Origin of the sequence: Pseudorhodoplanes sp. (genome assembly GCF_050250235.1) — a bacterium.
In the GTDB taxonomy this organism is placed as follows: Bacteria; Pseudomonadota; Alphaproteobacteria; order Rhizobiales; family Xanthobacteraceae; genus Pseudorhodoplanes.
Genome location: NZ_JBFWPA010000043.1, coordinates 1 through 53,635, shown reverse-complemented (window position 1 = coordinate 53,635; position 53,635 = coordinate 1). Strand labels below are relative to the sequence as shown.

Annotated in this window: 58 protein-coding genes and 1 other RNA gene; 26 read left to right on the top strand and 33 right to left on the bottom strand. The window is 64.2% G+C overall.

What is annotated here, in order from left to right; genetic code table 11:
- The first annotated feature begins 117 nt into the window (after positions 1-117).
- Together AB7F49_RS19050 and AB7F49_RS19045 are read left to right on the top strand one after the other, a co-directional pair.
- Entirely contained in the window at positions 118-867 is a 750-nt protein-coding gene (locus AB7F49_RS19050) for a transporter substrate-binding domain-containing protein (protein ID WP_428525178.1), read from the top strand.
- The gene (locus AB7F49_RS19045; protein ID WP_428525176.1) at positions 867-1,328 is read left to right on the top strand and encodes a YybH family protein; all 462 of its coding nucleotides are present in this window, start codon (positions 867-869) and stop codon (positions 1,326-1,328) included. Before AB7F49_RS19050 ends, AB7F49_RS19045 begins: the two co-directional genes overlap by 1 nt.
- 14 nt (positions 1,329-1,342) lie before the next feature.
- On the opposite strand, the gene AB7F49_RS19040 is transcribed toward AB7F49_RS19045, so the two are convergent.
- Entirely contained in the window at positions 1,343-2,119 is a 777-nt protein-coding gene (locus AB7F49_RS19040) for a tetratricopeptide repeat protein (RefSeq protein WP_428525174.1), read from the bottom strand.
- A 256-nt stretch (positions 2,120-2,375) separates the two neighbouring features.
- Positions 2,376-2,684: a 30S ribosomal protein S21 gene (rpsU, locus tag AB7F49_RS19035; RefSeq protein WP_428525173.1), complete on the bottom strand. Its 309-nt coding sequence runs from the start codon at positions 2,682-2,684 to the stop codon at positions 2,376-2,378.
- A 261-nt stretch (positions 2,685-2,945) separates the two neighbouring features.
- Here rpsU and AB7F49_RS19030 point away from each other — a divergent pair, with 261 nt between their 5' ends.
- Positions 2,946-3,185, top strand: a complete 240-nt coding sequence (locus tag AB7F49_RS19030; protein ID WP_428525171.1) for a cysteine rich repeat-containing protein — start codon at positions 2,946-2,948, stop codon at positions 3,183-3,185.
- A 34-nt stretch (positions 3,186-3,219) separates the two neighbouring features.
- Here the strand turns inward: AB7F49_RS19030 and AB7F49_RS19025 are convergent, their stop codons facing one another.
- The 3 genes from AB7F49_RS19025 to AB7F49_RS19015 all read right to left on the bottom strand — a co-directional run bounded on the left by AB7F49_RS19025 (position 3,220) and on the right by AB7F49_RS19015 (position 5,282).
- A complete protein-coding gene (locus AB7F49_RS19025; protein ID WP_428525169.1) occupies positions 3,220-4,314 on the bottom strand; it encodes a 5-(carboxyamino)imidazole ribonucleotide synthase in 1,095 nt (364 codons plus the stop codon).
- A 2-nt stretch (positions 4,315-4,316) separates the two neighbouring features.
- Positions 4,317-4,904, bottom strand: coding sequence for a 5-(carboxyamino)imidazole ribonucleotide mutase (gene purE / locus AB7F49_RS19020; protein ID WP_428525167.1), 588 nt, complete (start codon positions 4,902-4,904; stop codon positions 4,317-4,319).
- Positions 4,905-5,075: 171 nt separating this feature from the next.
- Positions 5,076-5,282 carry a YdcH family protein gene (locus tag AB7F49_RS19015; protein WP_428525165.1) on the bottom strand — a complete coding sequence of 69 codons (207 nt, stop codon included), beginning with the start codon at positions 5,280-5,282 and terminating at the stop codon, positions 5,076-5,078.
- Positions 5,283-5,514: 232 nt separating this feature from the next.
- On the opposite strand from AB7F49_RS19015, the gene AB7F49_RS19010 reads away from it, so the two are divergent.
- From AB7F49_RS19010 to AB7F49_RS19000, 3 genes are all read left to right on the top strand, one after another.
- Positions 5,515-5,694, top strand: coding sequence for a YdcH family protein (locus AB7F49_RS19010; protein WP_428525163.1), 180 nt, complete (start codon positions 5,515-5,517; stop codon positions 5,692-5,694).
- Positions 5,695-5,827: 133 nt separating this feature from the next.
- Positions 5,828-6,208, top strand: coding sequence for a hypothetical protein (locus tag AB7F49_RS19005; RefSeq protein ID WP_428525161.1), 381 nt, complete (start codon positions 5,828-5,830; stop codon positions 6,206-6,208).
- Between the two features lie 109 nt (positions 6,209-6,317).
- Positions 6,318-6,536 carry a hypothetical protein gene (locus AB7F49_RS19000; protein WP_428525159.1) on the top strand — a complete coding sequence of 73 codons (219 nt, stop codon included), beginning with the start codon at positions 6,318-6,320 and terminating at the stop codon, positions 6,534-6,536.
- Positions 6,537-6,540: 4 nt separating this feature from the next.
- Here AB7F49_RS19000 and AB7F49_RS18995 read toward each other — a convergent pair whose 3' ends face one another.
- The 5 genes from AB7F49_RS18995 to AB7F49_RS18975 form a co-directional block, all read right to left on the bottom strand.
- Positions 6,541-7,689 carry a glycosyltransferase family 4 protein gene (locus AB7F49_RS18995; protein ID WP_428525157.1) on the bottom strand — a complete coding sequence of 383 codons (1,149 nt, stop codon included), beginning with the start codon at positions 7,687-7,689 and terminating at the stop codon, positions 6,541-6,543.
- Between the two features lie 184 nt (positions 7,690-7,873).
- Entirely contained in the window at positions 7,874-9,517 is a 1,644-nt protein-coding gene (locus tag AB7F49_RS18990) for an acyl-CoA synthetase (RefSeq protein WP_428525155.1), read from the bottom strand.
- Positions 9,518-9,775: 258 nt separating this feature from the next.
- Complete coding sequence (locus AB7F49_RS18985) at positions 9,776-10,738, bottom strand: glycerophosphodiester phosphodiesterase (protein WP_428525153.1); 963 nt, start codon at positions 10,736-10,738, stop codon at positions 9,776-9,778.
- Between the two features lie 54 nt (positions 10,739-10,792).
- Positions 10,793-11,554 (bottom strand): sulfite exporter TauE/SafE family protein, encoded by a 762-nt coding sequence (locus tag AB7F49_RS18980; RefSeq protein WP_428525151.1) that lies wholly within the window; start codon positions 11,552-11,554, stop codon positions 10,793-10,795.
- 15 nt (positions 11,555-11,569) lie between these two features.
- The gene (locus AB7F49_RS18975) at positions 11,570-12,331 is read right to left on the bottom strand and encodes a sulfite exporter TauE/SafE family protein (RefSeq protein WP_428525149.1); all 762 of its coding nucleotides are present in this window, start codon (positions 12,329-12,331) and stop codon (positions 11,570-11,572) included.
- A 244-nt stretch (positions 12,332-12,575) separates the two neighbouring features.
- Here AB7F49_RS18975 and AB7F49_RS18970 point away from each other — a divergent pair, with 244 nt between their 5' ends.
- From AB7F49_RS18970 to AB7F49_RS18960, 3 genes are all read left to right on the top strand, one after another.
- Positions 12,576-14,501, top strand: coding sequence for a propionyl-CoA synthetase (locus tag AB7F49_RS18970; RefSeq protein ID WP_428525147.1), 1,926 nt, complete (start codon positions 12,576-12,578; stop codon positions 14,499-14,501).
- Between the two features lie 2 nt (positions 14,502-14,503).
- On the top strand, positions 14,504-14,974 hold the full coding sequence (locus AB7F49_RS18965) for a hypothetical protein (RefSeq protein WP_428525145.1): 471 nt from the start codon (positions 14,504-14,506) through the stop codon (positions 14,972-14,974).
- A gap of 79 nt (positions 14,975-15,053) precedes the next feature.
- On the top strand, positions 15,054-16,439 hold the full coding sequence (locus AB7F49_RS18960) for an HD-GYP domain-containing protein (protein WP_428525143.1): 1,386 nt from the start codon (positions 15,054-15,056) through the stop codon (positions 16,437-16,439).
- Between the two features lie 97 nt (positions 16,440-16,536).
- Here AB7F49_RS18960 and AB7F49_RS18955 read toward each other — a convergent pair whose 3' ends face one another.
- A complete protein-coding gene (locus tag AB7F49_RS18955) occupies positions 16,537-16,998 on the bottom strand; it encodes a L,D-transpeptidase (protein ID WP_428525182.1) in 462 nt (153 codons plus the stop codon).
- A 526-nt stretch (positions 16,999-17,524) separates the two neighbouring features.
- Positions 17,525-18,427 (bottom strand): LysR substrate-binding domain-containing protein, encoded by a 903-nt coding sequence (locus AB7F49_RS18950; RefSeq protein WP_428525141.1) that lies wholly within the window; start codon positions 18,425-18,427, stop codon positions 17,525-17,527.
- A 96-nt stretch (positions 18,428-18,523) separates the two neighbouring features.
- On the opposite strand from AB7F49_RS18950, the gene AB7F49_RS18945 reads away from it, so the two are divergent.
- Together AB7F49_RS18945 and AB7F49_RS18940 are read left to right on the top strand one after the other, a co-directional pair.
- Positions 18,524-19,417 carry an MBL fold metallo-hydrolase gene (locus AB7F49_RS18945; protein WP_428525139.1) on the top strand — a complete coding sequence of 298 codons (894 nt, stop codon included), beginning with the start codon at positions 18,524-18,526 and terminating at the stop codon, positions 19,415-19,417.
- A gap of 14 nt (positions 19,418-19,431) precedes the next feature.
- Positions 19,432-20,409 carry a Bug family tripartite tricarboxylate transporter substrate binding protein gene (locus AB7F49_RS18940; RefSeq protein WP_428525137.1) on the top strand — a complete coding sequence of 326 codons (978 nt, stop codon included), beginning with the start codon at positions 19,432-19,434 and terminating at the stop codon, positions 20,407-20,409.
- 5 nt (positions 20,410-20,414) lie between these two features.
- Here AB7F49_RS18940 and AB7F49_RS18935 read toward each other — a convergent pair whose 3' ends face one another.
- The 3 genes from AB7F49_RS18935 to AB7F49_RS18925 all read right to left on the bottom strand — a co-directional run bounded on the left by AB7F49_RS18935 (position 20,415) and on the right by AB7F49_RS18925 (position 22,833).
- On the bottom strand, positions 20,415-21,425 hold the full coding sequence (locus tag AB7F49_RS18935; protein ID WP_428525135.1) for a BMP family protein: 1,011 nt from the start codon (positions 21,423-21,425) through the stop codon (positions 20,415-20,417).
- A 117-nt stretch (positions 21,426-21,542) separates the two neighbouring features.
- A complete protein-coding gene (locus AB7F49_RS18930; protein WP_428525133.1) occupies positions 21,543-22,262 on the bottom strand; it encodes a DUF1013 domain-containing protein in 720 nt (239 codons plus the stop codon).
- 145 nt (positions 22,263-22,407) lie between these two features.
- Positions 22,408-22,833, bottom strand: coding sequence for a hypothetical protein (locus tag AB7F49_RS18925; RefSeq protein ID WP_428525131.1), 426 nt, complete (start codon positions 22,831-22,833; stop codon positions 22,408-22,410).
- Between the two features lie 139 nt (positions 22,834-22,972).
- On the opposite strand from AB7F49_RS18925, the gene ispH reads away from it, so the two are divergent.
- Genes ispH through rnhA form a run of 3 tightly spaced genes read left to right on the top strand, consistent with a single transcriptional unit; the run spans position 22,973 to position 25,392 of the window.
- Complete coding sequence (gene ispH / locus AB7F49_RS18920; protein WP_428525130.1) at positions 22,973-23,962, top strand: 4-hydroxy-3-methylbut-2-enyl diphosphate reductase; 990 nt, start codon at positions 22,973-22,975, stop codon at positions 23,960-23,962.
- A 3-nt stretch (positions 23,963-23,965) separates the two neighbouring features.
- A complete protein-coding gene (gene thrB, locus AB7F49_RS18915) occupies positions 23,966-24,943 on the top strand; it encodes a homoserine kinase (RefSeq protein WP_428525128.1) in 978 nt (325 codons plus the stop codon).
- Between the two features lie 2 nt (positions 24,944-24,945).
- Positions 24,946-25,392, top strand: a complete 447-nt coding sequence (gene rnhA, locus AB7F49_RS18910) for a ribonuclease HI (RefSeq protein ID WP_428525180.1) — start codon at positions 24,946-24,948, stop codon at positions 25,390-25,392.
- A gap of 110 nt (positions 25,393-25,502) precedes the next feature.
- Here the strand turns inward: rnhA and AB7F49_RS18905 are convergent, their stop codons facing one another.
- On the bottom strand, positions 25,503-25,985 hold the full coding sequence (locus AB7F49_RS18905; RefSeq protein ID WP_428525126.1) for a peroxiredoxin: 483 nt from the start codon (positions 25,983-25,985) through the stop codon (positions 25,503-25,505).
- Between the two features lie 100 nt (positions 25,986-26,085).
- The gene (locus tag AB7F49_RS18900) at positions 26,086-26,934 is read right to left on the bottom strand and encodes a protein-disulfide reductase DsbD domain-containing protein (protein WP_428525124.1); all 849 of its coding nucleotides are present in this window, start codon (positions 26,932-26,934) and stop codon (positions 26,086-26,088) included.
- Between the two features lie 105 nt (positions 26,935-27,039).
- On the opposite strand from AB7F49_RS18900, the gene AB7F49_RS18895 reads away from it, so the two are divergent.
- Entirely contained in the window at positions 27,040-27,672 is a 633-nt protein-coding gene (locus AB7F49_RS18895) for a YqgE/AlgH family protein (RefSeq protein WP_428525122.1), read from the top strand.
- A gap of 29 nt (positions 27,673-27,701) precedes the next feature.
- Here AB7F49_RS18895 and AB7F49_RS18890 read toward each other — a convergent pair whose 3' ends face one another.
- Positions 27,702-30,572, bottom strand: coding sequence for an EAL domain-containing protein (locus AB7F49_RS18890; RefSeq protein ID WP_428525120.1), 2,871 nt, complete (start codon positions 30,570-30,572; stop codon positions 27,702-27,704).
- A gap of 277 nt (positions 30,573-30,849) precedes the next feature.
- Positions 30,850-31,848: an NAD(P)H-quinone oxidoreductase gene (locus tag AB7F49_RS18885; protein WP_428525118.1), complete on the bottom strand. Its 999-nt coding sequence runs from the start codon at positions 31,846-31,848 to the stop codon at positions 30,850-30,852.
- 185 nt (positions 31,849-32,033) lie between these two features.
- Here AB7F49_RS18885 and AB7F49_RS18880 point away from each other — a divergent pair, with 185 nt between their 5' ends.
- A complete protein-coding gene (locus AB7F49_RS18880) occupies positions 32,034-32,228 on the top strand; it encodes a DUF1192 domain-containing protein (RefSeq protein WP_428525116.1) in 195 nt (64 codons plus the stop codon).
- Between the two features lie 392 nt (positions 32,229-32,620).
- Entirely contained in the window at positions 32,621-33,139 is a 519-nt protein-coding gene (locus tag AB7F49_RS18875; RefSeq protein ID WP_428525114.1) for a DUF1465 family protein, read from the top strand.
- Positions 33,140-33,174: 35 nt separating this feature from the next.
- On the opposite strand, the gene rpmE is transcribed toward AB7F49_RS18875, so the two are convergent.
- A complete protein-coding gene (gene rpmE, locus AB7F49_RS18870; RefSeq protein ID WP_428525112.1) occupies positions 33,175-33,414 on the bottom strand; it encodes a 50S ribosomal protein L31 in 240 nt (79 codons plus the stop codon).
- Positions 33,415-33,587: 173 nt separating this feature from the next.
- Here rpmE and AB7F49_RS18865 point away from each other — a divergent pair, with 173 nt between their 5' ends.
- Positions 33,588-35,396: an ABC transporter transmembrane domain-containing protein gene (locus AB7F49_RS18865; RefSeq protein ID WP_428525110.1), complete on the top strand. Its 1,809-nt coding sequence runs from the start codon at positions 33,588-33,590 to the stop codon at positions 35,394-35,396.
- Between the two features lie 12 nt (positions 35,397-35,408).
- Here AB7F49_RS18865 and AB7F49_RS18860 read toward each other — a convergent pair whose 3' ends face one another.
- The 3 genes from AB7F49_RS18860 to AB7F49_RS18850 are packed head-to-tail and all read right to left on the bottom strand — an operon-like array spanning position 35,409 to position 37,932.
- The gene (locus AB7F49_RS18860; RefSeq protein ID WP_428525108.1) at positions 35,409-35,888 is read right to left on the bottom strand and encodes a GNAT family N-acetyltransferase; all 480 of its coding nucleotides are present in this window, start codon (positions 35,886-35,888) and stop codon (positions 35,409-35,411) included.
- Positions 35,889-35,925: 37 nt separating this feature from the next.
- A complete protein-coding gene (locus AB7F49_RS18855) occupies positions 35,926-36,948 on the bottom strand; it encodes a peptidoglycan -binding protein (protein WP_428525106.1) in 1,023 nt (340 codons plus the stop codon).
- 6 nt (positions 36,949-36,954) lie between these two features.
- Complete coding sequence (locus AB7F49_RS18850) at positions 36,955-37,932, bottom strand: flagellar motor protein MotA (RefSeq protein ID WP_428525104.1); 978 nt, start codon at positions 37,930-37,932, stop codon at positions 36,955-36,957.
- 185 nt (positions 37,933-38,117) lie between these two features.
- Here AB7F49_RS18850 and AB7F49_RS18845 point away from each other — a divergent pair, with 185 nt between their 5' ends.
- Together AB7F49_RS18845 and AB7F49_RS18840 are read left to right on the top strand one after the other, a co-directional pair.
- Positions 38,118-38,924: a DUF1295 domain-containing protein gene (locus AB7F49_RS18845; protein WP_428525102.1), complete on the top strand. Its 807-nt coding sequence runs from the start codon at positions 38,118-38,120 to the stop codon at positions 38,922-38,924.
- A gap of 10 nt (positions 38,925-38,934) precedes the next feature.
- The gene (locus tag AB7F49_RS18840) at positions 38,935-39,960 is read left to right on the top strand and encodes an SAM-dependent methyltransferase (RefSeq protein ID WP_428525100.1); all 1,026 of its coding nucleotides are present in this window, start codon (positions 38,935-38,937) and stop codon (positions 39,958-39,960) included.
- 3 nt (positions 39,961-39,963) lie between these two features.
- Here the strand turns inward: AB7F49_RS18840 and AB7F49_RS18835 are convergent, their stop codons facing one another.
- From AB7F49_RS18835 to AB7F49_RS18820, 4 genes are all read right to left on the bottom strand, one after another.
- Entirely contained in the window at positions 39,964-40,764 is an 801-nt protein-coding gene (locus AB7F49_RS18835; protein ID WP_428525098.1) for an inositol monophosphatase family protein, read from the bottom strand.
- 44 nt (positions 40,765-40,808) lie between these two features.
- Positions 40,809-41,375 (bottom strand): elongation factor P, encoded by a 567-nt coding sequence (efp, locus tag AB7F49_RS18830; protein WP_428525096.1) that lies wholly within the window; start codon positions 41,373-41,375, stop codon positions 40,809-40,811.
- A gap of 63 nt (positions 41,376-41,438) precedes the next feature.
- Positions 41,439-42,431 (bottom strand): tetratricopeptide repeat protein, encoded by a 993-nt coding sequence (locus tag AB7F49_RS18825; RefSeq protein ID WP_428525094.1) that lies wholly within the window; start codon positions 42,429-42,431, stop codon positions 41,439-41,441.
- Positions 42,428-43,072, bottom strand: a complete 645-nt coding sequence (locus AB7F49_RS18820) for a thiamine phosphate synthase (protein ID WP_428525092.1) — start codon at positions 43,070-43,072, stop codon at positions 42,428-42,430. Before AB7F49_RS18820 ends, AB7F49_RS18825 begins: the two co-directional genes overlap by 4 nt.
- 305 nt (positions 43,073-43,377) lie before the next feature.
- On the opposite strand from AB7F49_RS18820, the gene AB7F49_RS18815 reads away from it, so the two are divergent.
- Complete coding sequence (locus AB7F49_RS18815) at positions 43,378-44,814, top strand: multicopper oxidase family protein (RefSeq protein WP_428525090.1); 1,437 nt, start codon at positions 43,378-43,380, stop codon at positions 44,812-44,814.
- Between the two features lie 34 nt (positions 44,815-44,848).
- Here AB7F49_RS18815 and AB7F49_RS18810 read toward each other — a convergent pair whose 3' ends face one another.
- The 6 genes from AB7F49_RS18810 to tkt all read right to left on the bottom strand — a co-directional run bounded on the left by AB7F49_RS18810 (position 44,849) and on the right by tkt (position 51,003).
- Positions 44,849-45,874, bottom strand: a complete 1,026-nt coding sequence (locus tag AB7F49_RS18810) for a class I fructose-bisphosphate aldolase (protein ID WP_428525088.1) — start codon at positions 45,872-45,874, stop codon at positions 44,849-44,851.
- Positions 45,875-45,892: 18 nt separating this feature from the next.
- On the bottom strand, positions 45,893-46,216 hold the full coding sequence (locus AB7F49_RS18805) for a type II toxin-antitoxin system PemK/MazF family toxin (RefSeq protein ID WP_428525086.1): 324 nt from the start codon (positions 46,214-46,216) through the stop codon (positions 45,893-45,895).
- Positions 46,213-46,494, bottom strand: a complete 282-nt coding sequence (locus tag AB7F49_RS18800) for an antitoxin MazE family protein (RefSeq protein ID WP_428525084.1) — start codon at positions 46,492-46,494, stop codon at positions 46,213-46,215. The genes AB7F49_RS18805 and AB7F49_RS18800 overlap by 4 nt, the downstream gene beginning before the upstream one ends.
- A 32-nt stretch (positions 46,495-46,526) precedes the next feature.
- Positions 46,527-47,720, bottom strand: coding sequence for a phosphoglycerate kinase (locus AB7F49_RS18795; RefSeq protein ID WP_428525082.1), 1,194 nt, complete (start codon positions 47,718-47,720; stop codon positions 46,527-46,529).
- 132 nt (positions 47,721-47,852) lie between these two features.
- The gene (gene gap, locus AB7F49_RS18790) at positions 47,853-48,860 is read right to left on the bottom strand and encodes a type I glyceraldehyde-3-phosphate dehydrogenase (protein ID WP_428525080.1); all 1,008 of its coding nucleotides are present in this window, start codon (positions 48,858-48,860) and stop codon (positions 47,853-47,855) included.
- 154 nt (positions 48,861-49,014) lie between these two features.
- A complete protein-coding gene (gene tkt / locus AB7F49_RS18785) occupies positions 49,015-51,003 on the bottom strand; it encodes a transketolase (protein WP_428525078.1) in 1,989 nt (662 codons plus the stop codon).
- 215 nt (positions 51,004-51,218) lie between these two features.
- Between tkt and AB7F49_RS18780 the strand changes: the two genes are divergently transcribed.
- From AB7F49_RS18780 to AB7F49_RS18760, 5 genes are all read left to right on the top strand, one after another.
- Positions 51,219-51,500: a DUF4164 family protein gene (locus AB7F49_RS18780; protein WP_428525076.1), complete on the top strand. Its 282-nt coding sequence runs from the start codon at positions 51,219-51,221 to the stop codon at positions 51,498-51,500.
- 23 nt (positions 51,501-51,523) lie between these two features.
- Positions 51,524-51,913: a cell division protein ZapA gene (locus AB7F49_RS18775; RefSeq protein ID WP_428525074.1), complete on the top strand. Its 390-nt coding sequence runs from the start codon at positions 51,524-51,526 to the stop codon at positions 51,911-51,913.
- A 65-nt stretch (positions 51,914-51,978) separates the two neighbouring features.
- Positions 51,979-52,137: non-coding RNA, 6S RNA (ssrS, locus tag AB7F49_RS18770), on the top strand.
- A 78-nt stretch (positions 52,138-52,215) separates the two neighbouring features.
- Complete coding sequence (locus AB7F49_RS18765) at positions 52,216-52,860, top strand: 5-formyltetrahydrofolate cyclo-ligase (protein ID WP_428525072.1); 645 nt, start codon at positions 52,216-52,218, stop codon at positions 52,858-52,860.
- 10 nt (positions 52,861-52,870) lie between these two features.
- The coding region (locus tag AB7F49_RS18760; RefSeq protein ID WP_428525070.1) for a TIGR00282 family metallophosphoesterase at positions 52,871-53,635 on the top strand (765 nt) is incomplete at its 3' end.

The window sequence follows — 53,635 nt, the reverse complement described above, 5'->3', positions numbered from 1 at the left end:
CTTCGCCGAGCTATGTGGAGCTCCTTACCTGCCTCGAAATGGATGCCGACGCCCGCAAGCTGAAGAAGAACCCGAAAACACGACGGAAATCTCGGGACGGAAACGCAGACGAAGAGCATGGTGCCGGCCGATGCCGTCAAGGACCTTGCGCCGGCAGGTGCCCTGCGCGCCGCCATCAATTACGGCAACGGTGTCCTCGCCCAGCGCGGGCCGACCGAGCAGGAGCCGCGCGGCGTTGCTGCGGATCTTGCGCGCGCGCTTGGGGAGCGGCTCGGCGTGCCGGTGCATTTCGTTTCATTCGATGGCGCCGGCAAGGTATTCGACGCCCTCTCCGCGATCCCGCCCGACCCGCAGGCCTGGGACATCGCCTTCCTCGCGATCGAGCCGCTGCGCGCCGCCGAGATCGCCTTCACCGCGCCTTATGTGCTGATCGAAGGCACCTATCTCGTGCGCAAGGATGCGCCTTTCCGCAGCGTCGCCGATCTCGATCATCCGGGCCGGCGCATCGTCGTGACGCCGAAATCGGCCTACGACCTTTATCTCACCCGCACGTTGCAGCATGCCGAACTGGTCCGTCGCGAGCCACCCGGCGCCACCGGGCTCGCCGATCTGTTCGCACGCGAAAAGCTCGACGCGATGGGCGGCGTGCGCCAGCTCATCGGCAGGTATCTCGGCGCAAATCCCGAGTTGCACGTGCTCCCCGACAGCTTCATGGAGATTCGCCAGGCCATGGGCACCAAGCAGGGCCGCGCCATTGGCGCGCGCTACCTGCGGGAATTCGTCGAGGAAATGAAGGCCAGCGGCTTCGTCGCGGATGCCCTGAAGCGCAGCGGACAGACCGCGACGGTTGCGCCGCCGGAAGGCTGATGTTTCGCCGGCTCATCCTCACGCTTTGTCTTTCGCTGGCATTTCCGGCGTCGGCGGGCACGGTCCTGGCGCAATCATCGGCAGATTCCGAGATTCGCACTGCGCTCGAAACATGGACCGAGGACTTCAATGCCGGTCGCGTCGATCGAACCTGTGACCTGTTCGCGAGGGACCTGATCGCACAATATCGGGGTGCGCCCGAGCGTGGCCATGAGCGGCAATGCCAGCTCCTCACCAAGGCACTCACCGATCGCGCGCGCCGCTATCACAATGCGCTCGCGATCCGCGAAATCCTGGTATTCGGCGACATCGCAGTGGCGCGGGTGGTGTGGACACAGACCGTGCGCGAGATCGAGACCGGCAAGGAAACGAAAACGGTGGAGCCGGGACTTGACGTCTTCCGCCGCGATGCCGACGGCAGGTGGCGGATCATCCGCTATCTCGCCTATGACGAGGAGTGAGCGACGACCCTCGCTCAGAACGCCTGATAGGTCTTGCCATATTGCCCGCCAACGCGGCGGAAGCCGTCCGAGGCCGGCGCATAATTCTGCTGGATGTTGAGCGCCTTCGCATAGGAGCCGGCGGCCTTTTCCTTGTCGCCCAGTCGCTCATAGGCAAACCCGCGGCTGGTCCATGCGGCGAAATTCTGCTCGTCGAGCTGCACGGCATTGTCGAGGTCGCTCGCCGCGGCTTTCAGGTCTCCGGCGGCGATGAAGCTGAGCGCGCGCGCGAGATACGGATCGGCTTCGCGCGGCGCCAATGTCGCCGCCGTCGAGAAATCGTCGATTGCGAACTGGTGCTGGCCGCTGCCCTGATAGAGCAGGCCGCGATTGTGATAGGCTTGGGCGTTGTCGGGCCGGATCGCGATCGCGCGGTTGATGTCTTCGAGCGCTTTCAGGTTCTGCTTCTTGTCGCGCCAGGCGAGGCCGCGGCCCAGATAGGCCGCGGCGTAATTCGGGTCGATCCGCAGCGCGGCGTCGTAGTCGCGGATGGCGAGATCCGGCTGGCCGTTCTGACGGTGGACCAGGCCGCGATTGGCAAAGGCCTCGGCATATTTCGGGTCAAGCTGGATCGCCTTGTTGAAGTCGACCAGTGCTTCCTTGCGCCGACCGGAGGTCGCCAGCACCGTGCCTCGCATGTTGTAGGCTTGCGGGTCGTTCGGTTGCGACTGGATCACCTCGGTCAGCGAGGCGAGATTGGCCGGAGAAGCGGCGTAGGTGGCGTCCGGCGCCAGCGCACCGTGTTCCAGCATGGTGGAACATCCCGCAAGCGTGAGGGCTGCCGCAAGGCTTGCGGTGCCGGCGAGCGGTCGCAACAGGGAACTGGGTGGCGTCATTGCGAGCCGATGATAAGCGCAATCACGTGGCGGTAAAGCGGCGGCGGGCTTGCTTCCGAACGATACGACGCCGCTTCCTGTTGCTTCCCGGCGCAGGAAGGATCGAAAGAAGAAAGCCGCCGGAACTGCCCCGGCGGCTTTCGCAAATCCCCTCGAGCGAATCTGGCTGGGACTAGCCGCGCGGGCCGCCGCCGAAACCGCCGCCCGGACGCGGACCACGCCCGCCATCGCGACCGCCCGGTCCACCGGCGCCGGGAATAACCTTCGGCTTCATCGGCAGCAGACCCTCGCGCTGCAGCTTCTTGCGCGCCAGCTTGCGCGCACGCCGCACCGCTTCCGCCTTCTGCCGGGCTTTCTTCTCGGAGGGCTTTTCGTAATGACCGCGAAGCTTCATTTCGCGGAAAATGCCCTCGCGCTGCATCTTCTTCTTCAGCGCCTTCAGGGCCTGATCGACATTGTTGTCGCGGACAAGAACCTGCACGGATAATCCTTCTTCACGGATGCTGCCCGTGCCGGATCGGCCGGCGGGCAGCGCACGAATTGTTGTTCGGGAGCCGAAAAGGGCGCATCGGGCCCTTCGAGTCGGCCGGCAGATACCAGAAACGGGACCGAAAGTCCACAGACGTCCGCCGCCTGCTGTGCATCCCGCCAAATTGGCTTGCCCGCGCGCCGGTTCACCGGCATGCCTGAAGCCAGATCGGCAACCCGGGGGTGACCTATGACAGGCTTTGCGTGGAAGGCTTTGGCGGCGTTTCTGGTGCTGGCACCGGCCGGCGCCAACGCCCAGCAACAGCCAATCCCGTTCCCGTTTCCCAACCTGATGCAGGGAACGCCACAGGAAGAGGCCGCCTGTGCGCCGGATTCTGCCAAATTCTGCAAGCGTTTCGAGCCGGACCCGTTGCAAGTGCTGGGCTGCCTGCAGCAAAACCGGACCCGCATCAGCAAGGCCTGCCAGACGGTGCTGCGCAACCGCGGGGTCTGATGGCCGTTCCTCCCCTGAAGCGGGGGGAAGCGAATCAATCTGCCTGCACCCGTGTCACGTGACCCATCTTGCGGCCGGGAACCGGATCGCCCTTGCCATAGAGGTGGATCGCGGCGCCCGGCACCGCAAGCCAGCGGGTATAGTCGTTGGCTTCAGCCCCGATCAGATTGACCATCTCGACCCGGCCGAGCCGGACCGGCACGGCCAGCGGCCAGCCCGCCACCGCGCGGATATGCTGCTCGAATTGCGAGACGGTGCAGCCGTCGATGGTCCAGTGCCCGGAATTGTGCACCCGCGGCGCGATCTCGTTGACCAATACGCGCTGCGCGGTGCCGTCGCGCAGGACGAACATCTCGACTGCCAGCACCCCGACATAATCGAAGGCCGTCGCAATGCTCTCGGCGATGCGCACCGCTTCCGCCGCAACCGGATCGGGGATCGCGGCGGGCACGCGCGACACCTTCAGGATGTGATCGCGATGTTCGTTCTCGGTCACGTCGAAGCTCTGCAGAGAGCCGTCGCGGCCGCGTGCCACCACGACCGAGATTTCGCGTTCGAACGGCACGAAGCCCTCGAGAATGCAGGGTGCGCCGCTGAGCGCGCGCCATGCCGTGGCCGGATCGCCGCCGGCGTCGATCCGGTGCTGACCCTTGCCGTCGTAACCGAACCGGCGTGTCTTCAGGATCGCGGGCAGGCCGATCCTGTGCACGGCCTCAAAAAGCTGCGAAGCGTCGATCACCGGCGCATAGGGAGCAGTGGCGATGTCGAGGCTTTCGACGAACTCCTTTTCGATCAGCCGGTCCTGCGTGGTCGCGAGCACCCGCGGGTCGGGCAGCACGAGCTTGCGCTGGGACAGAAACGATGCGGTCTGCGACGGTACATTCTCGAATTCGTAGGTGATGACGTCGCAGCCCTTGGCAAAGCGCGCGAGCGCGTCCTGGTCGGCATAGGGTGCGACGGTGGCCCGTTTCACGACCTCCAGGGCGCAGGAATCGGCCTCGGTCGCGTAAACGTGGCAATTCAGACCGATTCGGGACGCGGCCTGCGCCAGCATGCGCGCCAGCTGGCCGCCACCAAGAATGCCGATGGTGGCGCCCGGAGGCAGCGGTGCGTTGTCGCGCTTGAGCATCGTCAGCTTGGCCGCGTCGGTTCGTGCAGGTCCTTCGACCGGTCGCGTCCGCCAACGGCCTTCGACCCCGCCGCTTCGTTGACGGCCGTCGTCGGCCTTCTTGCGACGCCCGCGGTCTGCGCCTTGCGGAGCGCCGCAAGACGCCTGGCGAGCGGCTTGTCGCCAAGGGCCAGCACGGCGGCGGCCAGCAGCGCTGCATTGATCGCGCCGGGCTTGCCGATCGCCAGTGTCCCGACCGGGATGCCGGCCGGCATCTGCACGATGGACAGCAGCGAGTCCTTGCCTTCCAGTGCGGTCACGTTCATCGGCACCCCGAACACCGGCAATGTGGTCATCGCCGCCGCCATGCCCGGCAGATGCGCGGCCCCGCCCGCTCCCGCGATGACGATCCTGTACTTCTTGTGCGCGGATTTCGCGAAGGCATAAAGACGGTCGGGCGTGCGATGCGCGGAGACGATCAGCGCATCATATCCGACCTTCAGACGGTCGAGCATTTCGGCGGCATGCTGCATCGTTGCCCAGTCGGACTGGCTGCCCATGATGATGGCGACGGGCTTCTTCGCCGGTGATGGTTTCGGCCGCGCGGCCATGGATGCGAATCCGGAAACGAAAGAAGCGGCCGACTATACGCAGGGACGTTGGGGCGGCAAGCGGTACCGTCATTCCGGGCCCGCAGGAAGCGAGGGCCGGATTCCATCGTCACGGCGGCGGTTATCGATTGGAAATTTGCGACCTGCGGTTCACCCGGATCAAATCCGAGGCTAGGCAATGATATCCGGCGTAAGCTGGTCTTCGATGAACGCGATGCGGTCGCGCAGGATCAGCTTGCGCTTCTTCAGCCGCTGCACCTGAATCTGGTCGCGGCCGGGAGCGTCGCTCAGTGCCTCGATTGCGGCGTCGAGGTCACGGTGCTCCTGTTGCAACCGCGCAAGCTCCTCCCGCAATGTGCCTTCGTCGTCGCCGGTCATCTGATTCTTTTTGCGAAAACCCAGTCAATTCAGAGGGTTGCCCCCCGGCTTCTCCAGCCCGGTTCGGCGGCCATTTGTGCCGCGTTCCGGAATCCCGTTCAAGCAGTCCCGAAAAACTAACGAAAAGCGGGGATTTGCTGCGATGCAACAAGCCGGCCTGTCGACTTGCCACAATCCTCATGTCAGAATTGTTGCGTCAGGACTCCAACCGACCAAGGAGGCCAAATCCCCCATGTCCATTCAAGAGCATCTTGTGGAGCTCAAGGCCAGGCACCGGGCCCTTGAGGAACAGATCGCGGATGCGCTGGCGCATCCGTCTACCGACGACGCCACGATTGCCGAGCTGAAGCGTCGCAAGCTGCAAGTGAAGGATGAAATCGCCCGGATGCAGGCATCGGCCAGCGTCCATTAATGAGGCGGTTTCAGGTGTGGCGTGATTGCGGTTGGGCCGCCGGCTCTCCGGACGGAGACCGGCGGTCTTGTTTTCGGCGATTCTCCACCTGACATTGAGACCGGTCGGAGAGGAAGCGCCGAGGGGTTACGCCATGACTGTTACGGTGCGCTGCGTTGCCACCCTGGGGCTGACCCTGCTGTTCGCCTGCAGTGGCGCGTTCGCGTCGGATCGGGTTGCGCCACAGGCGCCGCCGGCCGCGACGACACCGGCGGCGAAGTCCGCCGATGACGTAAAGCTTGATCTGCAGAGACCCGAGCGCGAGACGCCGGAAGCCGCCGAAAGCTGGTGGCAAAGGGTGATCCGAGAGGCACCGAACTGCAAGTCCTTCAGCGACGGCTGCCGCACCTGCAGCCTCACCGTCTGCTCCAATATCGGGATCGCCTGTCAGCCGAAGGAATGGTCCTGTAACGATGCCAACGCCGCTGCGAAGACCGAGGCCAAACCCGATGCAAAGCCCGAACCCAGACAATAGGCGGCGGCGGATAGTAGCGCTTGCCGCGGCCGCGATATTTGTGTGCGGCAACGCGCCCGTCCATGCGCAGGATGTCCGCGGACTTGAGCTGTGCACCGCCGAGAAGCAGATGGACCGCCGCACCGGCTGTCTGCAGGCCAATGTCGAATTTCTTCAGGGCGTGATCGAGCGCAATGCGCGCGACGCACGCCAGAAGCTTGATGCGGCTGCGAAGGAGCTTGCGGCCGCGCGCACCGAGATCAGCACGCTGAAGGCTGGCCTCGCCGCGACCCAGGCGCGGCTGGACAAGCTGGAAAAGGCAGGCGCGGACAAAGCCCGGTCGAAATGATGCGCTATTTCTGCGCCAGTGCCCCGATCTGCACCGGGATCGCCTCCGCCATCGCTTCGCGATAGGCCGAGAGCACGCCATCGACCATTGCATCGATCGAGAACGAGGCTGCGACGCGGTCGCGCAATTGCTGCGCCAGGTGCTCGGCCGCGGCCGGACTGCCGATGGTGCGCGCAATCGCGTCGGCCAGCGCCTGGGCCTTGCCCGGTTCGATCAGGGCTTTGGAGAGCGGGCCGAAGATTTCGGGAATGCCGCCGACATTGGTGGTGATCAGCGGTTTGGCGGCGGCGGCGGCTTCGAGCACCACATAGGGCAGCGATTCCGCGCGCGAGGGGATCACCATGACCCGTCCAAACGCGAGCGCCTCGCGGGCGGGCGTTGCCGGCACGAAGCGGATCGCATGCCGCAGCGAAAGCCGCTCGACCTGCGCCTTCAGCGCGGCCTCGTCCGGCCCACTGCCGACCAGCGTGGCCGTCACCGGCCGGCCGGTTGCATGCAGCCTCGCAATGGCGTCGATCAGAATGTCGATGCCCTTCACCGGACGAAACTCGCCGATAAAAACCAGATCGGTGGCATCGGGGACCGGCGCCACCGGCTCGAACTCGCTCCGAGACACCCCGTTATGGATGACTCGCACGATACCGTTCGGCTCGCCGATCTTTTGCCTGAAAACGACTCCGCTATAGGCGCTCTCGAACAGGAAAAGCGCGGGCCGTGCGAGCAGGATGCGCTCGAGCGTCAGATAAAGCCGCCCCGACCAGTTGTCGTGGCTGAGCAGCAGGCTGCCGCCATGCGGTGTGTAGGCGCGCACCACGCGCCGCCCCGGAACCGCGAGCCGCGCATAGGCGCCGCCCTTGGCGCCATGGCCGTGGATGACGTCTGCGCCGGTCTGCTGGATCCGCCGCGTCACGTGAAAGACGGCCGGGGCGTCGAGCGGATTGAGCTGACGGTGCATCGGAATGCGGGTCAGCCCGAGCGCAAGCCGCGGAGCCAGATCGGCAAAAATCTCATCGGACCGTGCATTGCCGGTCAGGGAGTCCGCGATGATGCCGACTCGGTGGCCGCATGCGATCTGTCCTCGCACGAGATCCACAACATGGCGGAACAATCCGCCGACCGGCGCGCGGAAGACATGAAGGATATTGATCGGCATGGTCGGCGGCCTTGTGGCGTTGCGGGCGGCCTTTCACATCTGCGCCCAAAGCCGGCTTTTGCAAGGACGCAAGCCGTATTTCTACGAGGTTATGCCGTCTGGTTTGACCAATGATTAACGCGGACCGAATGATTAACGGGCGGTGAAGAATTTCCAGTCAATCCGAAGGTTGACGGTTCGGTTTCTAGATGTCCCGTGTCACGTCGCGGAGCTTGAATTTCTGGATCTTGCCGGTGGAAGTCTTCGGCAATTCCGAAAACACGATGTATCGCGGCACCTTGTAGCCCGCAAGATTCTGTTTGCACCAGGCGATCAGGTCGTCGGACGTCGCGCTGGCGCCGGGCTTGAGTTCGACGAACGCGCACGGCGTCTCGCCCCATTTGTCGTCAGGCTTCGCCACCACGGCCGCGGCCTGCACGGCAGGGTGCTTGTAGAGCGCGTCCTCCACTTCGATCGACGAGATATTCTCGCCGCCGGAGATGATGATGTCCTTGGATCGGTCCTTGAGCTGGATATAGCCGTCCGGATGCATCACGCCGAGATCGCCGGTATGGAACCAGCCTCCGGCAAAGGCCTTGTCGCTCGCCGCGCGGTTCTTGAGATAGCCCTTCATCACCACATTGCCGCGCATCATCACTTCGCCCATGGCAGCGCCGTCGCGGGCGACCGGCTGCATGGTCTGCGGGTCCATCACGTCGAGCGCTTCCAGCGCGGCATAGCGCACGCCCTGCCGGGCCTTCTTCGCGGCCTGTTCCGCGGGAGCCAGCGCATCCCATGCGTCGTGCCAGTCGTTGACCACGGCCGGGCCGTAGCATTCGGTCAGCCCATAGAGATGCGTGACGTTGAAGCCCGCCTGCTTCATGCCGGCCAGCACCGCCTCCGGCGGCGGAGCGGCCGCGGTGAAGAACTCCACAACATGAGGCAGCGGCTTCTTCTCGTTCGCCGGTGCATTGAGCAGCGTCGCCATCACGATCGGCGCGCCGCAGAGGTGCGTCACCTTGTGGGCGGCGATCAGGTCATACATCGCCGCTGCGCGGACCTGACGCAGGCAGACATGCGTGCCGGCGAGCACCGAGATCGACCACGGAAAGCACCAGCCGTTGCAGTGGAACATCGGCAGCGTCCAGAGATAGACCGGATGTCGTGTCATGCCGCAGGTCACGACATTGCCGGTCGCGAGCAGATAGGCCCCGCGGTGATGATAGACCACGCCTTTCGGGTCGCCGGTGGTGCCGGATGTGTAGTTGAGCGAGATCGCGTCCCATTCGTCGCCGGGCATTTGCCAGGGAAAGCCCGGGTCGCCTTCGTTCAGGAAGTCCTCGTATTCCAGCGTACCGATGCGCTCGCCGTCGCCTCCGTATTCCGGGTCGTCGTAGTCGATTAGCAGCGGCTTGACCTTGGCGCGCGCGAGCGCGTCCTTCATCACGCGGGAGAATTCACGGTCGACGATCAGCACTTTCGCTTCGGCGTGATCGAGGGTGAACGCATTCACCGCGGCGTCAAGCCGCGTGTTGATGGTGTTGAGCACCGCGCCTGTCATCGGCACGCCGTAGTGGCATTCGAGCATCGCCGGCGTGTTGGCGAGCACCACCGACACCGTGTCGCCACGCTTGATGCCGCGCTTGGCCAGGGCGGAGGCGAGGCGGCGTGCGCGCGCATAGAAGTCGCGGTAATTGCGCCGCAGGGTCCCGTGGATGATCGCGATGTGATCCGGGTGCGTGCTGGCGGCGCGCTCCAGGAATTGCAGCGGCGTCAGCGGCTGGAAATTCGCCGGGTTGCGATCGAGGTCGATGTCGTAGGGTGTTTGGGCTTGGGGCGTTTTCGCCATTGTTGTTGCCTCCCTTGGATGAGGCAAGGATAGGGAGCGGCGAGGGCGCGATCAATTGCGATCCGTTGTGAGACCTTCGCAAGGTGGTGGTGACTTAACCCTCCCCCTTGTGGGGAGGGTCGCCTGTTGAGCGAAGCGAAACAGGCGGGGTGGGGACTTACCGCAATGGCGGAAAGAACCCCACCCCGATCTCCTTCGCGTTGCTCAGTCGATCGACCCTCCCCACAAGGGGGAGGATAAGAAGCAGCATGCGGTTGATCAGCGCACTTTCACCGGCGTCGGCGCCGCGATCCCCTTCGGCAGCGCGGCACGGGCGCGGTCGGGATAATCCGAGATGATGCCGTCGATCCCGGTCTGGTACATCAGTTCGAGATCGGCCATCTCGTTCACGGTCCAGGGGATGACCTTGAGCCCGAGATCATGCGCCTCCTTCACCAGCGCGGCCGTGAGGTTGCGGTAATAGGGCGACCAGACCGCGCAATCGGCGGCCTTCACCAGACGCGGCACCGAGCCGCCATGCTCGTCGATATCGAAGCCGGCCGTCCATGGCGAGGCACCGGGAAGATTGCGGCGGATGTTGTCCTCGCCCGGACTCTGGATCGTGAGGCAGACCCGTTCGATCTCCGGCGCGATGCGCCTGGCGATCATCAGGGTGCGCCAGTCGAAGCTCTGGATGCTCGCGCGTTTTGTCAGCCCCGCATCCTGGATGGCCTTCACAAGCGCGGATGCGAAGGTCTCCGGATCGGGCGTGTCGGTGCCGGATGTCGGCGTGAGCTTGGTCTCGATGTTGAAGCGGATATGGTCGGCGCCATGGCGCTTCACCAGATCGAATACCTCGGTGAGCTTGGGAATGCGGACATTGTCGGCGCCCTTCTGCATCGGAAACCGCGCGGCGTATGCTGTGCCCGGCTGGATGCGGCCGACATCGTAGGCCTGCAATTCGTCGAAGGTGAGCGAACGGATCGCCGGGCCTTGCTTGTTCAGGAAGGCGCCATCCGGTCCCCGCGTATGTTCCGGATTGAGAACCGAGTCATGGCTGACGACAAGGACATTGTCCTTCGTCATGCCGGTATCGAGTTCGAGCGTGGTGACCCCGATTTTCAATGCGGTCTCGAAGCCGGGGATGGTGTTTTCGGGCGCGAGGCCGCGGGCGCCGCGATGGCCCTGGAGGTCGAAGGCTGATGCGGGGAGGGTCATGAGGGTGAGGATGGCGAGGGACACGATTTGCTTCATGTGGAGAGGCTAGGAACCGCCTGTGTCATCAGCGTGACCGGATCAGCCCCGCATCAGGCCCGTGACGCCCTGCCACAGCAGCATCACCGACACGCAGAAGACCAGCGTGTAGGCGATCTTGTAGAACGTCTCGACCGGCGTGACCCGCACCAGCCAGATGCCCATCGCGTTGGCGGCGATCGCGAGCGGCAGCAGCACCAGCGAGGTTGCGAAATTGACCGCCGAGAACTGGCCGAGTGAGAAATAGGGGCCGATCTTCAAGGCGTTGACAAACGCAAAGAAGATGACGGTGGTGCCGACCAGCGTGAGCTTGGGCAGCCGCTGCGGCAGAACATGAACCTGAAAGGGTGGCCCGCCTGCCTGCGACAGGAACGAGGTGAAGCCCGAAACGCCGCCCCAGAACCCGCCGCTCAGCGCGGTCTTGCGGTGGCCTTCGACCGGAACATGCGCGAACATCGAATAGACCACGAACGAAATGCCGATGACGCCGACGCTGATCCGGAGTGCAGCGTCGCTCACATGGGCCGCGAACAGCCACGCGACTCCCATGCCGATCAACGCACCCGGCAGCATTACCCTCAGATTCCACGAATCGAAATCGCGCCGGTACCACCAGACCGAAATCACATCCTGCACGATCAGCACCGGCAAAATCAGCGCCGCGGCTTCCAGCGGCGGCAGGTAGAGCGCCGTGAGCGGCGTCGCCAGCACGCCCACCCCTGCGAAACCGCCCTTCGACAGACCGAGCGCGATGATCGCCGGTATCGCGACCATGTAGAAGACGGGATCGGTGATGATCGACATAAGCAGGAATTCCGGTCAGGACGCGAATGCGGTCACGCCGTTGCGGATCAGCTCAAGGGAGATCACGAAGGTGATCACATACACGATCCTGTAGAACGTCTCCTGGGGGGTGATGCGCACCAGCCAGAGGCCGAGGAAGTTGGTGGCGATGGCGAGTGGAAACAGCACCGCCGATGTGAGGAGATTGTCGGTCGTGAACTGGCCAAGGGAAAAAATCGGAATCACCTTGGCGAGATTGGTGATCGCGAAATAGATGGTCAAGGTCCCGGCAAATATCAGCTTCGGCAGGTGCTGCGGCATCATGTGGACCTGCACCGGCGGAGCACCCGCATTGGCGAGCGTCGAGGTGAAGCCGGAGATCGAACCCCAGAACACCCCGCTCGCCGCGCCTGGGCGGATGCCGATATCGCCGCCGCTCGGACCAAGCCAGCGCCATAGGACGAAAGTCGCACCGATGACGCCGACGGTGAGCCGCACCGCCGCGTCCGGCACCCAGGCCGCCAGCAGGCCTGCCACTGCGACCCCGATCAGACCCCCCGGGATCAGCACCTTCAGGTTCCAGGCGTGCCAGTGGTGGCGGTAGGCCCAGACCGAGATCACGTCCTGAAGGAGCAGGATCGGCAGAATGATCGCCACCGCCTGCAGCGGCGGAACGATCAGCGCCAGCAGCGGGGTCGCCACCATGCCGACGCCGATGAAGCCGCCCTTGGCAAGCCCAAGCAGCGTGACGGCGATCGTGGCGACGATCCAGAACAGCAGGTCGGCGGGCAGGTTCAAGGGGGGTCTCGGCTTGCGCCGGATCAAATACGAGCGGGCGCCGCGCCGGTAGTGCTATTTGCGAATGGGGTGCCTGCGCGGCGCTTGGTGGGCTTTGCGCCTGAACGGCGCGTGTTGGAGTTTTGCGCCCAAACGGCGCTTGTTGGAGTTTCGCCCGAACGGGCGCTTGCAATTGCGGCCGACAATCCGACAATTGCGAAAAATTCCGCTCCCCGGGATGACGGGGAGAGGAGGGGAAACGCGAATGGATGCCAAAGCGCCGCGCGCGGCGACCAGCCGCTATCACGAGGTCTATGCGCAATGGCAGCGCGATCCGGAAGGTTTCTGGGCGGAGGCCGCCAGGGAGATCGACTGGTTCGAGCCGTTCAAGAAGGTGTTCGATCCATCGATGGGCGTCTATGGCCGCTGGTTCGCGGGCGGGGTTCTCAATACCTGCTACAACGCGCTCGACCGGCACGTCATCGGCGGTCGCGGCGGTCAGGCGGCGCTGATCTACGATTCGCCCGTCACCGGTGCGCAGGCCTCGTTCTCTTATGACGAGATGCTGTTCGAGGTGGCGACGCTCGCCGCGATCCTGCAGGATTTCGGCGTCGGCAAGGGCGACCGCGTCATCATCTACATGCCGCTGGTGCCGGAGGCGGTGTTCGCGATGCTCGCCTGCGCGCGCATCGGTGCGGTGCATTCGGTGGTGTTCGGCGGTTTCGCCGCCAAGGAACTGGCCAAGCGCATCGACGACGCCAAACCGAAGCTGATCCTGTCGGCGAGTTGCGGCATCGAGCCTGGCCGCATCGTCAAGTACAAGCCGCTGCTCGACGAAGCGGTGGCGATGGCGGAGTTCAAGCCGTCGGCGTGCATCGTGCTGCAGCGGCCGCAGGAACAGGCGAAGCTGGACGAGGGTCGCGACCATGATTGGGCCGCCTTGCGCGACGCGGCCATCGCCGCGCGGAAGAGCGCCGATTGCGTACCGGTGCTGGCGACCGATCCGCTCTACATTCTCTATACGTCTGGCACGACCGGCATTCCGAAAGGCGTGGTGCGCGACAATGGCGGACACGCGGTCGCGCTGAAATGGTCGATGAAAAATCTCTACGGCGTCGATCCGGGCGAAGTGTGGTGGTGCGGCTCCGACATCGGGTGGGTGGTCGGGCATTCCTACATTGTGTACGGGCCGCTCATTCATGGCGCGACCTCGATCATGTACGAGGGCAAGCCGGTCGGCACGCCGGATGCGGGCGCATACTGGCGCGTGATCTCGCAGCACGGCGCGGTCGCCTTCTTCACTGCGCCGACCGCGTTTCGCGCGATCAAGAAGGAAGATCCGGACGCGAAGCTCCTGCCGAAATACGACCTGTCGAAATTCCGCACGCTGTTCCTTGCGGGCGAACGCGCTGATCCGCCGACAGTGGAATGGGCGGAGCAGAAGCTCAACAAGCCGGTGGTCGATCACTGGTGGCAGACCGAAACCGGCTGGTGCATTGCGGGCAATCCTGTCGGCCTTGGCATGCTGCCGGTGAAGCACGGCTCTGCCACCGTGCCGATGCCGGGCTGGGACATCCGCGTGGTCGACGAGAGCTGCAGGGAAGTGCCGAACGGTACCATCGGCTCGATCGTTGCCAAGCTGCCGATGCCGCCCGGCGCGTTCCCGACGCTGTGGCAGCAGGACGAGCGCTTTCGCGAAGCCTATCTCGACGAGTTTCCCGGCTATTACAAAACCGCCGATGCCGGGTTCAGGGACGAGGACGGCTATGTGCATGTGATGGGCCGCACCGATGACATCATCAATGTCGCGGGGCATCGCCTGTCGACCGGCGGCATGGAGGAAGTGCTGGCGGCGCATCCCGACGTAGCCGAATGCGCGGTGATCGGCATGGCGGATTCGTTGAAAGGCGAGGTGCCATGCGGCTTCGTGGTGATGAAGGCCGGCGTGACGCGCGATGCGGCGGCGATCGAGAAGGAGATCGTGGCGCTGGTGCGCGAGCGGATCGGCCCGGTCGCGGCGTTCAAGCTTGCGATCACGGTGCCGCGCCTGCCGAAGACGCGCTCCGGCAAGATTCTGCGTGGCACCATGAAGAAGATCGCGGACGGGGAAAGCTGGACGATGCCCGCCACGATCGAGGACCCGAAGGTGCTGGAGGAGATCGGCGAGGCGGTGAAGGGCAGGGGCGGGTAGCGGTGAAGCCTTACGATCCAAGCATCCTAAAAACTCCAGATGAGTGCCGGATTGTGATGCGCCGCGCGCATGACAAGCAATTGTCAGATGTCTACAACGCTGTGTTCAAGCGATATTGCGAATTAACGGGGGCCGCCAACGACGATCCTTCTGACCCGCTGATTGCAGATTTCTACAAGACACTCGCGGCCTATGAACAATTGCTTACAGAAAAAAATGAACGCAACACGATCGCATCGCGAACTCGACAGAAAATCACAAACAAAGGCGTCCACCAAAGTCTCATCGAATGGACGCGTGGAAAAGCTGAAACAAATGGGTTCAAGCTTCTGGTAGATCGGGGGATGCCGGAATTTACGGGGGAGTATCTGGTGGTCCGATATTCGGATCGGTTTCCCGAAGACGTCGTTGCTCTTGCAAAAGACCGTCTGGGCGAGCACGGAATTGCGATCCCAAAGACTGCACAGATTTAGTCTCGCTTAACGAGACGTTAACCCTGCTCATGCCTCCGTTGTGCGCCTCTCTTCTGCCCGCGCATGACGGACCTTTTCAATGACGGACCCTGTTTCGACGGCTGCCGCGCCGTCTCGCGCCGGCGACATCCGGCTCGCGGAACTGCTGGGCGCGCTCAGCCACGCGCTCGACATGACCGAGGGCCAGCCGGCCGGGCATTGCGTGCGCTGCTGCTGGATCGGGACGCAGATCGGACGGGAACTCGGTCTCGATGATGCGTCGCTGTGGGAATTGTATTACACGCTCCTGCTCAAGGACCTTGGCTGCAGCAGCAATGCGGCTCGTATCTGTCAGCTCTATCTCACAGACGATCTGCAGTTCAAACGCGACTTCAAGCAGATCGATGGCAGCCTGCCGCAGGCACTTCGTTTCGTGCTGGCCCATACCGGGCTGCAGGCGGGGCTGACCGAACGTTTCAGGGCGCTGATCAACATTTTCCAGAATGGCGGCAAGATTGCGCGCGAACTGATCGAGACGCGTTGCCACCGCGGCGCCGACATCGCGCGCAAGATGCGGTTCAGCGAGGCGGTCGCGCAGGGCATCCAGAATCTCGACGAGCACTGGGATGGCGGCGGCATGCCGGAAGGCATCAGGGGCGTCGCCATCCCGCTTTATGCGCGGATCGCATTGATGGCGCAGGTGATCGACGTCCTGCACACGAGTTCCGGCCGTGACTCCGCGATGCGGGAGGTGGAGAACCGATCCGGCACCTGGTTCGATCCGCAACTGGTCGGAGCTTTCAGCCGGATCGCAGAGCGCACGGGATTCTGGGATGAACTCTCCGCGACGGATCTCCGGCAGAAGATGTTCGCGCTCGAGCCAGCCCTTCAGACTATCGCCGTGGATGAGGAATACCTCGACGATATCGCCGCGGCCTTTGCGCAGGTGATCGACTCCAAGAGCCCATTCACCAGCGGCCATAGCGAGCGCGTGACGCTGTTCACCGACATGGTGGCCGAAGAACTCGGGATGCCGCTGGACAAGCGCCGATGGCTGAAGCGGGCGGCGCTGCTGCACGACATCGGCAAGCTCGGCGTCAGCAATGCGATCCTGGACAAGCCCGGCAAGCTGGGCGAGGAAGAATGGGCTGCGATGAAGATGCACGCTGCGTATTCGCAGACGATCCTGTCGCGCATCGCCGCGTTCCGCGATCTTGCCGTGGTGGCCGGCGCGCATCACGAGCGGCTCGACGGCAAGGGCTATCCGCGCGGTCTGAGTGGGGACGACATCTGCCTCGACACGCGCATCATCACCACGGCCGACATTTTTGATGCGCTGACGTCCGACCGTCCGTACCGTGCGGCCATGCCGGTATCGAAGGCGCTTGCGATCATGTCGGAGATGGCCGGTACCGCGATCGACCCGGAATGCCTGCAGGCGCTGCAACGTGCCTTGCGGCGCGTCGACCATTCTCTTGCGGCCTGATCGAAGGGCCGTCAAACAAAACGGCCGGGCTTTCGCCCGGCCGTCTGGCCCCCGCAACGATTCCGTTGCGGCGCCCCCTGTTTTCCGGTGAACCGGTCTAGCGCTGCACGATCACGGTCGCACCCATGCGGGTGCGGTTATAGAGATCGATGACGTCGTCATTGGTCATGCGAATGCAGCCGGACGAGACTTCCTCGCCAATCATCCAGGGCTCGTTGGTGCCGTGGATACGATAGAGCGTGTCGCCCAGATAGAGCGCGCGCGCGCCCATCGGATTCTGCGGGCCGCCTTCCATGTGGCGCGGCAGGTTCGGCTGGCGCGCCAGGATCGCAGGCGTCGGCGTCCAGCTTGGCCATTCGCGCTTGTTTGAGACAACGGAGGTGCCCGACCAGGCTGCGCCTTCGCGCCCGACGGCGACGCCATACTGGATCGCCTGTCCGTTACCGAGCACGTAATAGAGCCGCTTCTCGCGGTGGCGCACGATGATGGTACCGGGCGCGTAATTGCCGGGGAACGCCACGGTCCGGCGCGGGATCCTGGTGTAGAACATCCCGAACATCAGGCGGTTGTTCGGCCGCGCAGAATAGGCGGGTGCTGCCGGATATTGCCGTTGCTGGCGGGCGTTCCGGTTCGGATCAGCCGGTCGATTGTTGATGCCCCACATGGCACGCATGCGCTCGCCCCAGGTCATCGGCCGCTGCGGGGCCGGTGCGGCACGGCGGACCGGACGCGTCCGCGGCTTTGCATCGGCTCGGGGAGACGGATCGACCGCCGCGGTGGCGGGAGGTGCGGGAGCGGGTTGAGGCTTCGGCGCCGCTTCGGTCTCTGCGGCGCTGACCGCCGGACTGGCTGCCGCATGGCGGGTTTCGGCGGTCTGGGCGGAAGCTTGCACGGCTACGGAAGCGATCACCGAAAAGGCTAGAAAGACCTGCAATTTCATAGAGATTCCCTTCGACGCCCCCGCCGATGAGGGCCGGACCTTATCTGCGTCGCGGCAGCGCACCTAGTGCAGGGAAGCCACAACTGACGCCGAACGGGCACGGGCGATGTGAGGGGCAGCCAAATACCGCCTGAGTCGCGCTCAACTATCCACAAGTTTCGCGCAGCAGCCGCAGGAAAAGGCTCAAGGCGTGCGAGGGCGGGGCGGTACGCCGCATGACCCCGACATAGGGCAATCGGTCGCCCAGCTCGAATGAGAGGATCGCGAGCGCGCGGTCTGCCTTGTAGGCGGTCGCCGCATCATCCGGCATCACGCCGATCATGTCGGAGGAGCGAACCAGTTCGTAGTTCAGACGGATCGAGGTCGATTCGACGATCGGAACGGGAGCCGCGATTCCCGCGGCGGCGAAGATGCCGTCGATCACGGTGCGGATCGGCGCGCCGGGCTGCGGCAATACCCATGGATAGGACGCAAGGTCTTCCGGCCTCAGTCGCCTTTTCGCAGCCAGCGGATGCTGGCGGCGCGCAACGATCCGGGTCGGCAGCCGCAGCAGTTTCTCGGCGACGAGATCCTTGCCGTCCGCGCGGGAGTCGAGACGGCCGATGACGCAATCGAGTTCGCCCCGCCGGAGCGAACCGAGCAGCGCCGCACCGGTGCCGTCGTGCACGCGAACGCGCAGGTCCGGCGCGATCCGCCGCAGCGCCATCAGGCTTTTCGGCAGCAGCCTGCTCTCGGCCACGGGCAGGGCGCCGATCCGCAGCGATCCGAGCGTGCCGCGTGCGATCGCCGCGACTTCCTCGCGCGCATTGTCCATATCGTTGCGCAGATACTCGGCGCGGATCGCAAGCGCGCGGCCGCTTTCGGTCAGCATGACACCACGCTTTGATCGCTCGAACAGCGTCGCGCCGAACATCGTCTCCATCTCGCGCACCAGTTTGGAAATCGCTGGCTGGGTCAGGTGAACGCGTTGCGCGGCGCGCTGCATCGAGCCCTCGGCCGCGACCGCGAGCAGCACATCGAGATGGCGCATCCGCAGCGGCGACGACATTTGCATCATTCCAACCGGTTATCACTCAATAGCATAATGCGATTTCTGTTTATCACTCGAATTGTCCATAGTGAAGGGGACAGGAGAAGCCTGCTTATGCGCATCGTGCTGCTCGGTACCGGCGCGGCCTTGCCCGATCCCGACCGCTGCCACACCTCGATCCTGATCACGCTGGCGAGCGGCCGCCACCTGATGCTCGATTGCGGGCATGGCGCGACGCGCCAGCTCATGCGCATCGACGTCAATCCGGCCGATATCGGCGACCTTTTCCTCACGCACCTGCATCACGACCATGTCTGCGAATTGCCGTTCTTCGTGATCTCGAGCTGGATTCTGAACCGGGTCGGCGCGCTGAACATTTTCGGCCCCGACGGCACCGCGAAAATGGCCGGTCATCTGTTCGAGGGCGGCGCCTTCGATGCGGATATCCGCGCGCGCGGCGCCTATCCCGCGCGGCAGGCCAACATGGAAGCGATCCGTCCGAATGTGACGGAATACGCGCAGGGCCTGGTGTTGGAGGACAGGGAACTGCGCGTCACCGCAGCCCTGATGGATCACATTCCGGCGGAGATTTCGCCCTGCTACGGCTTTCGAGTCGAGGCGGAAGGCAGGGTGGTGGTGTTCTCCGGCGATACCGCGCCCTGCGAGAATATTCTGCGGCTGTCGCGCGACGCCGATCTGCTGATTCACGAATGCACTTTCACCGAGGCCTTCATCGAGCACCGGCGCAAGTCGCAGGTCGGCACCTTCTCGCATACCAGCCCGCAGGACCTCGGCCGGCTCGCGGTCGAAGCCGGCGTGAAGCAGGTGGTCGCGACCCATATCGGCCATGTGGATTCGCTCAGCCCGGTGCTGAAGCGCGCGGCCGGAAAGCATCTGCCGGTCGACCTGATGGGGCCGCATCAGATCGACGCCTTCGTTTCCGAAATCCGCAGCGTCTACCGGGGGCCGCTGCAGATCGCCCATGATCTGATGCGCATCGACCTGTGAACCGGAGAATTGCCATGATGAAACTGACCCGACGCGCCTTCATCGCAACCGCGGCCGGGGCGGCAGTCTTCGCACCGCGCCGCGCCTTTGCCGCGTTCCCCGAGCGGCCGGTGACGATCATCGTGCCCTATGCCGCAGGCGGCGCTGGCGACATGATCACGCGCCTGATTTCGACAGCGATGGAAAAGAAGCTGGGACAGCCGATCGTCATTGATGCGCGCGGCGGCGGTGGCGGCATGATCGGGGCCAAGGCGGTCGCGAGTGCCGCGCCGGACGGTCACACGCTGATGATGGGCGCCACCAACAATTTCGTCATCAACCAGTTCATGTTCCCGAAGACCAGCTTCGATCCGCTGACGGAGTTCGCGCCGATCACGCGGGTCGCGGTGGTGCCCTCGGTGATGTACATGAACCCGTCAGTGCCGGTGAAGACGCTGGGCGAGTTCGTCGCCCATGCCAAGGCCAATCCGGGAAAGCTCAGCTATTCGTCGCCGAGTGTCGGTACCACGCCGCATCTGGCGGTGGAGCGGCTGAAGCAGCTCACAGACATCGAGCTTGTCCATGTGCCATATCGTGGTGCGCCGCCGGCGATGCAGGCGCTCATCACCAACGACGTGCAACTCTATCTTGCCGGTTGGGGCGTTGGGCGTGCGTTCGTTCAGTCGGGGAAGGCGAAAGCGCTCGCAGTTGCCGCCGACCAGCGGTTGCCGAATGTCCCGGACGTGCCGACCGCAAGCGAAAGCGGCGTGCCGGGTTATGTCGCCGAGAACTGGTGGGGACTGGCCGCGCCAAAGAATACGCCACAGGAGGCGATTGACGCGCTGCACGAAGCCGTGAAAGCCGCACTTGCCGATGAGGCGGTTGCCAGAAAGCTCGGCGAGCTGGGCTTTCTGCCGGGCGGCGAGACGCCGGCGCAATTTGCGAAGGCCGCCAAAGCCGAGGCCGAGATCTGGCGCGAGACCGTCGCCAGGGGAAAGCTCGCGGTGGATTGAGCCGCTCAGGACGGATTGGGAAATTCCGCGCCGCTCCACTCGGTCGAGACGTGCACCCGACCGTCCTTGATCGCCAAGGCAAGGTCTTCGACTTTCTTGCGCAGATCAGTGCCAATCGCTTCCGACATGGTGAGACGCACGGCGTCCGGCCGAGCCAGTCCGATCTTCTCGATGGCGCCGGTCTTCAGCGTTCCCGCATTCAGGTCTTCCACCGCCCGCAGGAGCGCAATACCTGAATTGGCGATCGCCGATCCGATGAACACATCCGGCATCACCGTGACCCAGTCGCGCACATTGCCGATCTGCTTGGCGCCGCCCTCGCGGCAGGCTTCGATCGCACCGCTACGGCCGGCATTGAGCATGGTGAAGATGACGTCAGCCCCTTGCGCGATCATCGCGGACGCCACGCGCTTCGACAGCGGATTGTCGTCCTGATTGCCGGAAAAATTGGTCAGCAGGCGGACCTTTTGGTCTGCATGGGCGACGCCGTTCGCATAGGCGGCGCGCCCCTTCAGCCCCGGCACGACGCGAATGCCCGACATGTGCCCGACGACGCCTGTCTTTGTGGTCATGGCCGCCAGCGCGCCCGCAAGAAACGCGGATTCTTCCTGCAGGACCTCGTAGCTTGCGAGGTTCGCGCCGGTCACGTTGCCCTGGGTGACGACGAAACGGATGTCGGGGAATTCCGCCGCCACCAGTCTTGCAGCTTCGTTGTTCTGGCCGCCATGCGCAATCACCAGAGCCGCACCGCTGCGCGCGAGTTCGCGCAACGCGGTTTCGAGCAGATCGCGGTTTGGCTTGACGCCGTCGCGCCATCCGATCTCGACCCCCAGCGCGTCCCGGGCTGCGACCAGCCCGCGATAGCCGGATTCCATGAACCCGCCGTCATCGATCCGGCCGGCGAACAGCGCGGCAACCTTCGGCTTGGCCTGCGCCCGCGCCGCTCGGGTGAGGGCCGAGCAGCCGAGCCCGCCCGCGAGTACCAGAAGGGCGCGGCGATCCGGTCGGAATTCCATGAGATGATCCTCACAATCCTGCACGAGGCCGGCGTGAGGATAGCAAGGTTTGTGCCTGTGTGGAGGTGCGTCCATGCGCAGGCGAGGTCGCCCGCGCGATCTTGCAGGCGAGGGCGGCTATTCCTCGTCGTCGGCTTTTGTCCCGCCGATCTTCTTCAGCTTGGCGAAGACCGACGCGACATCGGCGTCTTCCTGTGACTTGGCGCTTGCCGCGGCGGCCCGGCTGTCTTCATGCACCGGCTCCTGCTCCGGCGCCGTCGTGACCGAGGCCGGCAGCAATGTGACGCGCTCGTGATCGGACGGCGCGGGCTTCTCCTTGGCCGCCTTGGCGACCTGCATGTCGAGATCGATCTGCGAGCACAGGCCGAGCGTCACCGGATCGAGCGGGCTCAGATTGGGGGCATTCCAGTGGCTGCGCTCGCGGATGCTCTGGATCGTCGACTTGGTGGTGCCGACAAGGCGCATGATCTGGCTGTCCTTCAACTCGGGATGGTTGCGGATCAGCCACAGGATCGCATTGGGACGGTCCTGTCGGCGCGACACGGGCGTATAGCGCGGGCCGCGCTTGGTCTTCTGTTCGGGCACGCGGACCTTGCGCTCGGCGAGGTGCAGGCGGCGGTTCTTGTTCTGCTCGGCCTGCTCGATCTCCTCGCGGGTCAGCTGGCCGGTCTGGATCGGGTCAAGCCCCTTGATCCCCTGTGCCGAATCGCCGTCCGCGATCGCCTTCACCTCGAGCGGATGAAGCTTGCAGAATTCGGCGATCTGATCGAACGACAGCGCGGTGTTCTCTACCAGCCACACGGCGGTGGCCTTCGGCATCAACGGCGCTTCCTGCATGGCAAAAAATCTCCTTCGCGCTCCGCCCGCCCGTGGGGGCGAATTTGAGAAGGCGAAGCAGGTCGTCATCGGGGATGACAGGAATGGCCGGAATATAGGCCCTGGCGCCGGTGCGGGCAACCTGTGACAGAGCCCTCGGCCCGGCTCAGCAGCCCCGGCAGATATTCATGACCCGCTTCAACCGCGCATCCTCCCGCCGCTCATTTTCCCACCATTGATCGGAAAACGGCTTGTTGGCATCGTTTGAGACCGAATTGCGGGTTCCCGTCGTGCTGGAAAGATCTTCGGGACGCTCCAGAGCGGTTGGACGCTTGCGCACAACGGCGCGGGTCGGAGCGCCGGGCGGTGGTGGCTCGGCGTGGTGGCGCTCGACCACATGGGTCGAGGGCATGCGGGCCAGACGGCGCGCCGTGGGGCCGGTTCCGTCGAGGAACACGTCGTCAGCCAGGGCGTGATGGGGAATCGGCTGCCCGGTAGCATTCTCCACATGGTAGCCGCCGCTGCTGACGCAGCCGCCCAGGTTCGCGGCTAGGACCGCCACGGCCAAGTATCGAAAATGGATCGCCTTCATTGCGCAAAGCCCCGGTCCGCCCCCGCGGACCATCAAAGCACTATAGCTTTTCCGAGCCGTTAAGTCGAATGCTGTGCCTTGACTTCCCGGGGCTGCCGCCCCCATGTCGCGGGTAGAGTTCCGATGAAAAATGATGCCGATGACCGGCCCTTCGGGCATGCCGGGCGGTAAAAAGCCGCCGTTGCGGATCGTTCTGTGCTCTCCGCGCGGGTTCTGCGCCGGCGTGGTGCGCGCGATCGATTCGGTGGAGCGTGCGCTCGCACTGTACGGTCCCCCCGTCTATGTCCGGCACGAGATCGTGCACAACCGGTATGTGGTCGACGCCTTGAAGGCCAAGGGCGCGATCTTTGTCGAAGATCTGGACGAAATTCCCAATACCGACGCGCCGGTGGTGTTTTCCGCCCACGGCGTGCCGAAATCAGTCCCCGAAGCCGCCAAGGCGCGCAATTTCATTACGCTGGACGCCACCTGTCCGCTGGTGACCAAGGTGCATCGCGAGGCCGACATCCATTTCCGCCGGGGCCGCGAAATCCTGCTGATCGGCCATGCCGGCCATCCCGAAGTGATCGGCACCATCGGGCAATTGCCCGAAGGGGCCGTGACCCTGATTCAGACGACGGAGGAAGCGCGCGACTTCATGCCGAAGGACGCCGGCAACCTCGCCTATGTGACGCAGACCACATTGTCGGTCGACGACACCAACGAGATCGTGGAGGTTCTCAACGCGCGTTTTCCGGCCATCGTCGGTCCGCATAAGGAGGACATCTGCTACGCCACCACCAACCGGCAGGATGCGGTGAAGCTGGTTGCGCCGCGGGTCGAAGCGATGATCGTGGTGGGCGCACCGAATTCCTCGAACTCGCAGCGGCTCAAGGAGGTCGCGGAGCGGGCCGGCTGTCCGCATGCGGTGCTAATGCAGCGCGCAGCCGATATCGACTGGGAAAAATTCGGAGCGGTTGCGTCGCTCGGCATCACCGCCGGCGCTTCGGCGCCGGAAGTGCTGGTCGAGGAAGTGCTCGATGCCTTTGCGCAGCGTTATGACGTCAGGGTCGAGACCATGTCGGCGACCGAAGAGACCATGTTCTTCCCGCTGCCGCGTCCGCTGCGGCCGTCCGAAGCCACGGAGTAGCCGGTGGCGGTCTATACCGACGTTCCGGTCGAAGAGCTCGATGCCTTTCTGGAAGGCTACGACATCGGCAAGCTGTTGTCCTACAAGGGCATCGCCGAGGGCGTGCAGAATTCCAACTTCCTGCTGCACACCGATGCCGGATATTTCATCCTGACGCTCTATGAGCGGCTGGTCGCGGTCGAGGATCTTCCGTTTTTTGTCGCGCTGATGGAGCATCTGGCCGCGCGCGGCATCAATTGCCCGCAGCCGGTGCGTCGGCGCGACGGCCGGCCGCTCGGAGAACTCTGCGGGCGCGCCGCGGCGGTCGTGACCTTCCTTGACGGCGTCTGGATGCGCCGCGTGGAGGCGAGTCATTGCACGGCGGTCGGCGAGGCGCTGGCACGGCTTCATCTGGCCGGCGCGGACTTCAGGGACCATCGCACCAATGCGCTGGCGGCCACCAAGCTCCGTCCGCTGTTCGATTCCTGCGCGGACCGGATCGACTCCATCCAGCCGGGCATGCTTTCGGCAATCCGCGACGAACTCGATTTTCTCGATCAGGCCTGGCCGCGCGGCCTGCCTGAAGGCGTGATCCATGCCGACCTGTTTCCGGACAACGTCTTCTTCCTCGGCGAGCGGCTGTCGGGCGTGATCGACTTCTATTTCGCCTGCAATGACATGCTCGCCTACGACGTCGCGATCTGTCTGAACGCCTGGTGCTTCGAGAACGATCACTCCTACAATGTCACCAAGGGCCGCGCGCTGCTGCAGGCCTATGCCAGGGTGCGGCCGATGAGCGATGCCGAGCTTGCGGCGATGCCGGTGCTGGCGCGTGGTGCGGCGCTGCGCTTTCTCGCGACGCGCGTGGTCGACTGGCTGAACGTGCCGCCGGGCGCGCTGGTGCGGCCGAAATCACCGCAGGAATATTTCCGCAAGCTGCGCTTCCATCAGCACGCGGACAGCGTTCACGATTACGGCGTCGCGGCGCGTGAACTCGCGTGAGCCTGCCGCATGTCATCATCCATACGGATGGCGCCTGCTCGGGCAATCCCGGACCGGGCGGATGGGGCGCGATCCTGCAATCCGGCGACCACACGAAAGAGCTCAAGGGCGGCGAGGCTCACACCACCAACAACCGCATGGAATTGATGGCGGCGATCTCGGCGCTGGAGACGCTGAAGAAGCCGTGCCGCGTCGACCTCTATACCGACAGCCAGTATGTGCGGAACGGCATCTCGGCCTGGATCCATGGCTGGAAGAAGAATGGCTGGCGCACCGCCGACAAGAAGCCGGTGAAGAATGTCGACCTGTGGCAGCGCCTCGATGCGGCGCTGCAGCGGCACGAACTCAAATGGCACTGGGTCAAGGGCCATGCCGGACACGATCTGAACGAACGTGCGGATGAGCTGGCGCGCGCCGCGATCGCGGAACTACGGCTGAAGGGGAGGTAGCGTCAGCTCGTCATTGCGAGGAGCGCAAGCGACGAAGCAATCCACCGCAGCATTTCAACTGGCAGCTTGATGGATTGCTTCGCTTCGCTCGCAATGACGCCGAAGTCAGATTACAGCGACTTCAGCAGCGCGTCGGCGCCGGAGGCGTCGGCCTTGCCGGGCGCGTCCTCGATCGACAGCGACTTCACCACGCCGTCATCCACCACCATGCAATAGCGCTTCGAGCGAATGCCGAGGCCGCCGGCGGATGCATCCAGTTCGAGTCCGGTCGCCTTGGCGAAGTCGGCGCTGCCATCGGCCAGAAATTCGATGTCGTCGGAGCCGGCCGCGGCCTTCCAGGCGCCCATCACGAACGGATCGTTGACCGCCGTCACAGCGATCGCGTCGATTCCCTTGGCCTTGATGGCGGCGGCATTGGTAACGAAGCCGGGCAGGTGGTTCTTGGTGCAGGTCGGGGTGAACGCGCCGGGGACGGCGAACAGCACGACCTTCTTGCCCTTGAACACCTCGTCGGTGGTTTTCGGCTTCGGTCCGTCCGCGGTCATGACGCGGAACGTGGTGCTGGGCAATGTGTCGCCGACCTTGATGGTCATGATGGTCCTCTTCGATTGTCACGTGGTTGCGCGCGGCCTGGACCGGCCGCACGGAAGGGCGCTGCTAAACAGGCCGGCCAAAATAGGCCGGGTGACCGCGTTAGTCGAGCCGGAAGGTGGTCTCGATCGCGTCAGTGCCTGCGACCGCCGTGAGCTTGAGCGTGGCGCCGGCGGCGGTCACACCGGGCGGCAGGCCGTCCAGCGCGAAGGCGAAGCGCTGCAGCCCTGCGGGCGCGCCGTCGACCTTGTCGGGGACCGGCAGCGCCCAGTCCGCGGTCGGACCTTCTGCAAAGACCGCGACGGCGCTGCCGTGCGGCGCTGCGACATCCACCAGCACCCGCGCAGGCTTCGCGCCGTTGTCGCGGTGGACCGCCTTGACCGAGAGCGGCGCATCGGCGCCGAGTTTCTGCGCGCGCGGCACCGTCTGTTCGGCTTTTTCGATCTCGGAGCCTTTGGCGCCGCCCTTGATCGTCAGTTCGCCCCTGGCCTGGACCGGAATGCAGACCTTCTCGCAGATCGCGTAATCCAGTGCGAGCCGCAGCACCACGGGTCTGGCCGCATCCTTCGGCTCGATACGAAGCGGGAACATCACGTTGCTCTTGTAACCAATGATGACGCCGTCCGCATCGGCGAAGCGCTGAGGCGCGGGCCATGCGACCTGAACCGACTTCACATTCTCAGATTTTGCGAAATCAAAATGAGGCGGCACGCCGGAATCGCCCGGATAGCGCCAGTAGGTCTTCCAGCCCGGTGCCAGCCGGATCTCCACGCCAGCGCTCACGAGCGCGCGTCCGTCTTCGACTTTGGGCCCGCCCGCGACAACCCGCATTCCGGCGCGGGCGTCGCCATCCCATTCCGACGAGCCGGAAAATGCCGCGGGAACGGGCAAAATCATGGCCGCGAGTGCAATTGTGGCGACGCGGCCGGTGCGAATTATCAGGGCATGCATCGCAACGATTTAGGCAGTTTGACCGTTGAGCTCCATTGAATTCGCCGTGAGGTGTGGCGAAACTTCTCTTTCACAAGGCGCGGCGAAGCGGCTAACCTTCCTGACATGAAGATTCCGAAGACAGGGCTCGGACAGAAGTCTCTGGGGGGAAAGCCGCCGGCACGCGGCTATCTCGACGGCCAGATGCTGATTGCCTCGCCCTCGATGAGCGATGACCGCTTCGCGAAAAGCCTGATCTATATCTGCGCGCATTCACCGGAAGGCGCGATGGGAATCGTTGTCAACCAGCCCGCCAGCAACATCAAGTTCCCGGACCTTCTGGTGCAGCTCAATGTCGTACCGGACCGTGATGCCATCGAGGTTTCGACGCGGCATGACGATGTGATGGTGATGAAGGGAGGTCCGGTCGAGACCGGGCGCGGCTTCGTGCTGCATTCCTCGGATTTCTTCATCGAGAACTCAACGCTGCCGATCGACGAGGGCATCTGCCTCACCGCGACCATCGACATCCTCGAAGCGATCGCGACCGGCAGCGGCCCCGAGAGCGCCATCCTGGCGCTTGGCTATGCCGGCTGGGCGCCGGGCCAGCTCGAAGCCGAGATCCAGAATAACGGCTGGCTGCATTGCACCGCCGATCCCGAACTCATCTTCGGCGAGCCGGAGAGCAAATACGAGAAGGCCATGCGCAAGCTCGGCATCGCGCCCGGAATGCTCTCGAGCGAGGCCGGGCACGCTTAGGCCCATCGCGCTCATTGCGGGCGGCGTCTTTATCGCGCCAGCTCCATCCGGTCGCCGGACAGCATCTTGGTCGCGGCTTCCGCCGTCATCGGCTGGCCGAACACGAAGCCCTGCGCGTACTCGCAGCCCATGTGATAGAGTTCGACCGCATCGGAATCGGTTTCGGCGCCTTCCGCCACGGTTTCCATGCCGAGGTCATGCGCCAGCGCGATGATCGAGCGCAGGATCACGGGACGCGTGCCCTTCGCGCTCATGCGAACGAAGGACTGATCGATCTTGATGGTGTCGAACGGGAAGCGCTGCAGATAGGACAGCGACGAATGCCCGGTGCCGAAATCGTCGAGCGCGAGGCCGGCGCCAAGCTCGCGCAGACGCGCCAGAATCTGTGCCGCATGCTCGGGATTTTCCATCACCACGGATTCGGTCAGTTCGAGCTTGAGGGTGCCGCGCATCACCGAGGACCGTGCGAGTACGGTTCGCAGGTCGCCGATCAGATCCTGCCGCAGCAGCTGTTTCGACGAGACATTGACGCTGGCGAACACACCCTCCTGCGCGCGCAGGGTGCGCTGCCAGATGCTCAATTGGCGCGCGGTTCGCTCGAGAGCGAACATGCCGAGATCGACGATGAGGCCGATTTCCTCAGCGATGGTGATGAATTCGGCCGGCGACATGCGGCCGAGCTTCGGATGGTCCCAGCGGGCCAGCGCCTCGAAGCCGGCGACGGTGCGATCCTCGAGCCGCACGATCGGCTGATACAGAAGCTTGATCTCCTCGCGCTCGATCGCGCGCCGCAATTCGGATTCGAGGGTCAGCCGGTCGGATTTGCGCGCGCGCATCGCCGCCTTGAACACCTCGATGCGGTCACCGCCGATGCGCTTTGAGTGATACATCGCAAGTTCGGCGTCTTTCAGGATCTCCTCGGTGCGGTTGGACTGGGCGTCGGCGAGACACAATCCGATCGAAGCGGTCAGGAAAATCTCGCGGTCGTTGAAGGTGATCGGCGCGCGGATGGTGCGCCGGATATTCTCCGCGAAGGCGATGATGCGGCCGGGATCGCGCTCCGACAGAAGGATCAGCGCAAACTGGTCGCCGGAAAGGCGTGCGAGGGTGTCCTGCGGCTTGAGCAGGCGGGTGAGGCGTCGCGCGAGCGTGAGCAGGATGGAATCGCCGACCGCCATGCCAACGGAATCGTTGACCTGCTTGAAGCGGTCGAGATCGATCATGATCACCGTTGGCCGCATTGCCGGATCGTTCTTGGCAAAGCCGAGCACCGCCTCGAAACGATCGATGAAGAGCTGGCGGTTTGGAAGCCCTGTCAGGTTGTCATGCACGGCGTCGTGCAGCAGCCGCTCTTCCGCGGTCTTGAACTCGGTCACGTCGGTGAGCGTGCCGACGAGCCGCACCACCTCGCCGTCGGAACCGACCACCGGCCGCGCCTTCAGGGTGAACCACAGATAATGGCCATCCGGTGTGCGCAGGCGAAAATCCTCGATCAGGCGGCCGCGGCGCTGTTCGATCACGCTGTCGAGCGTCGCGCGAAAGCGGTCGCGATCGAGCGGATGCAGCACGTCGAGCCATTTCGCCGCCGAGCCTTCCAGCGCGCCGCGCTTGAGCCCGAGCATCGCCTCGGTTTCCGGACTGGTATAGACCTTGTCCGAGGACACGTCCCAGTCCCAGATCATGTCGCCGGCGCCGGTGAGCGCCAGCGCGCGCCGCTCGACATCGGAGACGATGCCGTGCGTGATCGAGCCCGCAAAGGCGTGCTGCATTACCGTGAAGCCGATCAGCATCACGATCAGCACGAGTCCGCCGAGGAGTGCTGGTCCGACAATATCGTTGGTCACGAGGCCCGCGATGGTGAGCCCCGCTGCCACGGTCCAGATGCAGAGCAGGAACCAGGTCGGGATCAGCAGCACCGCGCGATCGAACCCTTGAGTCGACAGCAGTACAACCACCGCAAAGCCAAGGAAAGCGACGCCCAGCAGCGAGAAGCGCGCGATGCCGGACGCCACCGCTGGATCATAGAGCGCGACCGCGATCAGCGCGGCGAGACCGCCGAGCCAGGCGATGGTGATATGCGCGTAGCGGACATGCCATCGGCTGAGGTTGAGATAGGCGAACAGGAAGACCAGAAGCGTCGCGGCGAGCACGCATTCACCGATGGCGCGCCAGATGCGCTCGGCGCCGGCCGACATGTCGAACACCTTGCCCCAGAATCCGAAATCGATGCCGATATAGACCAGCACCGCCCAGCCGAGCGCCGCGGCCGCCGGGAACATCACCGAGCCCTTCACCACGAACAGGATGGTGAGGAACAGCGCAAGCAAGCCCGAAATGCCGATGACGATGCCGTAATAGAGCGTGAAGGAGTTGATCTTGTCCTTGTAGGCATCCGGCTCCCACAGATAGAGTTGGGGCAGGTTGTCCGAGCGCAATTCCAGCACATAGGTCACGACGGAGCCCGGATCGAGCGTGATGCGGAACACGTCGGCGGTGGCGGAATCCTGACGCTCCGGGCGCTCACCGGCGCTCGGTGTCACCGTCACGACGCGCGACAGGCCGAGATCGGGCCAGAACAATCCGGATCCGACCATGCGGTAATGCGGCACGACGATCAGCCGGTCGAGTTGCTCGTCGCCGGTATTGGCCAATGCGAACACCGCCCAGGAATTGCCGGCCTCGCGCCCGCGCACCTCGATGCGGCGCACGATGCCGTCGGGGCCGGGTGCGGTCGAGACCTGGACCCGGTCGCCATCGGTCTTGGGCCGCTCCGCCGCGAGCGTCAGGTCGATGGCGGGCGCATCGGTTCGCACGTTCACCGCATCGACCGCGCATGCGGGAGAGAGCGCCAGCCACAGCGTCGCGAAAGCAAGCGCCAGCGCAGCCGCGGCCTGCGTCAATTCTCGTCGCAAGCCCGCTGGCCGTCGCGTTGTGATGATCGTTGCGCGGCGTCCCGGCAAGTTCCCCGTCCTGTAAAGCGTAGAAAAGTCCGACATTTACGCCGATTTCGGGGCGCAGCCGGGGGCAGCGCTGCAGTTATAGGGGTTTCGTGCGGACTATGGAAAGGGGAGTGCCGGTGGCGGTAAACGGCCAGGCACGGCCTTGATCGGGAACGATCAGGCGAAGTTTCGGGAAACAGGTTCGATATTGCGCCGCGTCTCGCGGGGCCGGGGGCGCTCAGACTGTCAGCACGATCTTGCCGATATGCGCGCTCGATTCCATTCGCGCATGCGCATCGGCGGCCTTCGCCAGCGGGAACGTGGAATCGATCACCGGCCTGATCTTGCCGGCCTCGACCAGCGGCCAGACCTTTTCCTCGATGCCCTTGGCGATCTCGGCCTTCTCGGCGATGGTGCGCGGGCGCAGCGTCGAGCCTTCGTGCACAAGGCGCTTTGCCATCAGGCGCGCGAAATTCGCGGTAGCTTTCGGCCCGCCCGCGAACGAAATCTGGGCGATCCGGCCCTGGTCGGCGGCGGCGTCGTAATTGCGGTCGATGTAATCGCCGCCGACGATGTCGAGGATCACATTGGCGCCCTTGCCGCCGGTCGCCTTCTTGGTCTCCTCGACGAAGTCCTGGGTCTTGTAATTCACCGCGACATCGGCGCCGAGTTTCCTTGCCGCCGCGCATTTTTCGTCGGATCCGGCGGTGGTGACGACATGTCCGCCGAAATTCTTGACCAGCATGATGCCCGTGGTGCCGATGCCCGACGTGCCGCCATGCACCAGAACCCACTCGCCGCTCTTGAAATGGCAACGCATCATCAGGTGCTGCCAGACCGTGAAGAAGGTTTCCGGCATCGCCGCGGCTTCGACCATCGACAGCGATGGCGGCACCGGCAGCGCGTGACTGTCATGGGCGAGGCAATATTCGGCATAACCGCCCGCGACCACGAGGGCGCAGACTTTGTCGCCGAGTTTCCACCTCGTGACGCCTTCACCAAGGGCGACGATTTCGCCGGCGATCTCAAGGCCTGGAATATCCCCCGCACCCTTGGGCGGCGGATAGGAACCCTGACGCTGGCGCACGTCCGGCCGGTTGACGCCCGCGGCTGCGACCTTGACGAGAATCTCGCCCTTGCCCGGCTTCGGAATGTCGCGCTGTTCGGGCACCAGCACCTCCGGTCCGCCCGGTTCCTTGATTCCGATCACGGTCATCTGGGCGGGGAGTGCGGTCATGAGCATGTCCTGAGGGAGCAAGGGGCCGGAAGCGGTTCTCCGTCCATTCCCGCGCAAGCGGGCGATCCAGGCGTGGGCTTGGCTAGCAGCATGGCGGGACGAGCGGAGACCTTGTGATAGTGGCCGTGCGGGCGTGTGACAACCCGGCCGGACGAAGCTAGATTTCGCCGGTACGGAGGCCCGCGATGCCTGCATTCGAAGACGACGACCGGCCCAAGAAAAAAATCGCCCATGAAATCGGCCAGGATCTGACTTTGCTTTCCGTCGGCGAACTGAACGAGCGAATTGCGCTGCTGCGCGAGGAGGTCGTGCGGCTGGAGGCCGATATCGCAAAGAAACAGTCGACGCGCAGCGCGGCGGATCAGTTCTTCAGGAAGTAGCAAGGTTAACGGTTCCCGGTCCGCGCATTTTCCGCGTCCGGGTTTACCGATCGTTTTGCATTTAACGATGCTTTAAGCTTTCCCCGGTATTACTGCGGCGTCCATCTTCTGGACATCGAGTGGCTCCTGTCCACTCTGTTTGACGCCTCCCTGTTATCCACTTGAGCCGCCGGAAACGGCGGCTCTTTTTTCCTGTGCCATATCGGAACACACAGGGCCGTGGTGGTGAAAGGAAGCGTCTCTTGGCAACTATGACATCAAATTAGCTTCGCATTCGCTTTACCCGGTCCGCCTGCAACCCGTATGGTCCGCCGACGAGTTTGGCGGTTGCACCGACCGGGCATTGTGCGACGTCCTTGCCGGTTGCGTGCATTGGGGTGAGGCGTAGCGTGATGTCGGATCTATCCTTTGAGGCGGGCGGCCCGATCTCGTTCCGGGAAAAGCTCGCGGGCTCGCAGGCCTTCTCGCAATTGTTCCGCGACGGGATGGGGCTGGTTGAAGAAACCGCGGCCTATCTCGATGGTCCGGGTCGCAAGGAATCCAAGGGGCTGCCACGCGCGGCCGCGCTCACCTATGCGACCGAGAGCATGCGGCTGACCACGCGCCTGATGCAGCTTGCATCGTGGCTGCTGCTGCATCGCGCGGTGAAGGAGGGCGAAATGTCGCTCTCGCAGGTCAATCAGGAAAAGACCAAGGTGAAATTGTCGCCGACCTTCTCGGCCGACGAGGATACCCTGCAGATGCTTCCCGACACGCTGGTGTCGCTGATCCGGCGTTCGCTGTCGCTGGCCGATCAGGTGCGGCGGCTCGATGCCACCATCCATGCTCCCTCGGCCATGCCGCGCAACAGCAACAACCCGGTCGAGCACCAGATCGGCATGCTGAGGGCGGCATTCGAGCGCAAGGCCTGAATCCCGGGCGGATGACGTGAAGGGCGCCGCGCCGGCTACTTCTTGCCTGCGTCGTCCTTGATGAAGCCCGAGAATTTTTTCTGGAAACGCGACAGGCGCCCGCCGCGGTCGAGCAATTGCTGAGAGCCGCCGGTCCAGGCCGGGTGCGACTTCGGATCGATGTCCAGAGACATCGTGTCGCCATCCTTGCCCCAGGTGGAGCGGGTGACGAACTCGGTGCCGTCGGTCATCTTGACAGTAATGGTGTGGTAATTCGGGTGAATGCCGGATTTCATGATGGGCTCCCACGCGCTCTGTAAGCTGCGCTTTTTTGGACCTGCCGATGCGTGAAAATTCGCGGCGTCTATAACGCAGGCGAGCCCGAGGCACAAGGTGCGTCGATTCGGCCTTGCGGGGCCCTCCGGCACGCGGCATTCAGGGGCCTGCAACCAGCCGGAGACCGGGCAAGATGGCCCTTGTGGCGGAGAGTGGGAAAGGCGCGGCGACCGAGGACGCGATCCGCGCGAGAGCGGCGGGGCGCACGTCCCTGAAGCCGCTCCGGCTCCTGGTCCCCTATCTGCTCCGGTACCGGACCCGGGCGCTGTTGGCCTGCGTGGCGCTCCTGGTGGCGGCGCTGGCGACGCTCGCCGTGCCGGTCGCGGTCCGCCGCATGATCGATCACGGCTTCAGTGGCGAGCGCGCGCTGATCGACAATTATTTCACGGTGATGATCGGGGTGGTGTTCGTGCTCGCATTGGCGAGTGCGTTTCGCTACTACCTCGTCACCACGCTGGGCGAGCGCATCGTGTCCGACCTGCGCGAGGAGGTGTTCGCTCATCTCACGCGGCTGTCGCCGTCCTTCTTCGACCGTTCGCAGACCGGCGAGATGATGTCGCGGCTGACCGCCGACACCACCCAGATCAAGGCTGCGGTCGGCGCCTCGGTTTCGGTGGCGCTGCGCAATCTGGTGCTGTTCCTCGGCGCCGGCACCATGATGGTGATCACCAGCCCGAAACTGTCGCTGTTTGTGCTGGCGGTGATCCCGGTGATCGTGCTGCCGCTCGTTGCGTTCGGGCGCGCGGTGCGCAGGCGATCCCGCATGGCGCAGGATTCACTTGCGGATGCATCGGCTTACGCCGCCGAAACCGTTGGCGCGATCCGCACCCTGCAGGCGTTCACCAGCGAGAGCTATGCCGCGAAGCGTTTTGGTGCGGCGGTCGAGGCGGCATTCGAGGCGGCGCGGCAATCGACGCTGTCGCGATCGGTGTTGACCGCGATTGCAGTATTCCTGATTTTCGCAAGCGTCGTGGTCGTGCTGTGGATCGGCGCGGTCGATGTCCTGGCGGGTGGCATGACGCCGGGGCGGCTCAGCCAGTTCGTGCTCTATGCGGTATTCGCGGCCGGGGGACTTGGCCAGTTGAGCGAGGTCTGGGGCGAGGTTCAGCAGGCTTCCGGCGCCGCGGAGCGGTTGTTCGAGATTCTGCACGTCAAGCCGGACGTGAAGCCGCCCGCCCATCCGGTGGCCCTGCCCGACAAGGCGCGCGCCGAAATCGCGTTCGAGAATGTGCGCTTTTTCTACCCGACGCGGCCCGACCAGCCCGCGCTTGACGGCGTAACATTCCGCGCGACGCCCGGCGAGAAAGTTGCGATCGTCGGACCGTCGGGCGCCGGAAAGAGCACGATCTTTCATCTCATTCTGCGCTTCTACGATCCGGCATCGGGGCGTGTGACATTCGACGGCGTGAATGTCGCCGACACCGATCCGCTGGATCTGCGCCGTCACATCGCGCTGGTGCCGCAGGAATCCGCGATCTTCGCGGCTTCGGTGCGCGACAACATCGCTTTCGGCAAGCCGGATGCGAGTGATGCCGAGATCGAGCGTGCGGCCGAGATGGCAGCGGCGACCGAGTTCATTCGAAGGCTGCCGCAGGGTTTCGCGACCCTGATTGGCGAGCGCGGGGTCACATTGTCGGGCGGGCAGCGCCAGCGCATCGCGATCGCGCGCGCGATCCTGCGCAACGCGCCGTTGCTGCTGCTCGATGAGGCGACCTCCTCGCTGGATGCCGAAAGCGAGACCCTGGTGCAGACGGCGCTGGCGCATTCGATGGAGGGGCGCACCACGCTCGTCATCGCGCACCGGCTCGCAACCGTTCTCTCCTGCGACCGCATCCTTGTGCTGGAGCAGGGACGGATTGTTGAAGAGGGAACGCACGAGCAGCTCGCGGGCGCCGGCGGACTCTATTCGCGGCTGGCGCGGCTGCAATTCGGACTGTCCTGACCACGCCACCTCTCAGGGTTCCGGGAAGTCCTGACCGGGCCGCCACGTCATCATGTAGACCGGCGCGCCGGACCTGCGGTTGATATCCTCGCCCGCGATCACGAAGCCGCATTTCCGATAGAAACCGAGCGCGCGTTCGTTGTCCTTGTTGACATGCAGGTAGAGGCCTTCGCGCCCGATCTGCTTGGCGGCGTCGATCAGCGCCTTGCCGACGCCATGATGCTGCAGCTCCGGGGCGACCACGATCTGGTCGAGATAGCCGGTGCGCGGCGATACCGCGACAAAGCCCGCAAGATGATCCGGCGCCGGCTCGTATTCGGCGATGACGATCCTGGAATCCTGTTTCAGGTCGCTCCAATGCTCGCGGAACCAGTCCGCGCGCTGGGAAAAGTCGATCTGTGGATAGGCCAGTTGCCAGCTGCGCTGCCAGAGTGCCAGCGCCGGTTGATCGTCAGCAGGGTGATAGGGCCTGAGCTTCACCGTTTGCGGCATGAATGGATCATTCCCCGGAGGCTTGCCGCGGGCGACGTTATCGCTCGGTCAGTTTCAGCTCAATCCTGCGGTTGCGGCGAAAGGCCTCTTCGGTCTTGTCGGTATCAAGCGGCTGGAACTCGCCGAAGCCGGCCGCGACCAGGCGCTGCGGCGAGATGCCGCGCGAGATCATGTACTGGACAACCGCAATCGCGCGTGCCGACGACAACTCCCAGTTCGAGGGAAATTGCACATTCGCGATCGGCCGGATGTCGGTATGGCCGTCCACCCGCATGACCCAGGCGATGTCAGGCGGAATCTTCTTTTCGAGTTCGATGAGCGCGTCTGCGATCTTGTCAATCTCGGCGCGACCTTCCGGCTTCAGCACAGCCTGACCCGGATCGAAAAACACCTCCGACTGAAACACGAAGCGATCGCCGACGATTCGCACGTCGGGCCGGCTTCCGAGAATCTGCCGCAAGCGGCCGAAAAAGTCGGAGCGGAAGCGCTGCAATTCCTGCACGCGCTGCGCCAGCGCGAGGTTGAGCCGCTGTCCGAGATCGGCGATCTTGCTCTGGGAATCGCGCTCGCGCTTCTCGGAGATTTCCAGCGCGCCTTCGATTGCGCCAAGCTGGCGGCGGAGCGCTGCGATTTGCTGGTTCAGCAATTCCACCTGCGCAAGCGCACGTGCCACACTCTGCTTCTCGAGATCGAGCGCGGCGGCGAGTTCGTTCGCCCGGCCCTGAGCGGCAGCGGCGCCACCGGCACCGTCAGCGAGGCCGCGCAGCCGGTCGCGCTCGGATTCGGTCGCCGCCAGATTGGAGCGCATGCTGCCGAGCAGTTCCTCGAGATTGGAGCGGCTCGAGCGCTCCAGCGCCAGCAGGTCGGTGAGCTGGGCGATCTGGGCGGTCAGCCGCTGCAGCGCCGTATCCTTGCCGGTGACTTCCTGCGAAAGATAGAACTGCACCACCGCGAAAATCGACAGAAGAAAGATGATGCCGAGCAGCAGCGTCGACAGCGCGTCGACAAAGCCCGGCCAGTAATCGACGTTGCGATCTCTGCGGTTGCGCGCGAGTGCCATGACCGCTTACGTCTTCTCCCGGGACAGCGATTGCAGAACCTTGCGGATTTCCTGATTCTGCTCGGCCTGTGAATCCGCCCAGTCGCGGATCATCTGCTGTTCGGTGCGCATGTGGTGCACGAGACCCTGGATCGCTTCGGCGAGGTTGGCCATGGCGGCGGTAGCGGCCTTGTTGCCGCCGGTTTCGGACACGGCCTCGCGCAGCCGCTCGATCGCGGCTTTCATGTCGGGCGACAAGGCGCCCCCTGCGGCGCCTGCGGGGTCCGCGCCGATGTCATGGACCGTGGTCGAGAGCCAGTCTTCCAGGTCGGTATAAAATCGGTTCTGTGCCTGGCTGGTCTGCAGGTCGAGGAAGCCGAGGATGAGCGAGCCGGCGAGTCCGAACAGCGAGGACGAGAAGGCGATTCCCATGCCGCCGAGCGGGGCTGCCAGTCCCTCGCGCAGCGTCTCGAATACCGACGCCGAATCGCCACCGGGCTTGAGCGTATCCACCACCTTTCCGACCGAGCCCACCGTCTCGATCAGGCCCCAGAAAGTGCCAAGCAGGCCGAGGAAGATCAGCAGACCGGTCAGATAGCGCGAGAGGTCGCGCGCCTCGTCAAGCCGCGTCGCGATCGAATCGAGGATGCCCCGCATCATCTGCGTCGAGATCGCCATCCGGCCGAGCCGGTCGCCGAGCAGCGCCGCCATCGGAGCAAGCAGGGAGGGGGGGCGTTCAACCGCGATGCCAGGATCCGCCAGCCGGAAGCTGTTGACCCAGGCCACTTCCGGAAACAGCCGCAGCACCTGCCGGAACGACAGCAGGATGCCGATCACGAGCACGCCGATGATCAGGCCGTTCAGACCCGGATTCGACATGAAGGCATTCAGAATCTGCCGGTACAGCACCACGCCGACCAGGCCGCAGAGCACCAGAAATACCAGCATCCGCACAAGGAAGATGCGCGGGGAGGAGAGCTTGTTGGGGTCGTATTTGCGAGCCATCGCTGGCCAGCCTTTCAATGAAAAAGCGTGCCCTCAATATGGCACAGGCGCGGCGAAATAGAACCCGCCGGGCGAATGAGCGCGTTAACATTGTCCCGTGTGATTTGAAACGCTTCGCAAAGCTGTGCGTATCTCCCGGCGAATCGAACCGGAATTGACGCGCAGGGATACCGTACGGTTCCGTCATGACATTGCCATTTCTGATTCTCGCCGTCGCGGCCATTGCGGTCACCCTGTCCGTAATCATGTCGGCTGCCTGGCTGATCCGCGAGCGAACCGGCAATTCCGGGTGGGTCGACGCCACCTGGACCGTCGGGCTTGGGCTCGTGGGGATCGGCGCTGCGCTGCTCCTGCCGCCGCACGATTACCCCCCGCGGGAAATGATCGTCGCGGTGCTGGTTGCGCTCTGGACGGCGCGGCTCGGCATGCACATCGCCGCGCGCTCGGCCAGGATTTCCGATGATCCGCGCTATGCGAAACTCGCCGCCGATTGGGGCGAGGCGGCACCGCGGCGCATGTTCATGTTCCTTCAGCAGCAGGCATTCGGGTCAGTGCCGCTCGCGCTCTCGGTGTATCTCGCCGCGAAAAATCCCGCGCCCATGATGCGGACGCAGGATTATGTCGGCATTGCCATCGTTCTAATCGCCGTGATCGGGGAGGCGCTCGCGGATGGCCAGTTGCGGCGCTTCAAAGCCGATCCCGCCAATCACGGCCGGATACTCGACAGCGGCCTGTGGGCATGGTCGCGGCATCCGAATTATTTCTTCCAATGGTTCGGCTGGCTCGCCTGGCCTGTGATCGCGATCGATCCGTCCGGTGGCTACCTCTATGGCTGGCTCGCGCTGATGGGCCCTGCCGTGATGTACTGGGTGCTGCGCTACGCCACCGGCGTGCCGCATCTGGAGGCACATATGGCGCGCACGCGCGGTGCCGCCTTCGCCGACTACCAGCGGCGCACCAGCCTGTTCTTTCCAGCGCCACCAAGATCATGAGGAGCGCGTCATGGGACTCGTGACTGCCGCATCGAAGCTGGTCGAACGAGTCCCGATCCCGGACGCCGTCACACGGACCGGGATCGAACTGCTGTGCGGACGCACGGCACGGTCGCTGTCGCGCATGGATTCATCGACGGAAGTGGCGTTTGCGCTTGAGATGGCCGCTAGGCCGATCGCGATCCATACGCAGGACGCGAATGCGCAGCATTATGAGGTGCCGGCGGATTTCTTCGCGCTGGTTCTCGGACCGCATCGCAAATATTCCTGCTGCTATTATGACGGCAAGAGCGCGACATTGGCGGATGCGGAGGAGCGCGCGCTGCAACTGACGGTCGAGCATGCGGATTTGCGGGACGGACAAAGCATCCTCGAACTTGGCTGCGGCTGGGGATCGCTCTCGCTCCATATGGCGGGCGCGTTTCCGAATGCCCGCATCGTCGCAGTCTCCAATTCGCAATCGCAACGCGAATTCATCGAGAGCGAGGCGCGGTTGCGGCAGATCCGCAATCTGCGCGTCATGACCTGCGATATGAACGCTTTTTCGCCCGAACAGAAATTCGACCGCGTGGTCTCGGTCGAGATGTTTGAGCATATGTCGAATTGGCGCTTGCTATTTGCACGCGTGCGATCATGGATGGAGCCGGACGCCCGGCTGTTCATGCACGTTTTCAGTCACCGCCGCATTCCATACCGGTACGAAGTCTCCGACGAGGCCGACTGGATCGCCCGGTATTTTTTCACCGGAGGGATCATGCCGAGCCACAATCTGCCGCGGCACTTCTCCGATCTGTTCGCGGTTGAGGCGGACTGGCTCTGGGACGGCACGCATTACGAGCGAACGGCACTGGACTGGCTTGCGAATTTCGATGCCCGGCGCGAGGAGGTCACGGCGGTGCTGGGCCGCGTCTATGGAAGTGACACGCGGCTCTGGCTGCGGCGCTGGCGCATCTTCTTTCTCGCGACGGCCGGCATGTTCGGCCACGCGGGCGGCCGGGAATGGGGCGTGAGCCACTACCGCATGCGGGCGGTGTGACCGCTAACCCGCGGCGCCGGTTCGCTTCAGGATAGCCAGCAATTCCTTCTGCAGCGCTTCATTGCCGGCGACGATGTGGCCCTTCAGGAACATCGCGTCGGTGCCGTCGCAGTCGCTGATATAGCCGCCGGCCTCGCGCACCAGCAGAATGCCGGCCGCCATGTCCCAGGACTGAAGGTTGCGCTCCCAGTAGATATCGAAGCGGCCGGCCGCGACGAAGGCGAGGTCGAGCGCCGCCGAACCGAAGCGGCGGAGGCCCGCCACCTGTTCCTGCACGGCCATGAACTCGGAGCGAAACAGCGCGAGGTCGCCGCGTCCGCGATGCGGCAGGCCACAGGCAACGACCGCGTCCTGCAGCGAGCGGCGCCCGGCGACGCGCAGCCGCTGATCGTTGAGGAAAGCGCCCTTGCCCTTCTCGGCGACGAACATCTCGTCCGAGACCGGATTGTAAACGAGTGCCGCGATGATCGCGCCTTCGCGTTCGAGTCCGATCGAGATGGAGAATTGGGGGATGCCGTGCAGAAAATTCGTGGTGCCGTCGAGCGGGTCGACATACCAGGTGTGGGTCTGGTCCGGCCCATCGATCCGGCCGCCCTCCTCTCCGACGAACGAATAGCCCGGCCGTGCCGCCATCAATTCCTCGCGCAGCGTCTGCTCGGCCTTGCGGTCGGCGGCGGTGACGAAATTGGCGGGACCTTTGACGGAAACCTGAAGCTTCTCGACCTCGCCGAAATCGCGATTGAGCTGCCGGGCCGTCTTGCGCGCGGCTTTCATCATCACGTTGAGAAGCGCGGAGTGTTGCATGGTGTTTCCTTATCCCTCGCCCGTTCGGGCGGAAGGGATGAAGATCACTCCGCGCGCCGCACGTATGTCACTTCATTGGTGTCGACCACGATCCTCTCGCCTGCCGTGATGAAGGGCGGCACCATCACCCGCAGCCCGTTTTCCAGCTTGGCCGGCTTGTAGGACGACGACGCGGTCTGCCCCTTCACGACCGGATCGGCCTCGACGATCGCGAGCGTGACATAATCGGGCAGCTTGATGCTGATCGGGCGCTCATCATGCATTTCGAGCGTGACCGTCATGCCGTCCTGCAGGAAAGCCGCGCGTTCGCCGACGAAATCCTCGTGCAGTTCGGTCTGCTCGTAGGTGTCGTTGTCCATGAAGACCAGGCTTTCGCCCTGGCGGTACAAGAACTGGAAATCCTTCTGCTCCAGCCGCGCCCGCTCGACGCGCTCGTCGGAGCCGAAGCGGTTGTTGAGCTTGCGCCCGTCGATCAGATTTTTCAGCTCGACCTGGTTATAGGCGGGGCCCTTGCCGGGCTTCACCGCCATGGTCTTTACCGCCACCCAGAGCGTGTCCTGGTATTCGATGACATAGCCAGGACGAATTTCGTTGCCATTGATCTTGGCCATGGGGCGTTCCGTGCGGTTTTCGGGAATATCCGAGGCGCCATGTGCCCGGCGCGTTGCCCGCCGTCAAGAGCGCGAATTGGCGATGATGAACAACCACGGATCGGCTTCTTTCTGAGCCGCCTTGCGAACGTCCTCGCTCTGCCTGCCCATATAGTCGTCGAGCCATGGATCGGTCGCGCCGGCGGCTTTGGAGACAATGTGCCACTTCACCGCTTCCTTGGGGTCCTCCGGCACGCCGCGGCCGGCGGCGAGAATGCGGGCGAGGCGATTCTGTGCGATCGGCGCACCGCGCTGAGCGGCCTTGCGCAAGAGCTGCGTGGCAGCGGCCTCGTCCTTGTCGATGCCGGTGCCATTGAAGAGCGCGATGGCGTACTCCACCTGCGCGTCGAGATGATCGGCCAATGCCGCAAGGCCGAGCAGGCGGGTGGCCTCCTTTTCGTCCGTGGTGACGCCGCGGCCCTCCTTGTAAAGGGTCGCGAGCGCGTATTGGCCCTCGCGGTTGCCGGCCTGCGCGGCAATGCGAAACAGTTCGGCGGCGCGAGAGAAGTCGCGGGGAAATTGCACCCCTTCCAGATACAGCAGCCCAAGGTTATAGGCCGCGGCCGGCTGGCCGAGCTTGGCGGCGCTCGTGAACAGCTTGGTGGCGGCGTCGAGATCCTTGGGGCCGCCCCGGCCGGCAAGCCTCATCATGGCGAGCGAAAGCATCGCCTCGCGGTCGCCCCGCTCTGCGGCCTTGCTATACCATTCAACCGCCTTCGCATCGTCCTGCGGGATCCCCAGACCGCCGCCGTAAAGCACACCCATCAGCGTCATCGCTTTCGGGTCGCCGGTGGCGTCGACGCGCTTCTGGGCCTCGGCGAGCGCGGTCAGATAATAGCCGCGCTGGAACGCGGCATAGGCCGTGTCGGCGTTCGGATCAGCCTGGTCGGAATGCGGAGCGGGTTCCGGGAGCGGAACCGACGGCGGCGCGGGGGATGCCTTCTTGGCTGCACCCTGAGCGTGCGCGGACGAAACCGTGATCGCCAGGGCGACGGCGATGGCGAGCGGATGGATCATGTCGCGACCTCCGCCAGGTGGAGCCGCCCGGCGACGTCGGCGACCGCACGCGCGACCCCCCGCGAATCCGAAAAGACCGCGTCGCCGACCGCGATAAAGTCGGCGCCGGCCTCTGCGAGCGGCCTGACTTCTTCGAGCGAGGCAGCATAGGCGACGCATGGTACTTCGAACACCTCCGACCACCATGCGACGCGCTCGATCACGGCGTCGAGCGAGGGCCGCGCGTTGTCGCCGAACATGACGTAATCGGCGCCGTTCTCGGCCCCAGCCATGGCATCGTGCCGCGTTTCGAGCCCGCCGATGCCGGCGATACGGGCCGGCTTCAGCGATGATGCGGCTGCTTCAAACGCGGCAAGGCCGGCCAGATGCGCGCCATCGGCGCCGCTTCGGGCGACGATCTGCGCATGCCCGTCAAGGATCAGGGCGGCATCCGCTTTCTGCGCGGTCGGCGCAACGGCCTTCACCAGATTGATCAATGCGCGATCGTCGCCATCGGGCAGGCGCAGCAGCACGGCCGCGATGTCGGCGGAAGCAAATGCGGCCAGCAGATCGTGCTTCAGCACCTGCACGTCAGCGGTCACCGGCGTCACCAGATAGAGACGCGGTTCTGGGCGCACCAGTTCGGATGGTCGCGACGTCATTGGGGTTCCGATGGGACTTCAATCCGGCGAAAAAGCGGCGTTCGGCGATTGCGCAATGTCGTCCACGGCTGGTGCGCAGTCACGGACGTTGTTATCGTCCGGGAATTGCGGCAACGCAAACACGCACGCCCTTTTTCGGTGGTGCCAGCCGTGGTTCTGGCGCTGGCATCGGCCGCAAGACGCCGGTTCCCACCACAATGGTGCGCATGGTGGGCTGACCGGGCGGCCCGATCTGCGACCGCCAAGGTCCGTCTGGCCAGCGAACGGCTCCGCTTCGCCCGGACGGCTCATCGTCAGGAGGCAGCATGGCTTCGCAAAATTCGTCGATCCTCACCCGCCGTGATGTTCTTTTGGGATCGGCAGGGCTTGCCGCGGCTGCACTGTGCCGCACGCCCGTGTCGGCATCCGAAGCGCGGCTGCATGAAATATCGCTGACCTGCGACCGCGCGCTGGTTGCCATGGTCGGCTCGCCGCATCCCGACACCGAGGTGTGGTGCTACAATGGCGCCCAGCCCGGCCCGGAAATCCGCGTGCGTCAGGGGGATCGACTGCGCGTTCGCGTCGAGAATCGGCTGCCCCAGGAAACCACCGTTCACTGGCATGGAATTCGTCTTCCGAACGCGATGGATGGCGTTCCGCATCTGACACAGAAGCCGATCTCACCCGGCGAGACCTACACCTATGAGTTCATCTGCCCGGATGCGGGGACGTTCTGGTATCACCCGCATCAGCGCAGTTTCGAGCAGGTCGGCCGCGGTCTGTATGGTGCGCTGATCGTGGAGGAGCCGGAGGCGCCCGATGTCGACCGCGACGTCACATGGGTGCTGAGCGACTGGCGCCTGCTGAAGAATGCGGCGATCAGCGACGATTTCGGAAACATGCACGATGTCAGTCACAACGGCCGTGTCGGCAACACGGTAACGGTCAATGGCCGGGTTCGCGACACCTTCGCGGTGCGCGCCGGCGAGCGAATCCGGCTTCGCCTGATCAATGCGGCGAATGCGCGTATCTTCGGACTGGAATTCGCGGAGCACGAGCCCACGGTGATTGCGCTCGACGGGCAGCCGGTCGAGCCGCATACGCCGGAGGGCGGACGGGTGGTGCTCGGTCCGGCAATGCGTGCCGACATTGTTCTCGACATGAAAGCATCGAGCGGAAAGCGCTTCACTGTCGCCGACCGGTTCTACCGCGGCCTGCACTACCGTTTGCTTGATCTGCTTTACTCCGAAGCCGAGCCTTCATCTCGTGTCGGGGAAAGATCGCCGGTGCGGCTTGCGGCCAACCCGCTGGCCGAACCGGACCTCGGTGCGGCCGAACGACATCAGGTGGTCATGGGCGGCGGCATGATGGGCGGGATGCGATCGGCGATGATGGATGGCCGGGAGACCGATATTCGCACGCTGATGCATAATGGACTGGTCTGGGCAATCAACGGGATCGCGGCCAAGGGCCACGCGCACGAGCCGCTGCTCAGCTTTGCGCGTGGCCGTTCATATGTCGTCGAACTGGTAAACGACACGGCCTGGCATCATCCCATGCATCTGCATGGCCATTCGTTCCGGGTCATTTCGCGCAATGGCACGCCGACGCCGCGACGTGAGTGGCAAGACACCGTGCTGCTTGAGCCTCGCGAACGCACGGAGATCGCATTCGTCGCCGACAATCCGGGGGACTGGATGTTCCATTGTCACATCCTGGAGCATCAGGCCGGCGGAATGATGGGTGTGTTTCGCGTGTCGTGATGACCACCCGCCGGCCAGCCCCCATCTCGCAGGGTCAGGCCGCCTTCTTTTCCAGATCCTGCTTCCACTGACCGAGCGAGGCGAGGCCGTTCATCATCGCGCGATGGGTGAAGGCGCGCTGCGCCGCCGCGACATTTTCGCTCTTGCCGCTCCAGGCCTTTTGCGGCGCGGCCTGTAGTGCGCGGCCATAGGAAAATGTGAGCTTCCACGGCAGTCCGCCGATCTTGTTCATGGCGTCGAGATGGGCGGTGGCCTCCTCGTCGGATTGTCCGCCGGACAGGAAGGCGATGCCCGGCACCGCGCCCGGCACGCAATTCTTCAGTAGCTTCACGGTCTTTTCCGCGACCTCCTGTACCGAGGCCTTCTTCGCACTCTTCTTGCCCGGCACCGCCATGTTCGGCTTGAGCACGATGCCTTCCAGCGCCACCTTCTGATAGTAGAGCTGCTGGAAGGTCTCCTTGAGCACGAATTCGGTAACCTCGTAGCAGCGGTCGATGTCGTGGCTGCCGTCCATCAGCACTTCCGGCTCTACGATCGGCACGATCTGCGCGTCCTGGCAGAGCGCCGCATAGCGCGCCAGCGCATGCGCATTGGCGCTGATGCAGGCGTAGCTCGGAATGCCCTCGCCGATGTCGATTACCGCGCGCCACTTTGCGAAGCGTGCGCCTTGTTCGTAATATTTGGCGAGGCGATCGGCGAGCCGGTCGAGCCCGATGGTGACCAGTTCGCCCGGGCAATTGGGGAGGGGCTTTGTGCCTTCATCCACCTTGATGCCCGGAATGGCGCCGGCCTTCTTGATCAGATCGACCAGCGGCGTGCCGTCCTTGGCCTTCTGCCAGATGGTTTCATCATACAAAATGACGCCCGAGATATACTTCGACATCGCCTCGCTCGACCGAAACATCATTTCGCGATAGTCGCGGCGATTGTCTTCCGTCGACTCCACGCTGATGGCGTCGAAACGCTTCTTGATCGTGCCGGAGGATTCGTCAGCGGCGAGGATACCCTTGCCGGGCGCGACCATCGCTTCGGCGACCTTGTTCAAGTCTGCGAGATTCATGTCGTCTCCTGAACGTCTCTATTCAAATCCGAGGAATGCGGACAATGCCTGGTTCACCGTCGCCATGTCGTTCGCCGCGAGTTGACCGATTGTCCGGCCGAGCTTGTGGATCGGCAGAGTGTGCGCTTTGTCAACCAGAACTTGGGAACGGAGTTGCAGGCCATTGTCGGGTGTCGGTTCGATTGTGATGCGAAAAGCGGGCGCGTCCACCAGTTCCGAAGACAGCGGCAGCACCGTTACCGAATACAGGTGCCGAAATAAATCGGACTGGATAACCAGTACGGGACGCGGTTTGCCGTAGGAGCCGGGCAGGGCCGCTATGGCCAGATCGCCGCGGTTCATTTCCAGCTGTCAAAGTCGGTCAGGGCCTCGATTTCATCTAGAATCTGCTTCTCCTGCGGGTCGTCGCGCACAAGCAGGCATTGGCGCTTGATCTCGGCGACCACAGCAGGGTTTCGGGTATCGAGCACCCACATCTGGATCGGGCGGAGACCCTGCGCGCGCAGCTTATCGCGATGCTTTTGCGTCCTCTTCCGAGCGGAGAGCCGAGTGCGTTCGTCGGCTACCTCGTTGCCGGATCGCGTCTTGCTTTTCGCCTTGCTCTTTACGGTCTTCGCCATCGTGCCTCCGTTACATGTAACGTAGGCGAAGATCACCGGACCCGCAATACCTCAACGCCCGGCAGGGCCTTGCCCTCGCAAAATTCCAGGAACGCGCCACCGGCTGTGGAAACGTAGCTGAAATCGTCCGCCACCCCGGCCTGGTTCAGCGCCGCGACCGTGTCGCCGCCGCCGGCGATCGAGACAAGTTTTTCGGCCCTGGTGCGTTCCGCGGCGTGCCGGGCCGCAGCCACGGTGCCGCGGTCGAACGGTTGAAGCTCGAAGGCGCCCAGCGGGCCGTTCCAGAGCAGCGTCCGCGCGTCGTCGATAGCGTGAATCACGCGTTCGATCGAGAGCGGGCCGATATCGAGGATCATGCCGTCGTCCGGGATGGCGTCGAGGCCGTAGGCGTGCGACGGCGCGTTCGCCTCGAAATGGAAAGCGACGATGGCATCGACCGGCAGGATGATCGCGCATTTGCCGGCCTCCGCCTTGTCCAGGATGCGGCGTGCGGTGTCGGCGAGATCGCGCTCGGCCAGCGACTTGCCGATCCTCACGCCCTGCGCATGCAGGAAGGTGTTGGCCATGCCGCCGCCGATCACCAGCGCATCGACGCGGCCGACAAGATTTTCCAAAAGGTCGATCTTGGTCGACACCTTGGCGCCGCCGACGATCGCGATCACGGGCGCTGCGGGTGCGACCAGCGCTTTCGACAGCGCATCAAGCTCCGCCTGCATGGTGCGGCCGGCATGGGCCGGCAGCTTGTGGCCCAGACCTTCGGTCGAGGCATGGGCGCGATGCGCGGCCGAGAAGGCGTCATTGACATAGATCTCGCCGAGATCTGCGAGTTTCTGCACGAAGGCGGGGTCGTTCTTTTCCTCTTCCCTGTGAAAGCGGGTGTTTTCCAGCACGAGGATGTCGCCCGGGTCCATCGCGTCGATTGCGGTCTTCGCAACCGCGCCAACGCAGTCCTCGGCAAACTCGACCGGACGTTTGATAACCTCCGACAATGCGGCCGCGACCGGACGCAGCGAGTCCTTCTCGTCTCGGCCCTTGGGGCGGCCGAAATGCGCCAGGATGATGACCTTGCCGCCCTTGTCGGCGATTTCGGTGATGGTCGGCGCCACGCGCTCGATGCGCGTCGCGTCGGTGACCTTGCCATTTTCCATCGGCACGTTGAGGTCGACGCGCAGCAGCACGCGCTTGTTGTTCAGGTCGGCGTTATCGAGGGTGCGGAAGGAATTCATTTGCGCTCGGTCTCGTGTCCCGGGCGCAGTGCAGCGCGGAGCGATGCGCTGCAGAACCGGGACCTGAAAAATAATCGGTCCCGGCTCAGCGATGCACGCTTCACGCTGCATCGCGTCCGGGACGCGAGAGACTTAAATCAGCTTGCCCATCGCAACCGCAGTATCGGACATGCGATTCGAGAAGCCCCATTCGTTGTCGTACCACGACAGGACCGACACCAGCGTGCCGTCCATCACCTTAGTCTGGTCCATGTGGAAGACCGAGGAATGCGGATCGTGGTTGAAGTCGATCGAGACGTTCGGGCTCGTCGTATAGCCGAGGATGCCCTTGAGCTGCTGCTCGGACGCGCGCTTGATCGCGTCGTTGATCTCGTCCTTGCTGGTGGCTTTCTTCGCCATGAATTTCAGGTCGACCACCGAGACATTCGGGGTCGGCACGCGCATCGCGAAGCCGTCGAGCTTGCCGTTGAGTTCCGGGAGCACAAGGCCGACCGCCTTGGCGGCGCCGGTCGATGTCGGGATCATCGAAAGTCCGGCCGCGCGGGCGCGATAGAGATCCTTGTGCATGGTGTCCAGCGTCGGCTGGTCGCCGGTATAGGCATGGATCGTGGTCATCATGCCCTTTTCGATGCCGACCGCGTCATTGAGGACTTTTGCCACGGGTGCGAGGCAGTTCGTGGTGCAGGACGCATTCGAGACCACGAGATGGTCCTTGGTCAGCTTGTCGTGGTTCACGCCGTAGACCACGGTGAGGTCGGCCCCGTCGGCCGGGGCCGAGACGAGAACCCGCTTCGCGCCTGCGGTCAGATGAGCCGAGGCCTTGTCCTTGGCGGTGAAGATGCCGGTGCATTCCATCGCGATGTCGACGCCAAGATCCTTCCACGGCAGCGTGGAGGGATCCTTGACCGCCGTCACCTTGATCGCGCCGTTGCCGACCGAGATGGTGTCGCCCTTGACGGTCACTTCGCCCGGGAAGCGGCCGTGCACCGAGTCGAAGCGGAGCAGGTGGGCATTGGTTTCGACCGGGCCCAGATCGTTGATCCCCACCACCTCGATATCCTTGCGGCCGGACTCGGCGATCGCCCGCAAGACATTGCGGCCGATGCGGCCAAATCCGTTGATGGCGACCCGTACCGTCATGATTTTCCAAGCTCCCGGCTGGCTGAATTTGGAGGCGCGACCGCGCGAGAAAGGCGGACCGCGCGCTTGCGGCCTTCCTATAGCGGGAATCCGCACCAACTCAACTCGCGCAACCGCCGTCTGTGCCGCACTGCGGCAAAAAACGCCGGTACGGTTATCGCGGCCGGAACTTCGCCAAAGCTGCCGCCGCGACCGCTTCCGGCGTGATTCCGAAGTGGCGATACAGGTCCTTGTACGGTGCGCTGGCGCCGAAAGACGACATGCCGACGAATACGCCCTCCGAACCGATGATTGCGTCCCAGCCCTGGCGGATGCCGGCCTCGACCGCGACATTAACCTCGGCGCCGCCGATGACCGGGTGACGTTGCTCAGGCGGCAGCGACAGGAACAGTTCGAAACACGGCACGGACACCACGCGCGCCGGCTTTCCCTGCCGGTTCAGCAGCTGCGCAGCCTCGACCGCAATCGCGACCTCCGAGCCGGAGGCGAAGATCGACACGTCGACGTTGTCGCCTTCAACGGGGAGGATTTCGTAGGCGCCCGTGGCGCAGAGATTCTCGGGGACGTATGACGTCCGCAGTTGCGGCAGATTCTGGCGAGTCAGCGCCAGCACCGACGGCGTGTCCTTGGCTCGCAACGCCAGTTCCCAGCATTCGATCGCCTCGACCGCGTCGCAGGGCCGGAACACGTTCAGGTTCGGAATCGCGCGCAAGGCCGCGAGATGCTCGACCGGCTGATGCGTCGGGCCGTCTTCGCCCAGTCCGATCGAGTCGTGCGTCATGACATGGATCACCCGCTCGCCCATCAGCGCGGCAAGACGGATCGCGGGACGGCAATAATCGGAGAACACCAGGAAGGTCCCGGAATAGGGGATGATGCCGCCATGCAGCGTCATGCCGTTCATGGCCGCGGCCATGCCGTGTTCGCGGATGCCGTAATTGATGAAGCGGCCGGAATAGTCCGATGCGCTGATCGCCGTCATCGACTTGGTGCGGGTGTTGTTGGAGCCGGTAAGGTCGGCCGAGCCGCCGATCATTTCGGGGACCGCAGGCACGAGCGCTTCAAGTGCGAATTCGGAAGACGCACGCGTGGCGATCTCCTTCGGCGCCTTCGCCAATGTCTCCTTCACGCTCTTGACCGCGTCGGCCAGGGCCTCCGGCAATTCACCCGTGATGCGACGTTCGAACTCGCCCTTCACCACAGGATCGAGGCCGTCGAGCTTTTTGTCCCACGCCCTGCGGATATCGTTCGAACGCTGGCCGGCGTCACGCCACGCCTTCAGAATGTCGTCCGGAATGACGAAAGGCTCATGGCTCCAGCGCAGCTTCTCGCGCGCGCCCTTGATCTCGTCGGCACCCAGCGGCGAACCGTGCGATTTTTCGCTGCCGGCCTTGTTTGGCGCGCCGAAACCGATCGTGGTCTTGCAGGCGATCATGGTAGGTCGGTCGGCCTCTTGCGCCTTCTTCAGTGCGGCGGCGATGGCGTCCGGATCATGCCCGTCGATGCGCTCGGCGACCCACCCCGCAGACTCGAAGCGCTTCACCTGATCGACCGAGTCCGACAGCGACAGCTTGCCGTCGATGGTGATCCCGTTGTCGTCGAACAGCACGATCAGCCGGCTCAGCTTCAGGTGGCCGGCCAGCGCAATCGCCTCCTGGCTGATGCCTTCCATCAAATCGCCGTCAGAGGCCAGCACATAGGTGCGGTGATCGACTACGTCACCGAAAACGGCATTGAGATGGCGCTCCGCAATCGCCATGCCAACCGCATTGGCGATGCCCTGGCCGAGCGGACCGGTGGTCGTTTCCACGCCGGGCGTGATGAAATTCTCCGGATGGCCCGGGGTTTTGGAATGCAGACGGCGGAAATTCTTCAGTTCCTCGAGCGTCATCGCCTCATAGCCGGTGAGGTGCAGGAGCGCATAGATGAGCATCGAGCCGTGGCCGGCGGACAGCACGAAGCGGTCGCGATCGGGCCAGGCCGGATCGGACGGATCGAATTTCAGGACCTGCGTAAACAGCACGGTCGCGATGTCGGCCGCGCCCATCGGCAAGCCTGGATGACCGGACTTGGCCTGCTCGACGGCGTCCATTGCCAGCGCGCGGATCGCGTTGGCCATACGGTCGTGATCTGCGCGCGACATGGGGGAATCCGGGAAGCGTTGAATGCTGGCGCGGTCCTATCATGCGGATGCGGCGAGTCCAGCGCGGGCGGCGCAGATGGCGGAACAATCGCCGAACCGCGAGGATGATGGGGATGATGCGGGGGAAACGTTGACGGGCTTGAAGCGTCAAATTAGGCTTGCTGCCTTAACGCGTTGTGTAGCAACGGTTTTTGAATAGATGGGTGCTGCGTGACATGACCGATCCGAGCGCGATCGACGCGGCCGCCCGCAGACTGGCTCACGCTCTGGACGCATTGCAGGCCGCGGTGGTGCGAAAGCGTGAGGCCGATTCCGGCGGCGAGGCGGTCGCGACCCAATTGCATGCGCTCGGCAACGACCGCGCCCGGCTGGCAGCCGAACTCGACACGGCGGCTGCGCATGCACGCAGGCTTGAAGATACCAACCGTGAAGTGGCGCGCCGGATCGAGGTCGCGATGACCACGATCGAAAAGCTGCTCGACGAGCACGATCGCTAGGGCTTCCGGGAAGGGACAGAGCGATGGCTCAGGTGAATGTAACGATCAATGGCCGCCATTACCGCATGGGCTGCGAGGATGGCCAGGAAGACCACGTCGTCAAGCTCGCCCAGGATATCGACGGCCTCATCGACCATCTGCGCGGTACCCATGGCGAGATTGGCGACCAGCGGCTCACCGTGATGGCCGCCCTGACGGTTGCCGACGAACTTACCGAACAGACTCGCCGGATTCGCAGGCTCGAGGAGGAGATTGCCGCCCTGCAGGACGCCCGCGTCGTGTCCGCCGAACGCACCCAACAGGCCCAGGCCGCCGTGGTCGCGTCGCTCAATGCCGCCGCCGAGCGGATTGAGGATATTGCGCGTCAGATCAACCAGTCGATCCAGCCCGGACCGGGCGTGGCGATGGGTTAGCGCCTTCGGCCGGCCCGGCGGAATGACGTGTGGCGCTTGCCGGGATCGCACACTACATTGTTCCGGCGGGGCTGCGGGGTGCGACTGGAAACATCATACTCCCGGGGCCTTACGATCCTGAAGGGAGCTGTCCCTGGTCGGGTCCGTGGATCCGGTCATATGGCGCCCACCTACTTCTGTAGGTTCCCGGGGTCGAAAATTCCGACGGCCATCGTGGCTCCGCACTTTCTCCTTTCGCGTCCCGGGCGCAGCGCAGGACGAAGTCTTGCGCTGCAGAACCGGGCCCCATTCTCGAATGATGCGTGGGTCCCGGATCAGCGTCGTACCGTTTCACGCTGCGCCGCATCCGCGACACGAGTCTGATGATGACGGCAGCTTCGCTCAAACCCGAAAAATCCACCCTTCGCACCGAAGCCCTTTCGCGCCGCGAGGCGATGCCCGCGCAGGAGCGAGCCGCCGCCGTGGAAGCCGTGGCGCAGCGGCCGTTTGCGGTTCCCGTCGCAACCGGCACCATCGTCTCCGGCTATTCGCCGATGAAAAGCGAATTCAACCCCGTGCCGCTGATGCGCAGGCTTGCCGATCTGGGCGCAGCGATGGCGCTGCCGGTGACCCCGAAGCGCGGCAATCCGCTGGTCATGCGGGCCTGGGCGTTCGGCGATGAACTGGCTTCGGGCGTGTGGGGCATCCGCGAGCCGAAGCCCGAGGCGCCCGAAGTCTTTCCCGACGTCATGCTGGTGCCGCTTGCGGCGTTCGACCGGGCGGGGCACCGGATCGGTTACGGCGCCGGCTATTACGATAGGACCATCGCCCGCATCCGCGCGATGAAGCCGGTGACGACGATCGGACTTGCCTTTTCGTTGCAGGAAATTGGCAGGGTCCCGGCCACGCCGTTCGACCAGCCGCTCGACCTTGTGCTAACGGAAAAAGAAACCATCGATTTCCGTTAGGGAGCATTGTTTGCGCATTCTGTTCATCGGCGACGTGGTCGGGCGCTCCGGGCGGGCGATCGTGCAGCAGCGGCTGCCGGGTCTCGTCGCCGACTGGAAGCTCGATCTGGTCGTGCTGAACGGCGAGAATTCCGCGGGCGGTTTCGGCATCACCGAAACCATCTTCAACGAATTTGTCGATTCCGGCGTCGACGTTGTCACGCTCGGTAATCACTCCTGGGATCAGCGCGAGGCGCTCGTCTTCATCGAACGCGCACCCCGGATGGTCCGACCCCTGAACTATCCCAGGGGAACGCCTGGCAAGGGCACCGCCATGATCGAGGCGAAAAACGGCGCACGCGTGCTCGTCATCAATGCGATGGCACGCATCTTCATGGACCCGCTCGACGATCCATTCGCAGCGATCGAACGTGAATTGGATATCTGCCGCCTGAAGCGCGACGCGGACGCCATCCTGGTCGACTTTCACGGCGAGGCGACCAGCGAGAAGCAGTCGATGGGCCATTTCCTCGACGGCCGGGTCAGCGTCGTGGTCGGCACCCATACCCACGTGCCGACCGCCGACCATCAGATTTTGCCGGGCGGCACGGCCTTCCAGTCCGACGCCGGGATGACCGGCGACTACGATTCCGTGATCGGCATGCTGAAGGACGAACCTGTGTCGCGCTTCCTGCGACGAATTCCTGCGACCAAGTTCGAGGCCGCAACGGGTCCCGCGACCCTGTGTGGCCTGGCGATCGAGACCGAAGACGCATCCGGGCTGGCCACGCGTGTG

Excerpts from the sequence above, each read along its gene's own strand:
- AB7F49_RS19050 (WP_428525178.1), top strand. The coding sequence starts at position 118 with ATGGTGCCGGCCGATGCCGTCAAGGACCTTGCGCCGGCAGGTGCCCTG.
- AB7F49_RS19045 (WP_428525176.1), top strand. The coding sequence starts at position 867 with ATGTTTCGCCGGCTCATCCTCACGCTTTGTCTTTCGCTGGCATTTCCG.
- AB7F49_RS19040 (WP_428525174.1), bottom strand. The coding sequence starts at position 2,119 with ATGCTGGAACACGGTGCGCTGGCGCCGGACGCCACCTACGCCGCTTCT.
- AB7F49_RS19025 (WP_428525169.1), bottom strand. The coding sequence starts at position 4,314 with ATGCTCAAGCGCGACAACGCACCGCTGCCTCCGGGCGCCACCATCGGC.
- purE (WP_428525167.1), bottom strand. The coding sequence starts at position 4,904 with ATGGCCGCGCGGCCGAAACCATCACCGGCGAAGAAGCCCGTCGCCATC.
- AB7F49_RS19015 (WP_428525165.1), bottom strand. The coding sequence starts at position 5,282 with ATGACCGGCGACGACGAAGGCACATTGCGGGAGGAGCTTGCGCGGTTG.
- AB7F49_RS19010 (WP_428525163.1), top strand. The coding sequence starts at position 5,515 with ATGTCCATTCAAGAGCATCTTGTGGAGCTCAAGGCCAGGCACCGGGCC.
- AB7F49_RS19005 (WP_428525161.1), top strand. The coding sequence starts at position 5,828 with ATGACTGTTACGGTGCGCTGCGTTGCCACCCTGGGGCTGACCCTGCTG.
- AB7F49_RS19000 (WP_428525159.1), top strand. The coding sequence starts at position 6,318 with ATGGACCGCCGCACCGGCTGTCTGCAGGCCAATGTCGAATTTCTTCAG.
- AB7F49_RS18995 (WP_428525157.1), bottom strand. The coding sequence starts at position 7,689 with ATGCCGATCAATATCCTTCATGTCTTCCGCGCGCCGGTCGGCGGATTG.
- AB7F49_RS18990 (WP_428525155.1), bottom strand. The coding sequence starts at position 9,517 with ATGGCGAAAACGCCCCAAGCCCAAACACCCTACGACATCGACCTCGAT.
- AB7F49_RS18980 (WP_428525151.1), bottom strand. The coding sequence starts at position 11,554 with ATGTCGATCATCACCGATCCCGTCTTCTACATGGTCGCGATACCGGCG.
- AB7F49_RS18970 (WP_428525147.1), top strand. The coding sequence starts at position 12,576 with ATGGATGCCAAAGCGCCGCGCGCGGCGACCAGCCGCTATCACGAGGTC.
- AB7F49_RS18960 (WP_428525143.1), top strand. The coding sequence starts at position 15,054 with ATGACGGACCCTGTTTCGACGGCTGCCGCGCCGTCTCGCGCCGGCGAC.
- AB7F49_RS18955 (WP_428525182.1), bottom strand. The coding sequence starts at position 16,998 with ATGTTCGGGATGTTCTACACCAGGATCCCGCGCCGGACCGTGGCGTTC.
- AB7F49_RS18950 (WP_428525141.1), bottom strand. The coding sequence starts at position 18,427 with ATGTCGTCGCCGCTGCGGATGCGCCATCTCGATGTGCTGCTCGCGGTC.
- AB7F49_RS18945 (WP_428525139.1), top strand. The coding sequence starts at position 18,524 with ATGCGCATCGTGCTGCTCGGTACCGGCGCGGCCTTGCCCGATCCCGAC.
- AB7F49_RS18940 (WP_428525137.1), top strand. The coding sequence starts at position 19,432 with ATGATGAAACTGACCCGACGCGCCTTCATCGCAACCGCGGCCGGGGCG.
- AB7F49_RS18935 (WP_428525135.1), bottom strand. The coding sequence starts at position 21,425 with ATGGAATTCCGACCGGATCGCCGCGCCCTTCTGGTACTCGCGGGCGGG.
- AB7F49_RS18930 (WP_428525133.1), bottom strand. The coding sequence starts at position 22,262 with ATGCAGGAAGCGCCGTTGATGCCGAAGGCCACCGCCGTGTGGCTGGTA.
- AB7F49_RS18925 (WP_428525131.1), bottom strand. The coding sequence starts at position 22,833 with ATGAAGGCGATCCATTTTCGATACTTGGCCGTGGCGGTCCTAGCCGCG.
- ispH (WP_428525130.1), top strand. The coding sequence starts at position 22,973 with ATGACCGGCCCTTCGGGCATGCCGGGCGGTAAAAAGCCGCCGTTGCGG.
- AB7F49_RS18905 (WP_428525126.1), bottom strand. The coding sequence starts at position 25,985 with ATGACCATCAAGGTCGGCGACACATTGCCCAGCACCACGTTCCGCGTC.
- AB7F49_RS18900 (WP_428525124.1), bottom strand. The coding sequence starts at position 26,934 with ATGCATGCCCTGATAATTCGCACCGGCCGCGTCGCCACAATTGCACTC.
- AB7F49_RS18895 (WP_428525122.1), top strand. The coding sequence starts at position 27,040 with ATGAAGATTCCGAAGACAGGGCTCGGACAGAAGTCTCTGGGGGGAAAG.
- AB7F49_RS18885 (WP_428525118.1), bottom strand. The coding sequence starts at position 31,848 with ATGACCGCACTCCCCGCCCAGATGACCGTGATCGGAATCAAGGAACCG.
- AB7F49_RS18880 (WP_428525116.1), top strand. The coding sequence starts at position 32,034 with ATGCCTGCATTCGAAGACGACGACCGGCCCAAGAAAAAAATCGCCCAT.
- AB7F49_RS18875 (WP_428525114.1), top strand. The coding sequence starts at position 32,621 with ATGTCGGATCTATCCTTTGAGGCGGGCGGCCCGATCTCGTTCCGGGAA.
- rpmE (WP_428525112.1), bottom strand. The coding sequence starts at position 33,414 with ATGAAATCCGGCATTCACCCGAATTACCACACCATTACTGTCAAGATG.
- AB7F49_RS18865 (WP_428525110.1), top strand. The coding sequence starts at position 33,588 with ATGGCCCTTGTGGCGGAGAGTGGGAAAGGCGCGGCGACCGAGGACGCG.
- AB7F49_RS18860 (WP_428525108.1), bottom strand. The coding sequence starts at position 35,888 with ATGCCGCAAACGGTGAAGCTCAGGCCCTATCACCCTGCTGACGATCAA.
- AB7F49_RS18855 (WP_428525106.1), bottom strand. The coding sequence starts at position 36,948 with ATGGCACTCGCGCGCAACCGCAGAGATCGCAACGTCGATTACTGGCCG.
- AB7F49_RS18850 (WP_428525104.1), bottom strand. The coding sequence starts at position 37,932 with ATGGCTCGCAAATACGACCCCAACAAGCTCTCCTCCCCGCGCATCTTC.
- AB7F49_RS18845 (WP_428525102.1), top strand. The coding sequence starts at position 38,118 with ATGACATTGCCATTTCTGATTCTCGCCGTCGCGGCCATTGCGGTCACC.
- AB7F49_RS18840 (WP_428525100.1), top strand. The coding sequence starts at position 38,935 with ATGGGACTCGTGACTGCCGCATCGAAGCTGGTCGAACGAGTCCCGATC.
- AB7F49_RS18835 (WP_428525098.1), bottom strand. The coding sequence starts at position 40,764 with ATGCAACACTCCGCGCTTCTCAACGTGATGATGAAAGCCGCGCGCAAG.
- efp (WP_428525096.1), bottom strand. The coding sequence starts at position 41,375 with ATGGCCAAGATCAATGGCAACGAAATTCGTCCTGGCTATGTCATCGAA.
- AB7F49_RS18825 (WP_428525094.1), bottom strand. The coding sequence starts at position 42,431 with ATGATCCATCCGCTCGCCATCGCCGTCGCCCTGGCGATCACGGTTTCG.
- AB7F49_RS18820 (WP_428525092.1), bottom strand. The coding sequence starts at position 43,072 with ATGACGTCGCGACCATCCGAACTGGTGCGCCCAGAACCGCGTCTCTAT.
- AB7F49_RS18815 (WP_428525090.1), top strand. The coding sequence starts at position 43,378 with ATGGCTTCGCAAAATTCGTCGATCCTCACCCGCCGTGATGTTCTTTTG.
- AB7F49_RS18810 (WP_428525088.1), bottom strand. The coding sequence starts at position 45,874 with ATGAATCTCGCAGACTTGAACAAGGTCGCCGAAGCGATGGTCGCGCCC.
- AB7F49_RS18805 (WP_428525086.1), bottom strand. The coding sequence starts at position 46,216 with ATGAACCGCGGCGATCTGGCCATAGCGGCCCTGCCCGGCTCCTACGGC.
- AB7F49_RS18800 (WP_428525084.1), bottom strand. The coding sequence starts at position 46,494 with ATGGCGAAGACCGTAAAGAGCAAGGCGAAAAGCAAGACGCGATCCGGC.
- AB7F49_RS18795 (WP_428525082.1), bottom strand. The coding sequence starts at position 47,720 with ATGAATTCCTTCCGCACCCTCGATAACGCCGACCTGAACAACAAGCGC.
- gap (WP_428525080.1), bottom strand. The coding sequence starts at position 48,860 with ATGACGGTACGGGTCGCCATCAACGGATTTGGCCGCATCGGCCGCAAT.
- tkt (WP_428525078.1), bottom strand. The coding sequence starts at position 51,003 with ATGTCGCGCGCAGATCACGACCGTATGGCCAACGCGATCCGCGCGCTG.
- AB7F49_RS18780 (WP_428525076.1), top strand. The coding sequence starts at position 51,219 with ATGACCGATCCGAGCGCGATCGACGCGGCCGCCCGCAGACTGGCTCAC.
- AB7F49_RS18775 (WP_428525074.1), top strand. The coding sequence starts at position 51,524 with ATGGCTCAGGTGAATGTAACGATCAATGGCCGCCATTACCGCATGGGC.